Annotated in this window: 54 protein-coding genes (1 of these 54 cut by a window edge); 12 read left to right on the top strand and 42 right to left on the bottom strand. The window is 70.4% G+C overall.

Annotation, left to right across the window (positions count from 1 at the left end; all coding sequences use genetic code 11):
• Positions 1–1123: the 3' portion of an ROK family protein gene (locus Aph01nite_RS28280; RefSeq protein ID WP_239162039.1), read on the top strand. The gene continues 95 nt to the left of window position 1, outside the view; the window shows 1123 of its 1218 coding nt (coding positions 96–1218); its start codon lies off the left edge, out of view; the stop codon is at positions 1121–1123.
• Positions 1124–1259: 136 nt separating this feature from the next.
• On the opposite strand, the gene Aph01nite_RS28275 is transcribed toward Aph01nite_RS28280, so the two are convergent.
• Positions 1260–2483, bottom strand: a complete 1224-nt coding sequence (locus tag Aph01nite_RS28275) for an ABC transporter ATP-binding protein (RefSeq protein ID WP_204044051.1) — start codon at positions 2481–2483, stop codon at positions 1260–1262.
• Between the two features lie 203 nt (positions 2484–2686).
• Here Aph01nite_RS28275 and Aph01nite_RS28270 point away from each other — a divergent pair, with 203 nt between their 5' ends.
• On the top strand, positions 2687–3691 hold the full coding sequence (locus Aph01nite_RS28270) for a LacI family DNA-binding transcriptional regulator (protein WP_204044050.1): 1005 nt from the start codon (positions 2687–2689) through the stop codon (positions 3689–3691).
• On the opposite strand, the gene Aph01nite_RS28265 is transcribed toward Aph01nite_RS28270, so the two are convergent.
• The 3 genes from Aph01nite_RS28265 to Aph01nite_RS28255 all read right to left on the bottom strand — a co-directional run bounded on the left by Aph01nite_RS28265 (position 3663) and on the right by Aph01nite_RS28255 (position 7179).
• Positions 3663–5477 (bottom strand): DUF4012 domain-containing protein, encoded by a 1815-nt coding sequence (locus tag Aph01nite_RS28265; protein WP_204044049.1) that lies wholly within the window; start codon positions 5475–5477, stop codon positions 3663–3665. The two genes, Aph01nite_RS28270 and Aph01nite_RS28265, sit on opposite strands and share 29 nt — an antisense overlap.
• A 16-nt stretch (positions 5478–5493) precedes the next feature.
• Positions 5494–6516 carry a hypothetical protein gene (locus Aph01nite_RS28260; RefSeq protein WP_204044048.1) on the bottom strand — a complete coding sequence of 341 codons (1023 nt, stop codon included), beginning with the start codon at positions 6514–6516 and terminating at the stop codon, positions 5494–5496.
• Positions 6517–6711: 195 nt separating this feature from the next.
• Positions 6712–7179, bottom strand: coding sequence for a glutathione peroxidase (locus Aph01nite_RS28255; protein WP_204044047.1), 468 nt, complete (start codon positions 7177–7179; stop codon positions 6712–6714).
• Between the two features lie 392 nt (positions 7180–7571).
• On the opposite strand from Aph01nite_RS28255, the gene Aph01nite_RS41710 reads away from it, so the two are divergent.
• Positions 7572–8075: an aggregation-promoting factor C-terminal-like domain-containing protein gene (locus tag Aph01nite_RS41710; protein ID WP_239162038.1), complete on the top strand. Its 504-nt coding sequence runs from the start codon at positions 7572–7574 to the stop codon at positions 8073–8075.
• 49 nt (positions 8076–8124) lie between these two features.
• Here Aph01nite_RS41710 and Aph01nite_RS28245 read toward each other — a convergent pair whose 3' ends face one another.
• Positions 8125–8760 (bottom strand): TetR/AcrR family transcriptional regulator, encoded by a 636-nt coding sequence (locus Aph01nite_RS28245; RefSeq protein ID WP_204044046.1) that lies wholly within the window; start codon positions 8758–8760, stop codon positions 8125–8127.
• 72 nt (positions 8761–8832) lie between these two features.
• Here Aph01nite_RS28245 and Aph01nite_RS28240 point away from each other — a divergent pair, with 72 nt between their 5' ends.
• The gene (locus Aph01nite_RS28240; RefSeq protein WP_204044045.1) at positions 8833–9948 is read left to right on the top strand and encodes a ferritin-like domain-containing protein; all 1116 of its coding nucleotides are present in this window, start codon (positions 8833–8835) and stop codon (positions 9946–9948) included.
• 31 nt (positions 9949–9979) lie between these two features.
• Here the strand turns inward: Aph01nite_RS28240 and Aph01nite_RS28235 are convergent, their stop codons facing one another.
• The 10 genes from Aph01nite_RS28235 to Aph01nite_RS28190 form a co-directional block, all read right to left on the bottom strand.
• The gene (locus tag Aph01nite_RS28235) at positions 9980–10384 is read right to left on the bottom strand and encodes a DUF8711 family protein (RefSeq protein ID WP_204044044.1); all 405 of its coding nucleotides are present in this window, start codon (positions 10382–10384) and stop codon (positions 9980–9982) included.
• Positions 10385–10459: 75 nt separating this feature from the next.
• The gene (locus Aph01nite_RS28230) at positions 10460–10786 is read right to left on the bottom strand and encodes a DUF202 domain-containing protein (RefSeq protein ID WP_204044043.1); all 327 of its coding nucleotides are present in this window, start codon (positions 10784–10786) and stop codon (positions 10460–10462) included.
• Positions 10787–10796: 10 nt separating this feature from the next.
• Positions 10797–11132 carry a YidH family protein gene (locus Aph01nite_RS28225; protein ID WP_204044042.1) on the bottom strand — a complete coding sequence of 112 codons (336 nt, stop codon included), beginning with the start codon at positions 11130–11132 and terminating at the stop codon, positions 10797–10799.
• A gap of 37 nt (positions 11133–11169) precedes the next feature.
• Positions 11170–11523 carry a DUF8711 family protein gene (locus Aph01nite_RS28220; protein ID WP_239162037.1) on the bottom strand — a complete coding sequence of 118 codons (354 nt, stop codon included), beginning with the start codon at positions 11521–11523 and terminating at the stop codon, positions 11170–11172.
• Between the two features lie 95 nt (positions 11524–11618).
• Positions 11619–12908, bottom strand: a complete 1290-nt coding sequence (locus tag Aph01nite_RS28215) for an ABC transporter substrate-binding protein (protein ID WP_204044040.1) — start codon at positions 12906–12908, stop codon at positions 11619–11621.
• A 10-nt stretch (positions 12909–12918) separates the two neighbouring features.
• On the bottom strand, positions 12919–14049 hold the full coding sequence (locus tag Aph01nite_RS28210; RefSeq protein WP_204044039.1) for a branched-chain amino acid ABC transporter permease: 1131 nt from the start codon (positions 14047–14049) through the stop codon (positions 12919–12921).
• The gene (locus Aph01nite_RS28205; RefSeq protein ID WP_204044038.1) at positions 14046–14924 is read right to left on the bottom strand and encodes a branched-chain amino acid ABC transporter permease; all 879 of its coding nucleotides are present in this window, start codon (positions 14922–14924) and stop codon (positions 14046–14048) included. Before Aph01nite_RS28205 ends, Aph01nite_RS28210 begins: the two co-directional genes overlap by 4 nt.
• Positions 14921–16753 (bottom strand): AMP-dependent synthetase/ligase, encoded by a 1833-nt coding sequence (locus Aph01nite_RS28200; protein ID WP_204044037.1) that lies wholly within the window; start codon positions 16751–16753, stop codon positions 14921–14923. The genes Aph01nite_RS28205 and Aph01nite_RS28200 overlap by 4 nt, the downstream gene beginning before the upstream one ends.
• Positions 16750–17523 (bottom strand): ABC transporter ATP-binding protein, encoded by a 774-nt coding sequence (locus Aph01nite_RS28195; protein WP_204044036.1) that lies wholly within the window; start codon positions 17521–17523, stop codon positions 16750–16752. The genes Aph01nite_RS28200 and Aph01nite_RS28195 overlap by 4 nt, the downstream gene beginning before the upstream one ends.
• The gene (locus Aph01nite_RS28190) at positions 17520–18305 is read right to left on the bottom strand and encodes an ABC transporter ATP-binding protein (RefSeq protein ID WP_204044035.1); all 786 of its coding nucleotides are present in this window, start codon (positions 18303–18305) and stop codon (positions 17520–17522) included. The genes Aph01nite_RS28195 and Aph01nite_RS28190 overlap by 4 nt, the downstream gene beginning before the upstream one ends.
• Before the next feature lie 101 nt (positions 18306–18406).
• Between Aph01nite_RS28190 and Aph01nite_RS28185 the strand changes: the two genes are divergently transcribed.
• Positions 18407–18664 (top strand): ubiquitin carboxyl-terminal hydrolase 14, encoded by a 258-nt coding sequence (locus tag Aph01nite_RS28185; protein ID WP_204044034.1) that lies wholly within the window; start codon positions 18407–18409, stop codon positions 18662–18664.
• A 9-nt stretch (positions 18665–18673) separates the two neighbouring features.
• Here Aph01nite_RS28185 and Aph01nite_RS28180 read toward each other — a convergent pair whose 3' ends face one another.
• Together Aph01nite_RS28180 and Aph01nite_RS28175 are read right to left on the bottom strand one after the other, a co-directional pair.
• Positions 18674–20266, bottom strand: a complete 1593-nt coding sequence (locus tag Aph01nite_RS28180; protein WP_204044033.1) for a Na+/H+ antiporter — start codon at positions 20264–20266, stop codon at positions 18674–18676.
• A gap of 63 nt (positions 20267–20329) precedes the next feature.
• Positions 20330–21232 carry a hypothetical protein gene (locus tag Aph01nite_RS28175; RefSeq protein ID WP_204044032.1) on the bottom strand — a complete coding sequence of 301 codons (903 nt, stop codon included), beginning with the start codon at positions 21230–21232 and terminating at the stop codon, positions 20330–20332.
• Positions 21233–21460: 228 nt separating this feature from the next.
• Between Aph01nite_RS28175 and Aph01nite_RS28170 the strand changes: the two genes are divergently transcribed.
• Complete coding sequence (locus tag Aph01nite_RS28170; RefSeq protein ID WP_204044031.1) at positions 21461–23467, top strand: ATP-dependent DNA helicase; 2007 nt, start codon at positions 21461–21463, stop codon at positions 23465–23467.
• A gap of 137 nt (positions 23468–23604) precedes the next feature.
• Here Aph01nite_RS28170 and Aph01nite_RS28165 read toward each other — a convergent pair whose 3' ends face one another.
• The 12 genes from Aph01nite_RS28165 to Aph01nite_RS28110 all read right to left on the bottom strand — a co-directional run bounded on the left by Aph01nite_RS28165 (position 23605) and on the right by Aph01nite_RS28110 (position 34546).
• Positions 23605–24429 (bottom strand): MOSC domain-containing protein, encoded by an 825-nt coding sequence (locus Aph01nite_RS28165; RefSeq protein ID WP_204044030.1) that lies wholly within the window; start codon positions 24427–24429, stop codon positions 23605–23607.
• 157 nt (positions 24430–24586) lie between these two features.
• Positions 24587–25360 carry an SGNH/GDSL hydrolase family protein gene (locus Aph01nite_RS28160; protein ID WP_204044029.1) on the bottom strand — a complete coding sequence of 258 codons (774 nt, stop codon included), beginning with the start codon at positions 25358–25360 and terminating at the stop codon, positions 24587–24589.
• A gap of 48 nt (positions 25361–25408) precedes the next feature.
• Positions 25409–25843, bottom strand: coding sequence for a type II 3-dehydroquinate dehydratase (aroQ, locus tag Aph01nite_RS28155; RefSeq protein ID WP_204044028.1), 435 nt, complete (start codon positions 25841–25843; stop codon positions 25409–25411).
• 21 nt (positions 25844–25864) lie between these two features.
• Positions 25865–26941, bottom strand: a complete 1077-nt coding sequence (aroB, locus tag Aph01nite_RS28150) for a 3-dehydroquinate synthase (RefSeq protein WP_204044027.1) — start codon at positions 26939–26941, stop codon at positions 25865–25867.
• Positions 26938–27471 carry a shikimate kinase gene (locus Aph01nite_RS28145; protein WP_204044026.1) on the bottom strand — a complete coding sequence of 178 codons (534 nt, stop codon included), beginning with the start codon at positions 27469–27471 and terminating at the stop codon, positions 26938–26940. Before Aph01nite_RS28145 ends, aroB begins: the two co-directional genes overlap by 4 nt.
• An 11-nt stretch (positions 27472–27482) precedes the next feature.
• Positions 27483–28661 carry a chorismate synthase gene (gene aroC / locus Aph01nite_RS28140; RefSeq protein ID WP_204044025.1) on the bottom strand — a complete coding sequence of 393 codons (1179 nt, stop codon included), beginning with the start codon at positions 28659–28661 and terminating at the stop codon, positions 27483–27485.
• A 69-nt stretch (positions 28662–28730) separates the two neighbouring features.
• On the bottom strand, positions 28731–29486 hold the full coding sequence (locus tag Aph01nite_RS28135; RefSeq protein ID WP_204044024.1) for a prepilin peptidase: 756 nt from the start codon (positions 29484–29486) through the stop codon (positions 28731–28733).
• Positions 29487–29886: 400 nt separating this feature from the next.
• On the bottom strand, positions 29887–30444 hold the full coding sequence (locus Aph01nite_RS28130) for an SseB family protein (protein ID WP_204044023.1): 558 nt from the start codon (positions 30442–30444) through the stop codon (positions 29887–29889).
• A 182-nt stretch (positions 30445–30626) separates the two neighbouring features.
• Entirely contained in the window at positions 30627–31724 is a 1098-nt protein-coding gene (gene bar, locus Aph01nite_RS28125) for a barbiturase (RefSeq protein ID WP_204044022.1), read from the bottom strand.
• On the bottom strand, positions 31725–32639 hold the full coding sequence (locus tag Aph01nite_RS28120; RefSeq protein WP_239162034.1) for a carbamate kinase: 915 nt from the start codon (positions 32637–32639) through the stop codon (positions 31725–31727). It lies immediately after the preceding gene.
• Positions 32640–32715: 76 nt separating this feature from the next.
• Positions 32716–33774 (bottom strand): C45 family autoproteolytic acyltransferase/hydrolase, encoded by a 1059-nt coding sequence (locus Aph01nite_RS28115; RefSeq protein WP_204044021.1) that lies wholly within the window; start codon positions 33772–33774, stop codon positions 32716–32718.
• 82 nt (positions 33775–33856) lie between these two features.
• Positions 33857–34546 carry a hypothetical protein gene (locus tag Aph01nite_RS28110; protein ID WP_204044020.1) on the bottom strand — a complete coding sequence of 230 codons (690 nt, stop codon included), beginning with the start codon at positions 34544–34546 and terminating at the stop codon, positions 33857–33859.
• A 170-nt stretch (positions 34547–34716) separates the two neighbouring features.
• Between Aph01nite_RS28110 and Aph01nite_RS28105 the strand changes: the two genes are divergently transcribed.
• Complete coding sequence (locus Aph01nite_RS28105) at positions 34717–35505, top strand: SAM-dependent methyltransferase (protein ID WP_204044019.1); 789 nt, start codon at positions 34717–34719, stop codon at positions 35503–35505.
• A gap of 6 nt (positions 35506–35511) precedes the next feature.
• Here Aph01nite_RS28105 and Aph01nite_RS28100 read toward each other — a convergent pair whose 3' ends face one another.
• Both Aph01nite_RS28100 and Aph01nite_RS28095 read right to left on the bottom strand, forming a co-directional pair.
• Positions 35512–36069, bottom strand: a complete 558-nt coding sequence (locus Aph01nite_RS28100) for a peroxiredoxin (protein WP_204044018.1) — start codon at positions 36067–36069, stop codon at positions 35512–35514.
• Positions 36070–36129: 60 nt separating this feature from the next.
• Positions 36130–37269, bottom strand: coding sequence for a pyridoxal phosphate-dependent aminotransferase (locus Aph01nite_RS28095; RefSeq protein WP_204044017.1), 1140 nt, complete (start codon positions 37267–37269; stop codon positions 36130–36132).
• A gap of 37 nt (positions 37270–37306) precedes the next feature.
• Between Aph01nite_RS28095 and Aph01nite_RS28090 the strand changes: the two genes are divergently transcribed.
• From Aph01nite_RS28090 to Aph01nite_RS28075, 4 genes are read left to right on the top strand one after another with little or no spacing between them, the layout of a single operon-like run.
• Entirely contained in the window at positions 37307–38194 is an 888-nt protein-coding gene (locus tag Aph01nite_RS28090; protein WP_204044016.1) for a DUF418 domain-containing protein, read from the top strand.
• Positions 38136–38915: a carbon-nitrogen hydrolase family protein gene (locus Aph01nite_RS28085; RefSeq protein ID WP_204044015.1), complete on the top strand. Its 780-nt coding sequence runs from the start codon at positions 38136–38138 to the stop codon at positions 38913–38915. Before Aph01nite_RS28090 ends, Aph01nite_RS28085 begins: the two co-directional genes overlap by 59 nt.
• A gap of 10 nt (positions 38916–38925) precedes the next feature.
• Entirely contained in the window at positions 38926–39384 is a 459-nt protein-coding gene (locus tag Aph01nite_RS28080; RefSeq protein WP_239162033.1) for a hypothetical protein, read from the top strand.
• The gene (locus tag Aph01nite_RS28075) at positions 39381–39806 is read left to right on the top strand and encodes a hypothetical protein (RefSeq protein WP_204044014.1); all 426 of its coding nucleotides are present in this window, start codon (positions 39381–39383) and stop codon (positions 39804–39806) included. Before Aph01nite_RS28080 ends, Aph01nite_RS28075 begins: the two co-directional genes overlap by 4 nt.
• On the opposite strand, the gene Aph01nite_RS28070 is transcribed toward Aph01nite_RS28075, so the two are convergent.
• The 10 genes from Aph01nite_RS28070 to Aph01nite_RS28025 form a co-directional block, all read right to left on the bottom strand.
• Positions 39794–41302: a carboxyl transferase domain-containing protein gene (locus Aph01nite_RS28070; protein ID WP_204044013.1), complete on the bottom strand. Its 1509-nt coding sequence runs from the start codon at positions 41300–41302 to the stop codon at positions 39794–39796. The genes Aph01nite_RS28075 and Aph01nite_RS28070 overlap by 13 nt on opposite strands.
• Before the next feature lie 109 nt (positions 41303–41411).
• On the bottom strand, positions 41412–42587 hold the full coding sequence (locus tag Aph01nite_RS28065) for a CaiB/BaiF CoA transferase family protein (protein ID WP_204044012.1): 1176 nt from the start codon (positions 42585–42587) through the stop codon (positions 41412–41414).
• A gap of 79 nt (positions 42588–42666) precedes the next feature.
• The gene (locus Aph01nite_RS28060) at positions 42667–43104 is read right to left on the bottom strand and encodes an HAD family hydrolase (RefSeq protein WP_204044011.1); all 438 of its coding nucleotides are present in this window, start codon (positions 43102–43104) and stop codon (positions 42667–42669) included.
• Complete coding sequence (locus Aph01nite_RS28055; protein WP_204044010.1) at positions 43101–43286, bottom strand: DUF397 domain-containing protein; 186 nt, start codon at positions 43284–43286, stop codon at positions 43101–43103. Before Aph01nite_RS28055 ends, Aph01nite_RS28060 begins: the two co-directional genes overlap by 4 nt.
• Positions 43283–44125 (bottom strand): SAM-dependent methyltransferase, encoded by an 843-nt coding sequence (locus tag Aph01nite_RS28050; RefSeq protein WP_239162032.1) that lies wholly within the window; start codon positions 44123–44125, stop codon positions 43283–43285. Before Aph01nite_RS28050 ends, Aph01nite_RS28055 begins: the two co-directional genes overlap by 4 nt.
• Positions 44126–44157: 32 nt before the next feature.
• Positions 44158–45009, bottom strand: coding sequence for a helix-turn-helix domain-containing protein (locus Aph01nite_RS28045; protein ID WP_204044009.1), 852 nt, complete (start codon positions 45007–45009; stop codon positions 44158–44160).
• A 288-nt stretch (positions 45010–45297) separates the two neighbouring features.
• Entirely contained in the window at positions 45298–47115 is a 1818-nt protein-coding gene (locus Aph01nite_RS28040; RefSeq protein ID WP_204044008.1) for a hydantoinase B/oxoprolinase family protein, read from the bottom strand.
• Positions 47102–49147 carry a hydantoinase/oxoprolinase family protein gene (locus Aph01nite_RS28035; protein ID WP_204044007.1) on the bottom strand — a complete coding sequence of 682 codons (2046 nt, stop codon included), beginning with the start codon at positions 49145–49147 and terminating at the stop codon, positions 47102–47104. Before Aph01nite_RS28035 ends, Aph01nite_RS28040 begins: the two co-directional genes overlap by 14 nt.
• Positions 49148–49238: 91 nt before the next feature.
• Complete coding sequence (locus Aph01nite_RS28030; protein WP_239162031.1) at positions 49239–49616, bottom strand: hypothetical protein; 378 nt, start codon at positions 49614–49616, stop codon at positions 49239–49241.
• A gap of 527 nt (positions 49617–50143) precedes the next feature.
• A complete protein-coding gene (locus tag Aph01nite_RS28025) occupies positions 50144–51055 on the bottom strand; it encodes an RpnC/YadD family protein (protein ID WP_204044006.1) in 912 nt (303 codons plus the stop codon).
• 887 nt (positions 51056–51942) lie between these two features.
• On the opposite strand from Aph01nite_RS28025, the gene Aph01nite_RS28020 reads away from it, so the two are divergent.
• A complete protein-coding gene (locus tag Aph01nite_RS28020) occupies positions 51943–55083 on the top strand; it encodes an AfsR/SARP family transcriptional regulator (RefSeq protein WP_204044005.1) in 3141 nt (1046 codons plus the stop codon).
• Positions 55084–55215: 132 nt separating this feature from the next.
• Here the strand turns inward: Aph01nite_RS28020 and Aph01nite_RS28015 are convergent, their stop codons facing one another.
• Positions 55216–56112, bottom strand: coding sequence for a hypothetical protein (locus tag Aph01nite_RS28015; protein WP_204044004.1), 897 nt, complete (start codon positions 56110–56112; stop codon positions 55216–55218).
• Positions 56113–56284 lie beyond the last annotated feature (172 nt).

Below are 56284 nucleotides of genomic sequence, written 5' to 3'. Positions count from 1 at the left end.
GGCTGATCCGGGCGCCCCCGCGGGGTCGCCCAACCCGTGGCGCATGTCCCGCTCGAAGCTCAACGCCGAACTGGACCGGATCCTCGACCTGCGCCTGGCCGAGCTCGACGGCCTCGCCGCCTCCCGCGGCGGCCGCCGTTCCGATCTGGTACGGCTCTCGCGCGACACCCGCTTCGCGGGCATCCACATCGGCGCGACCTCGATCGACGTGGCCGTCACCGACGGCGAGCTGACCGTCCTCGGCCACGTCAACGAGCCCTGCGACATCAGGCTCGGCCCGGCCCACGTGTTCGAACGCGTGCTGGCCCTCACCGGGAAACTCCGCGAACCAGGGCTCTTCACCCATCTCCACGGCGCCGGCGTGGGCATCCCCGGCCCGGTCAGCTTCGCCGAAGGCATCCCGGTCCTCCCGCCGATCATGCCCGGCTGGGACCGGTACCCGATGCGCGACACCCTCAGCCAGGAGCTGGGCTGCCCGGCCGTGGTGGACAACGACGTGAACATCATGGCGCTCGGCGAACTGCACGCCGGGGTGGCGCGCCAGGTCGACGACTTCCTGCTCGTCAAGATCGGCACCGGGATCGGCTGCGGCATCGTCGTGGACGGCAAGATCTACCGGGGCGTCTCGGGCAGCGCCGGCGACATCGGCCACATCCGGGTGGACGAGCAGGGCCCGGTGTGCGCGTGCGGCAACACCGGCTGCCTGGAGGCGTACTTCGGCGGCGGCGCGCTGGCCCGGCAGGCGCGGGACGCGGCGCGGTCGGGGGCGTCGCCGTACCTGGGGGGACGGCTGGCCGCCGCGGGGACGCTGTCGGCCGAGGACGTCGCCGTCGCCGCCACCCAGGGCGACCCGGCGGCGATCCAGCTCATCCGGGACGGCGGGCGGCACGTGGGCCAGATCCTGGCGGGGCTGGTCAGCTTCTTCAACCCGGGACTCGTGATCATCACGGGCGGGGTGGCCCGGCTGGGCCACGTCCTGCTCGCCGAGATCAGGAGCGTCGTGTACCGCCGGTCGCTGCCGCTGGCGACCGGGAACCTGCCCATCGTGCTGTCGGAGCTGGGCGACACCGCGGGGGTCGTGGGGGCGGCCCGGCTCGTCAGCGACCACGTCTACTCGTCCTGAGGGCGCCCGGGAAGGAAAGCACAGAACCCTCGCCGTCGGAGGGGGGAGACGGCGAGGGTTCGTTCTGAGGTGGAGGCTGCCGGGGAGGCCGGTTGGTGGCCGCCCCCCGCCGTTGACCGACGGGGGGCGGACGTTCTCAGCGGCCGACGTTGGCTTCGTGGCCGATGGACAGGCCCGACTCGACGTCGAAGAAGTGGAGGTTGTGGGTGTCCACGACGAGCTCGATGTTCTGGCCGGGGCGGACGTGGCTGCGGGCGTTGACGCGGGCGGTCCAGAGGGACTTGTCGCCGGTCAGCGGCAGCGCGGCGGCCTCGTCCTCGTCACCGTCGTGGGCGGCGGCGACCGTGTCCTTGTGCTCGACCGGCGGCGCGTCGATGGTGAAGAGCACGTTGATCTCGGAGCCCAGCTCCTCGGTGACGTTGGCGCGGACCGGCAGGCGCACCCAGCCGGAGGCGCTGCCGTTGGCGGCGACCGAGTCCTCGAAGTCGGAGGGGCGGATGCCGAGGATGATGCGCTTGCCGATGTACCGGTCGAGGCCGGGCTTCTCGGCGAAGGTGGAGTCGGGGACCGGCAGCTTGTAGCCGGCGAAGGCCACGGCGGCGCCGTTCGCGTCGCGGACCATCTCGGCGGTGACGAAGTTCATGGACGGGGAGCCCATGAAGCCGGCGACGAACAGGTTGACCGGGTTGTCGAACAGGTTCTGCGGGGTGTCGACCTGCTGGAGCAGGCCGTCGCGCAGCACGCAGACGCGGTCGCCGAGGGTCATGGCCTCGACCTGGTCGTGGGTGACGTACACGGTGGTGACGCCGAGGCGCTCGTGCAGCTGGTTGAGGGAGGCGCGCATGGAGACGCGGAGCTTGGCGTCCAGGTTGGAGAGCGGCTCGTCCATGAGGAAGGCCTGCGGCTCGCGGACGATGGCGCGGCCCATGGCGACACGCTGGCGCTGACCGCCGGAGAGCGCGGCCGGCTTGCGCTTGAGGTACTGCTCCAGGCCGAGCATCTTGGCGGCCTCGTTGACGCGCTTGGCGATCTCGGCCTTGGGCATCTTGCGGAGCTTGAGACCGAAGGCGAGGTTCTCCTCGACCGTCATGTGCGGGTAGAGCGCGTAGTTCTGGAACACCATGGCGATGTCCCGGTCCTTCGGCGGCAGGTGGTTGACGACCCGGTCGCCGATGGCGATCTCGCCGCCGCTGATGTCCTCGAGGCCGGCGATCATCCGGAGGGCGGTGGACTTGCCACAGCCCGACGGGCCGACGAGAACCATGAACTCGCCGTCCTTGATCTCCAGGTTCAGGCCGTTCACGGCCTTGACCCCACCCGCGTAGATCTTGTCGACGTTGCTCAGAACGATGGATGCCATGCCAGTCCTTAAACGCTGCCCGAGGACCGGCACGGAATCCCCCGTCGCCGGTCTCCACTAGGGGAAAAGTGGATACGTTTTCATGCATCTCACCCGAACCGGACATGACTGTCAAGCGATTCCCTTAGTTTGCGCCTGTCATGACATTCCCGTTATCGGATCGAGACTGGCGGTGACGATGGAACTTTGATGGAATCGTTTCCATGAGCAGTCCGCAGCGCCGTACCACGATCAAGGATGTGGCCGAGCTGGCCGGGGTGGGCGTCGCGACCGTGTCGCGGGTGCTGTCCGGCGGCTCGGCGAGCGCGGAGACGCGGGAGCGGGTGCTGGACGCGGCGACCAAGCTGGACTACCGGCCGAGCGCGCTGGGCCGGAACCTGCGGCAGCAGCGCAGCGGCGGGATCGCGCTGCTGGTGCCGGACATCACGGACAACTTCTACGCACGCCTGGCCGACGGGGTGCTCTCCTGCGCCCGCTCGTACGGCGAGCCGGTCACCATCGGCGTCACCGGCGACGACCCCGAGCAGGAGGCCGACCTGGTCGGCTCGCTGCTGGAGCAGAGCATGGACCGGGTGGTCGCGGTGCCCTCCGGGGACGGCGAGATGTGGGCGCCCGCGCTCCGGGCCGGGCTGAGCGTGGTCTTCGCCGACCGGCGGGTGTGGCGCGCCCCCGGCCAGCAGCGGGTGCTGGCCGAGGTGCCCGCCGTGCTCGCCGACGACCGCGCCGGGGTCCGTACGGCCGTGGAGTACCTGACCGGCCTCGGCCACCGCAAGATCGGCTTCCTGGCCCGGCACGGCCAGTCGCACCGTATGCAGGCCTTCCGCGACGCCGTCGGGGACGCGCTGGACGAGGAACTGGTGGTGCCCGCGCGGGCCAGCCGGGACTCCGCGTACGCGGCGGCGGCCGGGCTGCTCCAGCGGCGGCCCGACGTCACGGCCGTGCTGACCGGCGACAACATGCTGGGCGAGGCGGCGGTGCTGGCCGCCAGGGAACTGGACGTGCGCATCCCGCGCGATCTTTCCCTGGTCATGTTCGACGACGTGCCGTGGGCCGAGCTCTGCGCTCCCCCGCTCACGGTGGTCGCCCAGCCGGCGCAGGACATCGGCTACCGCGCGGCCGAGCTGGTGATGCGCCAGGGCCGCCGCCCGCGCACGGTGACCCTGCCCACCCAGCTGATCGTCAGGGGCAGCTGCGGCCCGCGCAGGTGACGGTGGTGCGCTGCGGCCGCACCAGCGGCTGAACCGGAACGTACGGCTTCGCCGCGCTGTACGGCTCGCGCAGGTCCAGCTCAATGGACACGCTCCGCCGCGGCCCGAGTTCCACCAGCTTGGAGTAGACGGGGTGGAGCCGTTCCGTCTCAAGGATCATGCTGGTGGGCTTGCCGTCGATCCTGGCCGCCTGGAGGCTGGCGCCGACGGGGGCGTACAGGGAGATCCAGAGCCGGTTCGTGCCGATGGCGGGCTGGTCGTGCGGCCGGTCCATCCGGTAGGTCACGTACTTGGGGAGGTCGCCCTCGGGCACGCCGTTGGTCAGGCGGAGCCGGATCCGGCTGCGCCGCCAGTCGCCCTCGCGGACGCCGAGGTCGTAGTGGAGCTCCCGGTCCAGGTAGTAGTCGAGCTTGGTGCCGCCCGAGTTGTTGACCACCAGGCCCGCGTACGGCCCCCGCCCGGTGGGCAGCGCCCCGCCCAGCGCGGTCACGGCGAGTCTGGCCTGGTCGCGTTCGTGCCGGCTCCAGACGCGCAGCCTGCCCTCCTCGACCAGCTGGAAGAAGACCGGCAGGGCCGCGGGGCCGGGCAGGCGTTCGGTCAGCGCCGCGCCGACCGAGCGGGCGATGGTGACGAGGAAACGTTTGCGTTCGACCGGGTCCTGGTAGCGGGCGTAGGCCGCGCGCTCGGTCAGGTCGACGACGTTGGCGGCCGTGACCTGCTCGCCGCCGGGCAGCGTGACCGCCCCGACGAGGGCGAGCAGCCGGGCCAGGCCGACCGGGTCGGTCGCGATGGCGCCGTCCAGGCGGCTGCCGGTCTGCCGTTCCCAGAGCCGGGTCCACGTCCGCGCCGCGTACGGGAAGTGCGGCGAGAGGTTGGAGTTGGAGAGCAGCTGGGTCGCGCTCGGCCCGTAGCGGGACAGGAACGCGGGTCCGTGGTCGACCACGGACGTGGTGGCGTTCTCCAGGCCGGTGTTCGCGGCCAGGTGCCTGATCCGGAACTTCCCGCCGCCGGCGGACAGGATGCCGAACGCCCCCACCAGCCCGCCCGTGCCGCGGGCCTCGGCGTTGGTCTGGAAGGCCAGGAAGTAGCGGGTGGGCTCCTCCCGGCCGAACAACGAGGGCAACACGACGATCTGGGCTAGTTTGTCCACCCAGCCGCGCAGCCGGTCGATCTCCTTGAGCGCGGTCGCCCGCGCGACGTCGATGGTGCCGGTCCCGGTGTCCCCCGGCACGACGATCAGCTCGGCGCGCGCCCGGGCGAGCCGGAGCCGCGCCCGCTGCACCGAGTCGGCCAGACCGGCGTCGGCGAGCTTGGCCAGCAGCCCGGTCAGGCCGGGCATCCCGCCGGCGACCGGCGTGCGCAGCACCGCGACGACGGACCTGAGTTCGTCGAGCGCGGCGGTGAGCTCGTCGGCCGCCCGCGCGATGCCGCGGACAGCCACCGCCTCCTCCCCCAGCAGCGGGAGCCGGGACAGCAGGTCCCAGTCCGCGCCGCCGGTGAACCGCCGGGCCGCCGCCGCGTGCTCCCGTGCCTGCGTCAACGCGATGACGAAGTCGGGCAGGGAGTTCAGCAGCGGCTTCCCGGTTTCCGGCGGGCCCGCGCGCCCGGTGCTGGACCGGGCGGCGGACAACGCCGACGACAGATCGCCCTGTGCCTCGGCCAGGGCCGATCGGGTCGCGGAGAGGTGGTGCCAGGTGGTCAGGACCAGGTAGGCCGACCACCCGACGGCCATGGCGGGCAGCACGCCGATGAGCGCGAGACCCGCCAGGAGGCGGCGCTTGTCCACTGTTACTCGGCTCTGGCTACTCGGCCGCGCCCGCGCGACGACGGCGGACCGCGATCAGGGTGCCGGTGAGGCCGATGGCGAGCAGGCCACCGCCGACCGCGGCCACGGCGCCGACCGGCGCGCCGGTCCACGGCAGGGTGGCAGCCCCGCCGCCGCCCGCGCCGACGGCGTGGCCACGACGGCCGAACATGCCGCCGAGGTCACCCGGGTCGGCGAAGTCGCCGGCGTCGAGCAGGTTGCCGAACTCCCTCATGTCCTGGTGCGACCAGCGGTGACCGTGGTCGCTGTCGTCGTGGTGACCGTGGTGCCCGTGGTCGCGGTGGTCGCCGAACTCGAAGTGACCGAAGTCCCCACGGTCGGCGTGGTCACGGTGGCCGCCGCGGTCGCCGCGGTCCCCGATCTGACCGCGGTCCCCGAGCTGGCCACGGTCACCGGACTGGCCACGGTCACCGATCTCGCCGCTGTCGCCCTGGTCCTGGTGGAACACCGTGCTCCCGCGAACCACGTTGCCACGGAAACGATCGTTGAAGCGCTGGTCGTTGAACTGGCGCTGATCGTTGTCCTGACGCTGGTCGTTGTTCACGCGGATGTCCACGTCGTTGCTGGTCTCGTGGTTGCCCCCGTGGTTGTTGCCCCCGTAGTTGCCGTGCACCTTCTTCTTGCACTTCCACTGGTGGTTACAGGGCGCCGTGGTGGTGACGACCGGGTACGGCAGGTGCATCCGCGACCCGTCCAGGTAACCCTTCCGGTAGCCTGCCGCCCAGCCGAGAACCCAGCCGTCCCGGTAGGCGGTGGCCCAGCCCACCGGAGCGGCGGGCGGGTTGGGCGCGGCGTCGCCGGTCGTCTGCCCGATGGCGTCGCCGATCGCGAAGCCCGCGGCGTACCCGGCGGCGAAGCCGTCCGAGTACCCCTCGCCGAAGTTGTTCACGTCGCCAGGCGGCGGCGTGGGCGGGTACGGCGCGGCGATCGCCGCCGCGAGGTACCCGGTGCTAGTAGGAACCGCCGACGCGCTGTTCGCGTGTGCGACGTTAATGGTCATTCCGCTCAGGGCAAGGCCAAAGGCTGCCCCGAGCAGAAGGGTGATCTTATTTTGTGCGGCCATGTCCGACTCCCCGGCGCCAGATGTGCTGAGCCCCGCATTCGGGTCACATGGCCCTATTCCACGGTGACATCACGGCGCGAATCCGTGCGGACGCGCCCACTTCAGAGAAAGATCACCTTTTGTTGACCGGGATCAGATGGTCTTCTCCAGGGCCGAGACCAGCTCCGGGTCGTCCGGCTGGACCTTGGGCGCGAACCGCGCGACGACCTCGCCGGAGCCGTTCACCAGGAACTTCTCGAAGTTCCACTGGATGTCGGCGCCCTCGCCGATCAGCTCGCGGTAGAGCGGGTGGCGCTCCTCGCCGTTGACGTCGGTCTTGGCCAGCAGCGGGAAGTCCACGCCGTAGGTGGTGGAGCAGAACTCCTGGATCTCCTCCGCCGAGCCGGGCTCCTGGCCGAAGAACTGGTTGCACGGCACGCCGACGACGGTGAAGCCGCGCTCGCCGTAGTTGCTCTGGAGCTGGACCAGGCCGGCGTACTGCGGGGTGAGGCCGCAGCGCGAGGCGACGTTGACGACCAGGGCGGCCTTGCCGCCGAGCAGCTCGCCGAGCGTGGTGGGCGCACCGGCGAGCGTGGTCACAGGAATGTCAAGGATGCTCATAAGGCGACTCTACCCAGAACATGATTCGGTCTCCGATTCCGGAGGCGTGTCCCGTGCTCATCCCCGGGCCCGGATCTCAAACCCCACGGGCGCGCCATCTCCGGGGCAGCCGCAGGCATGATCGTCTTCGGGCCGGGTCAGCTCCGCCCCGCGAGACGTGCGGTGTTCGGCGGGTGATCGGCAAACATCTCTCCGTAGCGTGTCGATGTCAGCGCGGCAGGCCGGGTCGGCGTACTTCAATCCGCGCTATGGACACGTCGCGGAGCCGCCGGGAAGCCAGGGAGCCCGGCACACGGCCGAGCGGACGGACCCCGCCCACGCCATGGGCGCGGACCGCGTCCGGGCGCATCCACGCGCCCGGCTCCGCACGCGACCCGGAGACAAGGAGCGTCTTGGACAGACAGCGCGCCATGCGCACCACCACAGCCGCGGCCGTGCTCGCCGTGGCGGCTCTCGGTTCGGCTCCGGCCTTGGCGGAGAGCAAGGCCGGAAGAGCCGGGGACCTGCACCTCGGCAAGTGGCAGATCCACCAGGGCACCTGGCGGACCACCGCCCGGATGGCCGCCAAGCGGCTCGCCAACCCGGCCTCGACGAAGGTCCGCAGCAAGGCCTTCGCCTCGCGGCTGGTCAGCAGGAAGTTCTGGTCGGGCGAGCAGTTCCAATGCCTGGACAGCCTGTGGACCAGGGAGAGCAACTGGAATCACCGGGCGTACAACCGCTGGTCGGGCGCGTACGGCATTCCGCAGGCGCTGCCCGGGGACAAGATGGCCCGGATGGGCGGGGACTGGCGGATCAACCCGCAGACCCAGATCCGCTGGGGCCTGAAATACATCAAGGGTCGATATGGGTCACCATGTGGTGCGTGGGGACACTTTAGGTCGCACAATTGGTATTAGAAGAGAACCCAGGGGAAGGGGTGCCTCTTCGGTGGAACGCCCGGGGTGATCAGCCCCGGGCGTTCTGCTTGCGTACGGCGATCGCCTCGATCAGCAGGTCCAGGCCGAAGTCGAACTCGGCGTCGTGATCGCAGGACAGCAGGTGCGGGGAGAGCGCCCCGATCTCGGGGAAGAGCTGGACGTCCACGTCCGCGACCCGGATGTCGCCGCGGTGGACCGGCGCGAAGCCGGGCGTCACGCCGACCTCCCGGAGCAGCGAGCCCACCACGTACGCGATGAAGACCCGGAAGATCTGCACCGCCTCCCGGCCGTCGAAGCCCGCGCCGCGCAGCGTCGCCAGCGCCCGCTCCACCGGGAGCATGCCGGCCGTGGAGGCGAGCTGGCGGCTGACCACCACCATGGTGGAGCGCGGGTAGTGGTGGGCGATCTGCCGGAACGTGCGCGCCTGCACGCGGACCCGCTCGGTCCAGTGCGCGGCCGGGTCGTCGGTGAACTCGATCTCCGAGAGCACCGCCTCGGCCACGCCGTCCAGCAGGGCGGACTTGTTCGGCACGTGGTTGTAGAGGGACATCACGCCCACGCCGAGCTCGGCCGCGATCCGGCGCATGGACACCGCGTCCGCGCCCTCCCGCTCGATCAACTCGATGGCGGCGGCGACGATCCTGGCGCGGGTGAGCGGTGGCACGGTTCCTAGTATTGACCGACGTACACCGTACGTGCCACTGTCGTACGTACGCCGTACGTGTAGGAGGTCGCCGTGTCGACTCACGAGCTCTACACCATCCCCGCCGAACTCTCCACGTGGAACGTGGGCATGGCCGGGCACGCCCGCTTCACCTGGGAGTACGACGACGGGCGGGACCGCATGCTGGCCCTCTACCAGAAGGGCAAGGACAAGCAGTGGGACTCGGCGAAGCGGATCGACTGGGGGCTCGAGGTCGACCCGTACGACGTGCTCGGCATCCCCGACGAGACGATCGCCATCTACGACTCGCCGCTCTGGCACAGGATGGACGAGAAGGCCAGGAAGGACGTCAGGCTGCACGGCGCGGCCTGGCAGTTCTCCCAGTTCCTCCACGGTGAGCAGGGCGCGATGATCTGCTCGGCCCGGATCGTGGAGTCGGTCCCGGACCTGGACTCCAAGTTCTACGCGGCCACCCAGACCATGGACGAGGCCCGGCACGCCGAGACCTACGCCCGGTTCCTCCAGGAGAAGGTGGGCATGGCCTACCCGATCAACGAGCACCTGAAGTCGCTGCTGGACGCCACGCTCACCGACTCGCGGTGGGACATGCCGTACCTGGGCATGCAGGTGCTGATCGAAGGGCTCGCGCTGGCCGCGTTCGGGGTGATGCGCGACATCACCACCAAGCCGCTGCCCAAGCAGATCCTCGCGTACGTGATGCAGGACGAGGCCAGGCACGTCGCCTTCGGCCGGATGGCGCTGCGGGACTACTACCGCGGCCTGACCGACGCCGAGCGGCGGGAGCGGGAGGACTTCGTCATCGAGGGCTGCTGGCTGATGCGGGACCGGCTGCGCGGCCGGGAGCAGTGGGAGGCGCAGGGCCTGTCCAGGGCGGAGACCGACGAGGCGATGCGGTGCGTGGACGAGTCCCGCTACCTGCAGATGTTCCGGTCGCTGCTGTTCAGCCGGATCGTGCCGTGCGTGAAGGACATCGGGCTGTGGAGCCCGCGGCTCCAGCAGGCGTACCTGGACATGGGCGTGCTGGACATGGCCGGGCAGAACCTGGACACGCTGATGCGGCAGGACGAGGAGATCGCCGAGAAGCTGGACGCCCTCCGGTTCGCCGAGGAGGAGGCCGAACGCCACCGGGAGGTCGCCGAGACCATCGAGATGGCCTCAGCCGATTGACGCGACACCCCGGTGGCGTCCCCCGCGCACGTCAGGCGCAGGCGTCGGCGACCTTCTGCATGGTGTCGGTGCCGCCCTTGATCGCGATCTGGGCGGCGTCCACGGCAGTCGAGCCGGTCACCTCGATCTTCTTCAGCTCTCCGGCGTAGTCCTGCACGGCCTGCTTGACGGTGGCGTCGCCGATGGTCGCGGCCTTCGCCTCGACGTCGGTGGCCGCCGCGCCGATGCTGGTCTTCAGCTCCTTGGCCTTGCCGGCCAGCGAACTGAACTCCGTCAGCTTCGCGCCGATGAGCATCGGCACCTCCGAGCACTCCGCGGGCAGGTCGGTGCGGGGCGCCGAGGGAGCGGCGGCCGGCGGCCCGGTGACCGGCGTGCTGCAGCCCGCGAGCAGCAGGGCCAGCAGGAGCGCCGGAAGGGCCGGCGGGAGGGTACGCATGACGGGAAACCCTAGCGACGCCCGCCGGAACCGACACGTCCGCGGCGCATCCGCCCAGGACAGGGCCTGAAATATTCAGAAGAGCGCCCTGCCGAGCACGAAGGAGAGCGAACCGGCGATCACCGCGAGGGTGCCCGCCCAGGCGAGTACGGCGTCGAAGCTGTCGCGCAGCGGCAGCCCGTCCCTGAGCGCCCGCTGCACCCGCTGGTACCGGAGGCCGGTCCTGGCCAGCAGCACCGCGCCGGCCAGCGCGGCCGCCAGGAAGAAGGCCCCGGTGACCGGCCCCCCGCCGTGCCGGAGGGCGGCGCCGCCCGCGCCCAGGCCGATGGTGGCCAGCGCGGCGGCGGTGCGGACCCAGGCCAGGCGGGTGCGCTCGCTCTGCAGCCCGGCGCCCGGAATCATGCGCTGACGATCATGCGCTGACGACGATCAGCACCAGGGCGAGGAGGGCGACCAGAGCGACGCCGTACCCGAAGATCGGGGCGAGGCGGGGCGGCGGCAGGGGCTCCGCGCGGCGCAGGGCGCGCTGCACCTGGCGCCAGCGGGGATAGGCGAGCAGGGCCGCGAACGCGGCGAGCGCGACCAGGACCACCGCCAGGAGCGTGCGCACCCAGGGCACGAAGAGGTTCTCCGGCAGGGCGGCCATGGCGACCCCGCCCGCGCACAGCGCGAGCGAGGTGCTCAGCCACGTCAGAAACGTGCGTTCATTGGCGAGCGTGAAGCGGGGATCGGGCTCGTTCCCTTCCATGAAAAATAGGATATTTCACCGCATTTCCCCTAGGGATTCAGGCGCACGCCTTCGTGAGCGTCTCCACCCACGCGACCGAGTCGGTGGCGATCTTCTGCAGCGCGTCCACCGCGTCGTTGGCGTCCTGCACGTTGTATCCGTCGAGCTTGGCGGCCACGCCGTCGGCGGCCTCCTTGAGGGAGGTGTTGGCCGCGTCGTCGGCCAGCGTGGTCAGCTTGTTCGCGCCCTCGTTGAGGGCCTTCTCCACCGCGGCGGGATCGCTCGCCAGGCTGGTGATCTTGGACACTGTCTCGGTGACGATGCCGGCGGCCTCGATGCACTGCTGGGTCTTCTGGGCGGCTCCGGACACCTCTTCGATCGCGCCACATCCCGTGACCAGAACCGCTGCCATCGAAAGAGTAATTACGGGGAGAAGTCGCATGCCCGCGACTCTAATGCACGGATCCCGGCGGCGGCGGGCCCTGCGAAAGGACCCGCCGCACGTGTTCACAGCTTGGTGAAGCAGGGTCCGTCCAGCGTGTACGCCTGGGCGGTGGGTCCGGTGTAGAAACCCTTGGTGGTGGTGACGCCGGTCGGGGCGGCCTCGTCCACCTTGTTGATCAGGGTCTGCCGGAACACCGCCGAGTTGGGGTCGCCGGAGTAGTTCCCGGCCTCCGGCGGCAGCATGCCCTCGTAGTCCACCGTGGTCAGCGACTTGACGGCGGCCAGCAGCCCGGCCCGGCTGATGTCCCCGCCCGCCACCATCTTCTCCAGCGCGGCCTTCATCGGGTACGCCCATGCCCAGCCCGAGGTGTACCCGTCGTTGGGCGTCACGCTGCCCAGCGCCTCCCGCATCGCCTGGTGTCCCGGGGTGTCGGCGGCCCAGGGCATGCCGGGGGCGGACTGCTCGTAGAGCGCCTTGAGCGCCGGCCCGGCCGGGCTCTGCACCAGCGCCACGTTCCAGGTCGGCCCGGTGCCGATGAACCGGCCCTCGAACCCGGCGGCGGCGCTCTGCCCGACGATCGCGGCCAGGTCGGCCGGACCGGTGGTGACGATCACCACGTCCGGCTTCTCCTTGGTGATCGCGGTGATCGCGCCGCCCTGCGCGGTGGCCCCGGACGGCGTCTCGACCGCGGTGAACTTCACGCCGTTCTTCTCGGCCGCGATCTTCGCGCCCGCGGCGGCGTCGGCGCCGTAGTCGCCCGGGTAGTACACGGCCATGACCGAGTCCGGCTGGTACGTCTCCACCGCGTAGTCCACCGCGTTCATGGCCTCGATGCAGTACGGCGCGCCGCTCTCCAGGATCACGTCCTCGAACTCCCAGGCCGAGGTCCACGAGGCGGGGGCGGCCACGATGCTGTTGGCCTTGAGGTCGTCCAGGATCGCGGCCGTGGTCGGCGAGCCGAGCGTCTGCACGATGCCCAGCACCTTGTCCTTGATCTCGTTGTAGACCTGCCGGTGCGTCTCCGGGTTGTACTTGTTGTCGCGGACGTAGGTGTCCACGTCCACCTCGTACTTGCCGCCGACGCCGCCGGCCTTGTTGACGCGCGCCCAGAAGACCGACTGCGCCTTGGTGATCGGTACGGCCTGGGCCGCGAAGGGACCGGCCGTCAGGTCGGAGATCGTGCCCAGGTAGATGCAGCCCTTGGCCTGGTCGACGGCCTTCGGGCAGGGCTCGCGGGTGACGCCCGCCGCGAGCGGGCCGCCGGTGGCCTGCTCCTCCTCGTTCCCCCGGACGACCCCACACGAGGACAGCAGCAGCACCGCCGCCACCACGATGACGATATTCCTATTCATGTCGCCCCTTTCAGTAGGAGAACGGCCACGATTTCCAGTAGGTGCGGACCCGGAGCCAGAGGCCGTACAGGCCGCGCGGCTCGAAGACCAGGAAGACGATGATCAGCAGGCCGTAGAGCACGGTCTCGACCTGGAAGACGTTGGGGGTCTGGGTGGTGTCGGCGCTGATGAACGGCAGCAGCGCGGGCAGTTCCCGGGTGACCGGCGACAGCAGCGTGATGAACAGCGCGCCGGCGATGGACCCGGAGACGGTGGCCACGCCGCCGATCAGCACCATGGCGATGTACTGCACCGACAGCAGCAGGCTGAAGGAGCCGGCCTCGAAGTAGCCGCCGCTGACGGAGTAGAGCAGGGCTCCGGCGCAGCCGGCGTAGAACGAGGAGACGCCGAACGCGAGGACCTTGTACCTGGTCAGCGGCACGCCCATGACCTCGGCGGCGATGTCCCTGTCGCGGATGGCGGCGAACCCGCGGCCGATCCTGGACCTGGCCAGGTTCCTGGCGCCGATGGCGAAGAGCACCAGGAGGACCAGGACGAGCAGGTAGAGCTGCTGCTCCGGGGAGCCGAGCGGTCCCGGCTGGTCCAGCCGCCAGCCGAACAGGTCGGGCACCGCCGCCGGGCGGCCGACGCCGGGCCCGCCGGTCAGGTCGTCCCACTCCTTGAAGATGTGCTCGCCCAGGAAGACCAGCCCGAGCGTGACGATCGCCAGGTAGAGCCCGCGCAGCCGGGTGGCCAGCGGCGCGACCAGCACCCCGGCCAGCGCGGCCACCAGACCGGCGGCCGGCAGCCAGACCAGCAGGTTCGTCACGCCGAAGCCCAGCGTGCGGCCGGCCGGGTCGCCGGACAGGGCCGCCGCCGTGTACGCGCCGATGGCCAGGAAGAACGCGTGCCCGAGCGAGACCTGCCCCGCGTAGCCGGTGACGATGTTGAGGCCGATCGCCCCGATCGCGGCCACGAAGGCGGTGGCCAGCAGCTCCAGCGTGTGGTCCACCAGGACCTGGGAGAGCGCCAGCCCGAACAGGATCAGGCCGCCGCACCACAGCTTCTTGGCCCAGGTGTCGAGCAGGGCCATGTCCTGCGTGTAGGAGGTGTAGAGCAGCGGCCTTCCCCAGGTCCGTACCTTCCGGTCGGTATGTGTCATACCCGCTCAACCTCCGGGGTGCCGAACAGTCCGTACGGCCGGACGAGCAGAACCACCAGCATCACCACGTACGGCGTGACGACCGCGAAGTTCTGCCCCAGCCAGGGCGCCACGTCACCCTGGTAGGACTGGGCCAGCGACTCCACCACCCCGATGGCCAGGCCGCCGATCACGGCCCCGCCGAGCGAGTCGAGCCCGCCCACGATGATCGCGGGCAGCGCCTTCAGCGCGATGATCCAGGTCAGCTGGTCGACGCCCTGGCCGGTGCCGACGAAGGTGCCGGCGATGGCGGCCAGCCCGCCGGCCAGCCCCCAGGAGAGCGCGAACACCATGCCGACCGAGACGCCCTGGGCGAGCGCGGTCTCCTGGTCGAAGGCGGCGGCGCGCATGGCCAGGCCGTACCGGGTGTGGCGGAAGAACAGGAAGAGCAGGCCGACCAGGACGGCGGCGGCCACGAACATGGCGATCCAGCGCTGCTGGATGGTGACGCCGCCGAGGGTGACCAGCGAGAAGCCCCAGGGGTCGCCGACCTGGCGCACGTCGGTGCCGATGAAGCCGTTGGCGACGACGCGGACCACCACGTCCACGCCCAGGCTGATGATCGCGATCACGAACACCGGGCGGCCGATCATCGGGCGGATCGCGATGCGCTCGATGACCAGGGCGACGCCGGCCACCAGCAGCGCGGCCAGGACCACCGCGAGGTAGAAGCCGGTGATCTCGGCCAGGTAGCTGACCGCCACCGCACCGGCGATCATGAAGGACGGCTGGGCGAAGCTGATCACGCGGGTGGCCTTGTAGATGATCACGAATCCGAGCGCCAGCAGCGCGTAGACGGAACCGTTGCCCAGCCCGCGGATCAGCGTCTCGATCATCGGTACAGCCCTTCGACGAGGTCCTCGAAGAGCCGGGCCACCGCGCCGCGCTTGACCTTCTGGGTGGCGGTCAGCTCGCCGTCCTCGTGGTCCAGTTCCTTGGGCAGGAAGGCGAACCGCCGGACCTGCTCGACCCGCGCGAACCGCTCGTTGACGCCGTCCACGATGCCCTGCACCAGCTCCCGCACCTCCGCCTTCTCCGACAGATCCCGATAGGTCGTGTACGGCAGGCCGCGCCGCCGCGCCCACTCCCCCACCGTCTCCAGCTCGATCCCGATCAGCGCCGCCAGGTACGGCCGCCGATCCCCGACGACCACCGCCTCCTTGACGTACGGCGACGCCTTCAGCGCGTTCTCCAGCTCCGACGGCGCGACGTTCTTGCCTCCGGCCGTGATCAGGATGTCCTTCATCCGATCGGTGATCTTGATGTGGGTGCCGTCCACCCAGGCCCCGACGTCGCCGGTGTGCAGCCAGCCGTCCTCGTCCAGCACGGCGGCCGTGGCCCGCGGGTCGCGCCAGTAGCCCGCGAAGTTGCCGGGATGCCGGGTCAGGATCTCGCCGGTGGCCTCGTCCAGGCGCAGCTCCACCCCGTCGTGCGGCTCGCCGACCGTGCCCAGGCGGACCCGGCCGGGGCGGTTGCCGGTGGCCACGGCGGAGTTCTCGGTCATGCCGTACACCTCGTGCATGGGCAGGCCGATGCCCATGAAGAACTTGAGCACGTCGGCGGCGATGGGCGCGGCGCCGGAGGCGGCGTAGCGGACCCGGCGCAGGCCGAGCCGCTCGCGCAGCGCCCGGTAGCAGAACAGCCAGCCGACCGCGTACGCCGCGCGGGTGCCGACGGTGTGCCGGCCGCCGGCGCGGACCAGGGCGTCCCCGATGCGGTCGGCGACCCGCAGCCAGAAGCGCAGGGTGAGGCGTTTCAGCGGCGAGGCCGAGTCCAGCCGGGTGTTCACCCCGGCCAGGACCTTCTCCCAGATCCTGGGCACGCCGAACAGGATCGTGGGCTGGACCTCGCGCAGGTTGGCCGGCACGGTCTCGATCGACTCGGCGAAGTTGACCTGCACTCCGGCGGCGGCGTTGAACCAGACGGTGAACGCGCGTTCGGCCACGTGGCAGAGCGGCAGGTAGGACAGGACCAGGTCGCGCGGGGCAGGCGGCGGCACGGCCACGGTGGTCAGCGTGTTCACGGCGAACTCGACGTTGGCGATGGTGAGCATCGCGCCCTTGGGCGGCCCGGTGGTGCCGGAGGTGTAGATCAGGGTCATCAGGTCGCCGGGCTCCGATCCGGCCATCCGGCGGGCCACCGCGCCGGGATTCTCGTCGCGGTGGGTCCGCCCGAGTTCGAGGAAGTCCCGCCAGAAGATCAGCCGGGGGTCGGCGTAGCCGGTGATGCCCCTCGGCTCGATGTACACGATGTGTTCGAGCTCCGGGCACTCGTCGAGGACGGCGAGGGCCTTGTCCACCTGCTCCTGGTCCTCGGCGATCAGGATGCGCGCCCCCGAGTGCGCGAGCAGGTAGGACACCTCCGCGGCGGGGTTGGTCGGGTACAGGCCGACGGTCACGCCACGCACGGCGACGATGCCGAGGTCGGAGTAGAGCCATTCGCGCCGGTTCTCCGCATGCACCGCGACCCGGTCGCCCGGCTCCACGCCCAGCGCCAGCAGCGCGTGGCCGACCAGCTCCACCTGCTCCCAGTACTGCCCCCAGCCGACCTCCTGCCAGATGCCGAACGCCTTCTCCCGCAGCGCCACCCGGCCGGGCGTGGCCAGCGCGCGGTCCCGGACCCTGGTCACCACCGAGGTGGTGACGGACTGCGTGACGACGGTCATGACTCCCCCAGATACGCCTCGATGACCTTGGGATCGCGCTGCACCTCGGCCGGCGTGCCCAGCGCCACCTGCCGGCCGAAGTCCAGCACCAGCACCCGGTCGGCCAGGTCCATGACCAGGCCCATGTCGTGGTCCACCAGCACCAGCGGGATGCCCAGGTCGTCCCGGATGTCCAGGACGAACCTGGCCATGTCCTCGGTCTCCTCCAGGTTCATGCCGGCCACCGGCTCGTCCAGCAGGAGCAGCTTCGGCTCCATCGCCAGCGCCCGCCCCAGCTCCACCCGCTTCTGGATCCCGTACGGCAGGAGCCGGACCGGGTGGCGGCGCCAGGCGGCCAGGTCCAGGAAGTCGATGATCTCCTCCACCTGGGCGCGGGCGGCCAGCTCCTCCCGGCGGGCCCGGCCCAGCCAGGCCGCGGCGGCGAGCGTGCCGTACCGGAAGTGGTGGTGGCGGCCGAGCATGAGGTTGTCCAGGACGGTCAGGTTGTGGAACAGCTCGACGTTCTGGAAGGTCCTGGCCAGGCCCATGGCGGCGATGCGGTGCGGGCGCAGGCCCAGGATCGGCTCGCCGAGGAAGCGCACCGCGCCCCGCTGCGGCCGGTAGACGCCGGACAGCACGTTGAAGACGGAGGTCTTGCCCGCCCCGTTCGGACCGATCACGGCCAGCAGCTCGGCCGGGCCGACGTCGAAGGAGACGCCGTCGATGGCGGTCACCCCGGCGAAGGAGAGCCCGACGTCGCGTACCGAGAGCACGTTCGTGAGAGCCGTCATGAGAGCCATCGCTTCCGCCGCTTGTAGTGCTTGACCTCGCGGAACGACTTGGCCGCGCCCTCCGCGCCCAGGCCCAGGTAGAACTCCCTGATGTCCTCGTCGGAGAGCAGTTCGGCGGCCGGGCGGTCCATGACCACCTTGCCGGTCTCCAGCACGTAGCCGTGGGCCGCGATGGACAGCGCCATCCGGGCGTTCTGCTCCACCAGCAGCACCGTGACGCCCTGCTTGTTGATCTCGACGACGAGGTCCTTGATCTGCCGTACCAGCGCGGGGGCCAGACCCAGGCTGGGCTCGTCCAGCAGCAGGTAGCGGGGGCCCGCCATCAGCGCCCTGCCCAGCGCCAGCATCTGCTGCTCGCCCCCGGACAGGTAGCCGGAGACGCTCCTGCGGCGGCTCCTGAGCACCGGGAACAGCCCGTAGACCCGGTCCAGGTTGGCGGCCAGGGCGCGCGGCGCGGTGTGCGCGCCGACCCGCAGGTTCTCCTCGACGGTCAGCTCGGCCAGGATGCGCCGGCCCTCCATCACCTGGCTGATCCCGCGCCGGACCACCTGCGCCGGGCGCAGCCCGTGGATGGGCTCGCCGTCCAGCGTCACCGAGCCCTTCGTGACGACGCCGTCGTGCACGTCCAGCAGCCCCGACAGCGCCCGCAGCAGCGTGGTCTTCCCGGCGCCGTTCGCGCCCAGCAGCGCCACCACGGAGCCCTCCGGCACGCGCAGGCTCACCCCGCGCAGCACCAGCATCACGTCGTCGTACACCACTTCGAGGTTGCGGACTTCCAACATGGAGGCTCCTCACCCTGTGAAGTGAGAGTCCCCCGGGGATCACGCCTGATCAAGGGGTGGTTGCCAAATCGGAATAATGCTCTGGACATAAGATTGGGGCCATGGGGACCTGTGAGCATCTGATCAAGGCCGGAGACACCCCGGCCAACACACCCGAAGGCTGCGAGGAGTGTCTCAAGGAGGGCCGTCGCTGGGTTCATCTGCGCCGATGCCTGAGCTGCGGGCACATCGGCTGCTGCGACTCCTCGCCGGGCCGGCACGCCACGGCGCACTACAAGGAGACCGAGCACCCGGTGATCGCCTCGTTCGAGCCGGGCGAGACCTGGCGCTGGTGCTACCTCGACAACGTGATGGGCTGACGGCCGCCGCTAGTCCCGCTCCAGGGTGGCCTCTTCGAAGTCCATGTCGGCCATGACCCGGCGCAGCACCTCGTCGTCGATGCGGCGCTGGTCGCGCAGCCGGATGAAGACCTGCCGCTCGGCGGCGAGCATCTCCCGGCGCAGCCGCCGGTAGACGGTGGCGGGGGTCTCCTCGCCCTCCGGCCCGGTGCCGCCGCCGAGCCTTTCCCATGCCTGCAGCGCGGCGCGCTCCGACCGGGTCCTGAGCTGGTCGACCACCTGCTGGTGCACCTCCAGCACGCCCTCCTCGGCCACCAGCTCCTCCAGCCTGGCCAGGCCCGCCGCCGCGGCGGCCTGCTGGGCGGCGGCCTCGGTGAGGTCGTCCTGGAACCGCTCCTGCTCGTTGCTGACGCCCAGCTTCCTGATCAGCCACGGGAACGACAGGCCCTGCACGACCAGGGTGCCGATGACCACCGCGAAGGTGAGGAAGAGCAGCAGGTCGCGCTGGGGCAGATTCTCCTTGGGCAGCGCGAACGCCGCCGCCAGCGAGACCACGCCGCGCATCCCGGCCCAGCCCACCACCGCGACGTGCTGCCACGGCACCTGCGTCTCGCTCGACCGGATCTTCTTGGACACCACCCGGGGCAGGTACGTCCCCGGGACCAGCCAGGCCAGCCGCGAAAGCACGGTCACCGCGAACAGGGCGATCGCGTATCCGGCCACCTGCCAGGGGTTCTGGCCGTGCAGCCCCCGCACGACCACCAGCAACTGCAGGCCGATCAGCGCGAACACGATCGACTCCAGCAGGAAGTCGACCACCTGCCAGACGGCCCGGGAGAGCAGGCGGGTGCCGTAGGAGGTGTTGCTCATCTGGTGGCCGAGGTAGATCCCGACGACCACCACGGAGATCACGCCGGAGGCGTGCACCACCTCGGCGGCCAGATACGCCGCGTACGGAATCATCAGCGAGAACGCGTTGGCCACCAGCGCGTCGCCGATCCTGGTGAGCAGGCGGCTGGCCAGGTAGGCGAGGACCATGCCGATCAGCAGGCCGACCCCCGCCGCGTACGCGAACTGGCCGGCCGCGCTGAGAAAGCCGGCGCTCACGCCCGCGAGGGCGCCCACGGCGACCCGGTAGGCGGTCAGCGCGGTCGCGTCGTTGAACAGGCTCTCCCCGATGAGCACGGTCATCGGGCGCCGGGGCAGTCCCAGCTTGCGGCCGATGGCCGCCGCCGCCACCGCGTCCGGCGGGGCCACGATCGCGCCCAGCGCCAGCGCCGCGGCCAGCGCCAGGCCGGGGATCAGCGCGTACGCGGTGAGGCCGATGGCCAGCATGCTGAACAGCACCAGGCCCACCGACAGCAGCATGACCGGGCGCTTCACGTCGCGCAGCCGCAGGTAGGAACTGTCCAGCGCGGCCGAGTAGAGCAGCGGCGGCAGGAAGACGAACAGCACGATTTCCGGGCTGAGACTGTACTCGGGGACGCCCGGGATGACCGAGACGACCAGACCGGCGAGCACCAGGAGCAGGGGGGCGCTCAGGTTCAGCCGGCGGGCCAGCCCGGCGACCGCGAGCGCACCGGCGGGAAGCAGGAGGAGCTGCACTGCCGAGATCGCGTCCATCAGACGCAGAGCCTAGCCGCCATTCCCGGTGTTTCGGACAGGCGGGAGGGGGTCAGGCGGAGCTCACCAGTCCCGCTGGTCGTCGCGGTCCGGCGGGCGCAGGCGCTCCCCGGTCGCGTACATCTGCTCCTGCGGCACGTACGGCCTGGCCACCGGGCCGAGGCCGAGCGGGTCCGCGGGGTCGACCTGCGGCTGCTGCGGTTGCTGCTGCTGGTAGCGGGGGTCCCTCGGGTCCGGGTACTGCTGCGGTTCCGGCTGGTAGTGGTAGTCCTGCTGGTACTGCGGCTGGGGCTGGGCGTACCGGGGGTCGGGCTGGTGGCCCTGGTAGTGCGGCTCGGCGTACTGGGGTTCCGGCTGGGGTTCGGGGTCGAAGCGGTAGGCCGGCCGGCCGGGGATCGGCGAGGGGAACTGGTACACCGGCTCGGCGGGGCCCGCCGGCTCGTACGGCGGCTGCTCCCGGGGGGCCTCGCGCTCACGCGGCACGGGCACCCGCTGGGGCCCGGAGTCGACGGCCACCAGGCGGTCCCGGTTCGGGGTGCCGCGGGCGACCAGGACGTCGTTGGGCCCGAGCGCCGCCGCGGCGGGCGCGGGGGCGGGCTGCGGGGGCGGGGCGTAGGCGGGGGTGTCGGGGTAACCCTGCTCGTAGCCCACCGGCGCCGGGGGCCGCGTGTACTGCCCGGTCCCCGGGTAGTCCTCGAACTCGGGCTGCGGGAAGGGGCCGGTCCCGTCCACGACGGCCTGCGGCGCCTCCAGGGTGCCGCCGGCCTCCGCGAAACCCACGTCGAGGGTCTCCAGGAGACGGCCGACATCGTCCATGGGCATGCGGAAACTGGCCGTGCACATCTCGCCGCGCCAGAGGCTCAGCACGAGCGTTCCCTCGTGCCAGGTGACGCGCAGAACACGGTCCTGACCTCTAGCGTCAAAGAAAACTTCGCCGAACGACGGCAGCGGGACGACTTCCGACATGACAGACATAGTGCCTTTACCTGCCCTTATCCGTCCACTCGACCTCTAGAAACACTACCGAAACGCCTATTCCGGCCTTGCCGGACCACCGCCAGATCACCCAAGGTAGATCGTCTTTGATCGTCTTTGACCTAGGGCTCGTGGGGCCAGTGTGCCATGCGATCTCCCGCCCGGACCCCCGAACTCCGGGATGTGGTCCAACGGTCACAGACCGATAACACACCCGGGATGTCAGTGCCAGCCGGTACGGTTCTCCCCGTGCCGACACCCGACCTGCCACCTGTGGAAGACCTGCTCACGACCGCCGTCAAGGAGCTCGGCGGCGCCGAAAGGCCAGGTCAGGTGAGGATGGCCAGGGCCGTGCAGGACGCTCTGGAGAAAGAGGAGCACCTGGCCGTGCAGGCCGGGACCGGCACCGGGAAGTCGCTGGCCTACCTGGTGCCCGCGATCCGGCACGCCGCCGCCTCCCAGCACGCCGTGGTGGTGTCCACGGCCACGATCGCGCTCCAGCGGCAGCTGGTGGACCGGGACCTGCCCCGGCTGGCCGAGGCGCTGGCGTCCGAACTGCCGAAGCGGCCGGAGTTCGCCATCCTGAAGGGCCGGCGCAACTACCTGTGCCGCTACAAGGCCACCGTGGGCATGCCCGACGACGAGGGCGACCAGCTCTTCGACCCGCGCGAGGTGAGCGCGACCGGGCGCATGGTCCAGCGCATCCAGGAGTGGGCGGACGAGACCGAGACCGGCGACCGGGACGAACTGGTGCCCGGGGTAAACGAGCAGGCCTGGCGGCAGTTCTCGGTGACCGCCCGGGAGTGCCTGGGCGCGCAGCGCTGCCCGAGCGGCTCGGAGTGCTTCGCCGAACTGGCGCGGGAACGCGCGGGCCTGGTGGACGTGGTGGTGACCAACCACGCGCTGCTGGCCATCGACGCGATGGAGGACTTCGCCGTCCTGCCGGAGCACGACGTGGTCGTGGTGGACGAGGCGCACGAGCTGGTGGACCGGGTGACCTCGGTCGTGACCGGCGAGCTCTCCGACGCGGGCGTGTCCATCGCCGCCCGGCGGGCCGGCCGGCTGATCGAGCAGGGCGTCGCCGACCGGCTCCAGGCGGCCGGCGAGGATCTGCAGGCGCTGCTGGCCGCCGCCCCCGCCGGGCGGGTGGACGAACTGCCGCAGTCGCTCGGCATGTCGCTGGCGCTGGTCAGGGACTCGGCGTTCGGCTGCCTGACCGCGCTCGGGCCGCGCGGGGGCGACCGGTCCGGCGACAAGGACAACCCGGAGAACGTGAGCCTGCGCAAGGCCGCGTTCACCATGCTGGACGAGGTGCACGACACCGCGCAGCGCATGCTGGACGCGTTCGGCGGCGACTCGGAGGTGGACCGCGCCGAGGTGGTCTGGCTGGAGGCCGGGCACGGCCGGGTGCCGCCCACGCTGCGCGTCGCCCCGCTGTCGGTCGGCGGCATGCTCCGCGACAAGCTCTTCGGCGACCGTACGGTCATCCTCACCTCGGCCACGCTCGCGCTCGGCGGCACCTTCGACGGCATGGCCGCCCAGTGGGGGCTCGGCAAGGACGGCTGGACCGGCCTGGACGTCGGCTCGCCGTTCGACCATCCCCGCAGCGGCATCCTCTACGTGGCCAAGCACCTCCCCCAGCCGGGCCGCGACGGGCTTCCCGAGGCGTACGTGGATGAGATCGCCGAGCTGATCGAGGCCGCCGGGGGGCGCACGCTCGGCCTGTTCTCCTCCACCCGGGCCGCCAAGGCCGCCACCGAGGCGCTGCGCGACCGGCTGGAGGTGCCGCTGCTCTGCCAGGGCGACGACTCCACCTCGCAGCTGGTCAAGAAGTTCGCCGAGGACCCGGCCACCTGCCTGTTCGGCACCCTGTCGCTCTGGCAGGGCGTGGACGTGCCCGGCCCCTCCCTCACGCTGGTCATCATCGACCGCATCCCGTTCCCGCGCCCGGACGATCCCCTGTCGTCCTCCCGGCAGCGGCACATCGCCGCCAAGGGCGGCAACGGCTTCATGGCGGTGGCCGCCACGCATGCCGCCCTCCTGCTGGCCCAGGGCGCCGGGCGGCTGCTCCGCTCCACCACCGACCGGGGCGTCATCGCCGTGCTCGACCCCCGGCTGGCGACCGCGCGTTACAGCTCGTTCCTGCTGGACTCGCTGCCGCCGTACTGGCGGACCTCGGACCCGGAGAAGGTGCGGCAGGCCCTGCGGAGGCTGTCGGCAGGTTAGAAACGGGCGATGACGACGGGCGATCATTGCGGGCGATCATTGCGGGCGATCATTGCGGGCGGTGATTGCGGGCGGTGATTGCGGGCGGTGACGGCGGGCGGTGACGGCGGGGCCCGCTGGAACGCCGCCTCCTGCCGTCAGGCGAGGACGGTGACCGGGTCGCCGACCCTCAGTTCGCCCCGGCCTCGGGGGACCAGGCGGATGCCGAACCAGGTCAGGCCGTTCCAGCGGCGGTGGCGGGCGAGCGTGCGGAGGGGTTCCCTGCCCTTCTCGATGGTGACCGGGTCGTAGGTGGTGGTGGCGCAGCGGTCGCAGTGTTCCGTGAAGCGGAAGGCGAGCGAGCCGATGCGGATCTCACGCCAGTCGTCCTCCGCGTACGGCGGGGCGCCGTCGATCACGAGGTTGGGGCGGAAGCGGCTCATGTCCAGCGGGCCGGGCGGGTCCTCCTGGCGTTCCAGCGCGCCTTCGAGGATCCAGTCGTCCAGCCGCCGCAGCGAGGAGCGGGAGGTGAGCAGGATGGGGGCGGTCCCGGCGAAGCTGACGACGTCACCGGGCAGGCCGCCGTTGGCGGCCGGGACGGCGCAGCGGCCGGGGTCGTCGAGCCAGACCAGGCGGGCCGGTTTGCCGAGCAGCCGGGAGAACCAGGCGTGCGCGTCGGAGTCGGCGAGCACGGCGGTGTCCAGTTCGACGAACCCACCCACGGGAACGCTCTCTCCGGTGGCCGGGGGGATCTTCAGCTGAGGTAGTCCCGGCGCGTCGAGCAGCAGCCCGTCCTCGGCCGTGGCGCTCGCGACGACGGACAGCAGCCGGGGGTGCTCCCCGACCCAGTGCAGGTCCCCGATCTCGTCCACCACGGCCCAGCGGCGGTCCCCCGCCAGCCCCCACGGCTCGACGACGGCCGAATCCACCGCCCGCCCTGAAACCGACTTAACCGGATATTTCCGGATTTCAGCTAGCTCCATCCCGACACCGTACGACGGAGAGAGCGCTTTCACGAGGGGCTGCCGCCCGTCCCGGCGTGATCCGTCCCGAGGCCGTCCGCCTCGTACGGCCGCTTCGCGGGTGACGGCGAATCGCAGCAGGTCCCCCAGGGCCGTCATCCGGCCAGATGTCGCCTGTTCAGAGGTCTTCCGCCTCGAACGGGATGAGGTCCGGGCGTTTGGCGGTGACGTTGTCGCCGGAGGAGGTCCCCCGCAGCCGCCGCCCGAGCCACGGAGTGAAATGTTCACGCAGCCACTGCGCGTCCTCCCGGCGTTTCGCCGAGGGGTCCACGCGCTCCCGGGGCGGCCACACCTTGCGCCAGTCGTCCTCGGGCGGGACCCCCAGCACGTCCAGCACCTTGGCCGCGACCATCCGGTGGCCGTGCTCGTTCATGTGGAGGCGGTCGTCGCTCCAGGCCCGCCAGTCCCGCAGCCCCTGCATCGACCACTGGTCCACCAGCAGGGACCCGCTCAGATCCGCGATCGACCGCAGATGCAGGTAGAAGGTCGCGAACTTGCCCCGGGCCCGCCGCATGATGGGCGTGTCCCGCGGATCGACACCGGTGAACATCAGCACGTCCGCCCCGGCCCCCCGCAGCTCCCGTACGGCCGCCGCCACCTTCTTGGCCATCCGGTCGGGATCGCTGCCCGGCCGGAGCAGGTCGTTGCCCCCCGCGCAGAAGCTGACCAGGTCCGGCCGCATCGCCATCGCCACCGGCACCTGGTCGGCGACGATCTGGTCGATGACCTTCCCCCGTACGGCCAGGTTCGCGTACCGGAACTCCGGCTCCAGCGTGGCGAGGCGTTCGGCCACCCGGTCGGCCCAGCCCCGGAAGTGCCCGTCCGTCCCGGGATCGTTGAGCCCTTCGGTGAAGCTGTCCCCCACCGCAACGAACGACCGATATCGCGTCATGTCACCATCCCCAGTTCGCCTGACAACTTAGCGGGGGACGGCGAGGCGTCAGCTGTCGGCCTCCGCGATGGCCCGCAGGGCCAGCACGTACGACTGGAAGCCGAAGCCGGCGATGGTGCCGGTGGCGACGGCCGCCACCACCGAGGTGTGGCGGAACTCCTCGCGGGCGCTCGGGTTGGAGATGTGCACCTCCACCAGGGGCGCCGTGCGCTGCGAGATGGCGTCCCTGAGGGCGTAGGAGTAGTGCGTGAAGGCGGCGGGGTTGAGCACCACGGGGACGCGCCCGTCGGCCGCCTCGTGGATCCACTTCACCAGTTCGGCCTCGTCGTCGGTCTGCCGGACCTCGACCGCCAGGCCGAGCCCGCGCCCGGTCTCCTCGCAGAGCGCCACCAGGTCCTTGAAGCTGAGCGCGCCGTAGACGTCGGGCTCCCGGCTGCCGAGCCGGCCCAGGTTCGGCCCGTTGAGCACGAGTACCGATCTCATGTGTTCACTCCTGTGCGGGGATCATCTGGAGATTTCGTAGAAGGCCGACTCCAGCAGCTCCTCGGACGGGTCCTCCAGGCGTGACACCCGGGCGATGTCGTCCAGGACGACCAGGCGCAGCTTGGCGCCGCGGCTCTTCTTGTCGACGCGCATGTGCTCGCGCAGCCGGGGCCACGCGTCCTTGCGGTAGGAGGTGGGCAGGCCGACCGAGGTCAGGATCGACCGGGTGCGGTCCACCACGGCGTCGGCGAGCCTGCCGTCCAGGCGGGCCACCTCGGCGGCGTAGACCAGGCCGATCGCGACGGCCTCGCCGTGCCGGATGCGGTAGTCCTCGACCCGCTCGATGGCGTGCGCCAGCGTGTGCCCGTAGTTGAGGATCTCCCGCAGGCCGCTCTCCTTGAGGTCGGCGCCCACGACGTCGGCCTTGACCTGGATCTTCCGCTCGATCAGCGCCCGGGTGTGGTCGCCCTCGGGCACCCGGGCCCCGGCGGGGTCGTCCTCGACCAGCATGAGGATCGTCGGGTCCGCGATGAAGCCGCCCTTGATGATCTCGGCGAGGCCGGCCACGTAGTCCTCGCGCGGCACGCTCACCAGCGTGGCCAGGTCGCAGAGCACGCCCTTGGGCGGGTAGAACGCCCCGACCAGGTTCTTGCCCTCGGGCGTGTTGATGCCCGTCTTGCCGCCCACGGCCGCGTCCACCATGGCCAGCAGCGTGGTCGGGACCTGGATGACCTTGACGCCGCGCAGCCAGGTGGCCGCCACGAACCCGGCCAGGTCGGTCGTGGCGCCGCCGCCGACGCCGACCACCGCGTCGGTCCGGGTGATCCCGTACCTCCCGAAGGCGGACCAGAGTTCGGCGGCGACCCCGACGGTCTTGGCCTGCTCACCGTCGGGCACCGGCAGGGACACGACCTCGTAGCCGGCCGCGCGCAGCGACTCGCAGACCGGCCGGGAGATCTCGGGCAGGCTGGCGGGCGAGACCACCGCGACGGTCCTGACCCCCTCGCCGACCAGGGCGGGCAGCTCGGCCAGCACCCCGGTCCCCACGACCACGTCGTACGGCGCGTCGCCGTGGACCCGGATGCGGGTGACCGTCATGGCCGCCACTCCGCCGTGCCGGGCAGCGCGGCGGCGATCTCCCCGGCGAGCTCCTCGGGGTCGCGGTCGTCGGTGCTGAAGGTGTGGGTGGCCAGCCGCTCGTAGAGGGGGCGGCGCTCCTCCATGAGCTTGCGCAGCTGGCTGCGCGGGTTGAGGACCAGGAGAGGCCGGGCGGAGGCGAGGCCGACGCGCTTGACCGCCTGGTCCAGGGCCACCTGAAGGTAGACGACGGTGTGCGCGGCCAGGAGCTCCTGGGTGGCGGGGTTGAGCACGGCCCCGCCGCCGACCGAGACGACGCCCTCGTGCTCCTCCAGGGCGGCCCGCACGGCGGCGGCCTCCAGCTTGCGGAAGCGGGTCTCGCCGTCGTCCTCGATGAAGATGTCGCCGATGGGCTTGGCCGCGGTGGCCTCCACGTCGGCGTCGGTGTCGCGGAAGGGCACGCCGAGCCGTTCGGCGAGGAAGGCGCCGACGGTGGTCTTGCCGGAGCCGGGCGGGCCGATGAGCACGGCCACGGGCCGAACCGAATTCATGATCATTTACCTTACTTGATGACCATCGAGGAGAGGTAGCCGGACAGGTTGCGGGCGACCTCCTCGACGGAGTCGGCGCCGAACTTCTCCACGGCCGCGTCGGCGAGGACCAGGGCGACCATGGCCTCGGCCACGATGGCCGCGGCCGGGACGGCGCACACGTCGGAACGTTCGTGGTGGGCCTTGGCGGCCTCGCCGGTCAGCACGTCGATGGTGGCCAGCGCCCGGGGCACGGTGGAGATGGGCTTCATCGCGGCGCTGACCCGGAGCGGCTCGCCGTTGGTCATGCCGCCCTCGACGCCGCCGGCCCGGTTGGTGACGCGCCGCACGCCGGCGGCGGTGTTCTCGATCTCGTCGTGGGCGCGCGAGCCGGGACGCCGGGCGGTCTCGAAGCCGTCGCCGAGCGCCACGCCCTTGATCGCCTGGATGCCCATGAGCGCGCCGGCCAGCCGCGAGTCGAGGCGGCGGTCCCAGTGCGTGTAGCTCCCCAGGCCCGGCGGCAGCCCGTACGCCACGACCTCGACGACGCCGCCGAGGGTGTCGCCGTCCTTGTGGGCCTTGTCGATCTCGGCGATCATGGCGGCGCTGCCGTCCGGGTCGAAGCAGCGGACCGGGTCCTCGTCGATGGCGAGCAGGTCGGCGGGGCCGGGCAGGTCGGCGGACGGGCTGACGGCCGCGCCGATGGACAGCACGTGGCTGACGATGTCCACGCCGAGGGCCTGCTTGAGGAAGTTCTTGGCGACCTGGCCGAGCGCGACCCTGGCGGCCGTCTCGCGGGCGCTGGCCCGGTCCAGGACCGGCCGGGCGTCGTCGAAGCCGTATTTCTGCATGCCGGCCAGGTCGGCGTGGCCGGGGCGGGGGCGGGACCGGGGCGCGTTACGGGCGACGCCCTCCAGCAGGGCCGGGTCCACCGGGTCGGCCGACATCACGGCCTCCCACTTCGGCCATTCGGTGTTGCCGATCCGCACGGCGACGGGCGAGCCGAGGGTGCGGCCGTGCCGGAGCCCGCCGACGACGGACACCTCGTCCTGCTCGAACTTCATCCGGGCTCCGCGCCCGTATCCGAGCCGGCGGCGGCGGAGCGCCTCGGCGAGTTCGGCGGTGGTCACCTCGACTCCGGCGGGCAGCCCTTCGAGGATCGCGACGAGTTCGGGGCCATGGGACTCCCCGGCGGTCAACCAGCGCAGCATGACACCAAGTCTTCCATGCGTCTCAGAGTGCGACCGCCATACCTCTCATCAGTCAGGACAGTCGAATTCTTACTGCGCCTCCGCGACGACGGCCGCGAACGCCGCCAGGAGCATGAAAGGACCGAACGGGAACTCGCTCGTGCGGTCGCCCTTCCCGGTCACGAGCAGGCCGACGGCGTACAGGGCGCCGAGCAGGTGTGCCCCGATGCCCGCGATGATCGCCGCGTTGACGCTCGCCGCGCCCGTCACCATCCCCAGCAGCCCCGCGAGCTTCACGTCCCCCAGCCCGATCCCGGCGGGCCGTACCAGCCAGAGGAGCAGGTAGATCCCGCCCAGGGCCAGCCCGCACACCACCCCCACGCCCAGCCGTCCGGTCGGGGCGAGCAACCCGATCACGATCAGGTACGACGGCAGGGTCACCACATCCGGCAGCCGCCAGGTCCACCAGTCCACCAGGGCGAGCACGACCCCTGTGAACACCGCGTAGAGCATCGCGGCGAGCAGCGGGCTTCCCTCGAACCGCCAGGCCAGGACCGCGAAGGCCAGTCCCGTCGCCGCCTCGGCCAGAAAGGGCGGCCTGGGCAGTGGCCACCGCCGGACCGCGCCGAGAACCGCCGCCTTGGCCTCGCCCCGGACGTCCCCGGTCCGAGCGTCCTCGCCCCGGGCGTCCTCGCCCCGGGCGTCCTCGCCCCGGGCGTCCTCGCCCCGGGCGTCCTCGGTCCGGACGTCCTCGGCCGCAGGGCCGAAGCCCTCGGCCAGCGCCCGCGCGTACGCCCCCGCGACGACCCCGGCCGCCGCCAGCCCGCCCACCAAAGCCACCGACACCCGGCGACCCTAACCCGCTCCGCCGTCCGGCACACCGCGAAGTGAGGGACACGTCCGACATGCCGCGAACGCGCGAATGCGGAGGCCACACCCAGCACGCCCCACCGCGCGGGCGCCTCGGGCCGAACCGGCCGTGAGAGCGCATCCCGCACTTCCCGGCTCAGCCGAACCACCCCTGCGGGGGCCTCCGGCCGAACCGGCCGGGCGAGTCGCGTCGCGGGCGTCCCCGGCTCAGCCGAACCACCCCTCAGGCACCTCCGGCCGAACCGGCCGAAAGAGCGCATCCCGCACTTCCCGGCTCAGCCGAACCACCCCTGCGGGGGCCTCCGGCCGAACCGGCCGGGCGAGTCGCGTCGCGGGCGTCTCCCGGCTCAGCCGAACAGTCCGGGCGTCTACCGGCTCAGCCGAACAACCCGCGCAGCCATCCGCGCCGACGTTTCGGGGCGGGATGGGACACCGTCGCGACCGTGACGTCCGGGACGTCGGAAGACAGGTGGGCGAGCGAGGCGGGGTCCTCCACGGCTGTGAGGGCGTGCAGGAGGGGGCCTTCGATGGGGAAGGGGACCGGGCCGGCGACGTCGATCATCACGGCGGCGGCCTCCTCGTGCAGGGCCGCCTTGCAGACCTGGGGGGTGGTGGCCTGGATGGGGCGGGCGTCGGGCCGCCAGAGCTGGAGCGCCGACACGCTGGTGAAGGCGAGGACGGCCGCCCGCCCGTCCTTGCCGATCAGCTTGGGCAGGGCCATCTCGCTCTGCTTCTCCTGGCGCAGGCCGTGCGCGCCGATCTCCGACTCGGTCAGCAGGGCGACGACGGGGACCAGCAGCCTGGCCGTGCTCAGCGCCGTGAGGACGTCGGCGGCGGTGGCCGTACCGGACTCGAAGCCGGACAGGGCCGCCGCGACGGCCGGATCGGCGCTGCCGTCGTCGTTCGGGGCGAGTGGATTCGGAATGCTGGGCACGACTGCGGAGCCTACCCGCCTGGTCCGCTCGTCCGGCCGGGCCACCACCCAACGGGCGAAGACCGCCCACCCGCGAATCGCAGGCCGTCGAACCCGGCCCTCTGCGGAACCTGGCCACCCGGGTCGGGCGGCCAGGCGGTGGTCGTCACGGGCCGGGCGGAGACGGACAGGATCCGACGGGGTCAGCCGAGGTCGGCGATGGCGATGACCGGTCCGCCGCCGCTGGGGCCCTGGTGGACGGCGGCGACGCTGACGAAGACGGCCGGGTCGCCGCTGACGCTGGCGGCGACGCCGCCGACGGTGGCCTTGATCTGGCGGTGCCAGTGCACGTCGGAGTCGTCCAGCATGATGTTGCGCCGGCCGCGCACGCTGCCGCTGGGGTCGGCCTCGCACTTCATGAACAGATTGACCAGCCTGCCCCCCAGGTCGCTGGGGTGCGGCCGGTCGGGCAGTTCGATGCCGCTGTCCCGGATGGCCTCCCAGATGCCGTCGGCGTCGAGGGCGTCCTTCATCACCGAGTGCCCCGCGCGGTAGCGCCCGCCGATGCCGCGCACGTTGCCCACCACCACGATCTGCGCCCGGTCCAGTTCGACGCCGCTGGAGCAGGAGGCGACCGAGGAGTACAGCGAGAGGTCCTTGTGGATCTGCTCGGCGGTGGGCATCTCGATCTCGCCGAGGGCCACGGCGATGCCGAGTGCGGTGGTCGAGTTGGAGATGTCCATGGACAGGCCGGTCTCCTCGGTGACGACCTCATGCCCGCGGGACTTCGCGTCGTTGATCGTGGAGAGGGTGAGCAGCGGCGTCTTGGTCTGCACGTAGTGCACGTCCGCCGGGTCGTCGATGCCCGCGATCTTCATGGCCTCGCGCACCCCGGCCGCGACCTTCTCCACCATCGCCGGCCTGCCGATGTCCTCGGGCAGGATGACGTCGCTCATCGCGATGCCCACACTCACCCGCGGCTCGTCCGTCTGTACGGCCTTCGCCGGATCGAGGGTCGCGAAGATCGTGGCATGCGGGCTCAGCACCCCGTCGGTCCCCCCGGACCACACCAGCGGCACGCTCTCCGGCGACGGGTGCCCCTTGGCCGCGAGCACCTCGCGGAACGCCCGGTCCGCGATGATCCGCGTGTAGTCGTTCACCCCGCCGTTGCCCTCGGTCTTGCCGATCACCGCGAGCACGCGGCCCGCCTCGATCACGCCGTCGTCGATCAGCTTCGCGAGCCCCGACGCGTCGGTGACACTCTCGATGGCGACCTTGCGTACCTCAATAGGATCCGGCATCTAACTCTCCGTTACCGTTGTCCCAATATTTCCTGACAAAGCGTCACTGATGTGGTCCAGCGAGGTGATGACCGCACGCTGCCCGCCGTCCTCGACGAAACGCAGCGCCGCTTCCACTTTGGGGCCCATGCTGCCGCTGGCGAAGTGCCCGGCCGCCTGGTACTCCCGGAGTTTCGCCGGCGTGACGGCCCCGATCGGGCGGGCGTCGGGCGTGCCGTACCCCAGGATGGCGTTGGGCACGTCGGTGGCGATCACCAGCACGCCCGCCCCCACGGCTCCCGCCAGCACCGCCGCCGCGTGGTCCTTGTCGATGACCGCCTCGACCCCGCCCAGCCGCCCGTCGGCCCCCCGGGCCACCGGCACGCCCCCGCCCCCGGCGGCGACGATGGTGTAGCCCGCCTCCATGAGCGTGATCGCGGTGCCCGCGTCCAGGATCTCGATCGGCCGGGGCGAGGCGACCACCCGCCGCCAGCCGCGGTCGAACTTCCGCCAGGACTGGCCGAGCTGCTCGAACCGCCGGGCCTCCTCCTCGGAGAAGTACTGCCCGATCGGCTTGACCGGGTCCGCGAACGCGGGGTCCGCGGGGTCGACGAGGGTACGGGTGACCACGACCGCGGTCCTGATCGGATCGAGCGAGTTCATGATCATCGTGCCGATGGTGGCCTGCGTCTGCGCGCCACACCAGTCCAGCGGCACCGGCGGCACGACGTGCGCGGTCAGCTGGTTCTTGAGCAGGATGTTGCCCACCTGGGGACCGTTCCCGTGGGTGAGCACCACCTCGTGGCCGGCCTGGATGAGCGCGGCCACATGTCCCATGGCGAGTTCGACCGCCCGCAGCTGGTCGGCCGGGGCGGCGCTGCCGTCGGGCGCCGTCATCGCGTTCCCGCCGAGCGCGATCAGTACGCGTTCACCCACATGGCGAAACTAGCCGCGCCCCCACCACCCCGCATGGGCGACTCTCGCCCACCACCGGCATTTCCCTCGGCAAGATTCACCAAGTACGGCTGCCGCAGGGCCCGCCCTCCTCGGCGATCAGCGCGCCGTTGGGCAGGTCCAGCTCCACGGTGGCCAGCGTGATGTGGTCGTCGTCGGCCCCCGGCGCCCGGTGGTGGCAGACGCCGCCGGCGTGCCGGGACATGACCTCGCGGACCACGTCCGCGTGCGGCTTGGCGGCCTGCCGGCGCAGCCCCCGCCGGAGCAGGTCGCGCCGGATCAGCGTGCCGGGATGCTGACGCGGAAAAGGGTCGTAGGGGGCCACTCTCGGGTCTAGGAAGTGGTTGGTGTGCACGAGCATGCCGTTGTCCTCCGGCGTGCTCCAGCCGGGCCCGCCCGGGTGCAGTTCGGCGGTGATCGCGGCCTTGCCCTCCTCCTCGCCGTACGAGACGAGGTTGAGCGAGGACGAGGCCGACACCTCGGCGCCGGCCAGCAGGTAGGCGGCGGAGGTGACGCTCTCGCACTCGTCGAGCACCCGCCGGGCGGCCACGTGCACGGGCAGGCCGATGCCGTCCTGGCCGTCGTCCTCGTGGTGGAGCCGGGTGAACAGCAGGCCGAGCCCGCCCGAGTTGACGCCGATCTTGCCGACCACGCCGTACTCGGTGAGCGTGTGCACGGTACGGCCGTTCGGGTGCTCGATCGTCCAGACCAGCCAGCCCTCGGCCATCTCCCGGGTCCAGTCCCAGGTCTGCAGGGCCACCGGCGGACTGTCGGGGTCGTCGCCGAGCAGCACGACGGCCGAGCACTCGCTGCGCGGGCGCCCGTCCAGCATGGCCAGGATCTCGGTCCGCGCGTTGATGGCCGCGATGTCGGTGACCGGGAGGCGCGCCCCCTCCGCGATACCGGTGATCTCCTCGGCGAGTTCGGGCGCCCACGCCTCGATCGCCTTCAACGCCTGGGTGCCGAGGTCCACGAGGTCGATGTTGGTCCCGCCGTGCTGCTGGAACATGTCCTGGTAGACGGCCACGGTGTGGGCTACCTGGGTGGCGTGGACCCGACCGAACTCGTGGCCACGTTCGAGAGGGTCGCTGTCAGTGGAGGTATAGGCGCGGATCACATTTCTCAGCATCCCATCCCGCCACATCTCGGCTCGCTAGACCCCACCGGCAGCCAATTGTGATCCTCATCACGTATCAGGATCAGCCGGCCTCTCGGTCCAAATCGATCCAGGTCGCCCGGCTGGCCGCGAGGAGCCGGCCGGAGAGCTCGTAGATCCCGGCGGAGGCGTACAGCTTGCGGCGTTCCCTGCCCTCGGTCCTGGCCACGATCACGTACGTGGCGTCGGGGAAGATCGATCCGTACACCCGGCCGGTGAGGCGGCCGAGCAGGGCGGCGCCGCCGGAGGTGAGGTGGGCCCAGCCGGTCGGGCAGTCCAGGGCGCCCCAGACGTGGCTCAGCGGCAGGGTGGCGGACCAGTCGGCCAGGGCGGGGTGCACGTGCCAGAGCATCGCCACCTCGCCGGGGCGGCCGGTGGGGGCCGGATGCACGCGCAGACCGTCACCGGGCTCGCGGTGGCCGCAGACGAAACACCCCGGGAACGGGTGGGCGGTCTCCCCCACGAAGACGCCGCCGATGCGCTCCGGTTCGAGGAACGGCGGCGGGACCGGGGCGTCCGGCACCGGGCGGGCCTCCACCAGCAGGGCGTCACCGTCGAACAGGCGCACCAGGGACGGGGTCTTCTCGATGCGGACGTCGGCGTCCAAGGGGGTCGGCGCGCGCAGCGTCACTTCCACCGTGCGGCCGGGCGGCAGGTAGCTCGCCGCGAGCCCGGACACCCAGCCGCCGTTCGCCATGCCGTCGGGTCCGCGAAAACGTTCAGAGATCTTCATGTCACTCACCCTGCCCCTTCCACCTTTCAGCCCGCTTACACCACGACTTCATCGCGGAATCACGTCAACTCGGCGAATCCCCCGTGTTTTTCGGAGTGGGCGCGCTCCCACCAGTCGTCATATTGGCTAGGATCTCCGCAAATATCGCCGCTTATTCGGGGGCTCCGAGCATGACCACTCCGAAGATCGACACCTCGGTTCCCCATCCGGCCCGGGTGTACGACTACTGGCTCGGCGGCAAGGACAACTACGCCGCGGACCGCGCGGTCGCCGAGGCCGTCATCGCCTCCACGCCGGGCGTGGTGCAGGGGGCCAGGGAGAACCGGGCCTTCCTCGGCCGGGCCGTCCGGTACCTGGCGGAGCAGGGCGTCACCCAGTTCCTGGACATCGGCACCGGCATCCCCACGACCGGGAACACGCACGAGGTGGCCCAGTCGGTCAATCCCGCCGCCCGCGTGGCGTACGTGGACAACGACACCATCGTGATGGTGCACGCGCGGGCGCTGCTGACCAGCACGCCGGAGGGCCGGACCACCTACATCGAGGCGGACCTGCGCGAACCGCACACGATCATCGACCACCCCGACGTGAACAAGGTCCTCGACTTCTCCAAGCCGGTGGCGGTCATCATCGTCGGCACGCTGATGCACATCAGGGACGAGGAAGACCCGTGGGGCGCGGTCAAGGCCTTCACCGACGCCACCTGCCCGGGCAGCTACCTCGCGATCACCCACCTGACGGCCGACTTCGAGCCCGAGCTGATGGGCACGCTGGCCAAGAACTACAACACCGGGCCGCTGCTGATGACCAACCGCACCGCCGAGGAGATCGGCCGCTTCTTCGACGGCTTCGAACTCGTGGAGCCCGGCCTGGTGTGGGCCACCGCGTGGCGCCCGGACAAGCCGATCCCCGCCGAGGCCGTGCGCGGCGCGTACGGCGCGGTCGGCAGGAAGCTCTGACCGGCGCTAGTTCTGACCGGCGAGCAGCTTCCTGGCGTCCAGCCCGGCGTCACCCTTGTTCCAGTTGCACGGGCAGAGCTGCTCGGACTGGAGCGCGTCCAGCACGCGCAGCACCTCCCGCACGTTCCGGCCGACCGAGCCGGAGGTGACCATGGTGAAGCGGATCTCGTGGTTCGGGTCCACGATGAACGTGGCGCGCTGCGCGACGCCGTCGGGGCCGAGCACGCCCAGGTCCTGCGACAGCTCCCTGGTGATGTCGGAGAGCATCGGGAACGGCAAATCCCGCAGGTCGGGGTGGTCCCTGCGCCAGGCGTGGTGCACGAACTCGGAGTCCACGGAGACACCGAGCACCTGCGCCTCCCGGTCGGCGAACTCGCGGTGCAGGCGGCCGAACTCGGCGATCTCGGTGGGGCAGACGAAGGTGAAGTCCTTCGGCCAGAAGAACACGACCCGCCACATGCCCTCGTAGGTCTTGTGGTCGATGGTGGCGAACGCCTCGTCCGCGTCCAGCGCCACGCAGGCGGTCAGTTCATACTCCGGGAAACGGTCACCGACGGTAAGCAAGCCGCTCTCCTTAGTGAGGAAACGCAGCGAGCATAGACCGCTCCCCGCCGAACCGGGTAATCAGCCGAGCCGGGCGAGCCTGCTGATGGCCTCGTCGATGACCGAATCCTTCTTGCAGAAGGCGAATCGCACGTAGTGGCGGCCGGTCTCCGGTTCGTCGTAGAAGACCTGGGTCGGGATGGCGACCACGCCCGCCAGCTCGGGCAGGCGGCGGGCCAGGTCGAGGCCGTCGGCGAAGCCCAGCGGCCGGATGTCGGTCTGCACGAAGTACGTCCCCGCCGGCCGCAGCACCTCGAACCCGGCTGCGGCGAGCCCGGCCATCAACCGGTCCCTCTTGCCCTGGAGGGTCTCGCGGAGCGCGCCCACCCACTCCAACTCGTGCCGGAGCGCGTACGCCACGGCGAGCTGGAACGGCGCGGCCGAGGTGAAGGTGAGGAACTGCTTGACCGTCTGGACGGCGGAGATCAGCTCGGCCGGCGCGCAGATCCAGCCGGTCTTCCAGCCGGTGACGGAGAAGGTCTTCCCGGCCGAGGAGACCGCCACGGTCCGCTCCCGCATGCCGGGCAGCGTGGCCAGCGGCACGTGCGGCACGCCGTCGAAGGTCAGGTGCTCGTAGACCTCGTCGGTGATCGCGATCAGGTCGTGCTCGCGGCAGAGCGCGGCGATGGCCGCCATCTCGGCGGGCGTGAACACGGTCCCGGTCGGGTTGTGCGGCGAGTTGACCAGGATCGCCCGGGTCCTGGGCGTCACCGCGGCGGCCAGTTCGGCGGGGTCGAACGCGAACCGCCCGCCGTCCACTCGCAGCGGCACCGCCCGCCGGACCGCCCCGGCCATCGCGATCGCCGCCGGGTAGGAGTCGTAGTACGGCTCGAAGACGATCACTTCGCTGCCGGGCTCGCAGAGCGCCAGCACGGCGGCCGTGATCGCCTCGGTGGCGCCCACGGTCACCAGGATCTCGCCGTCCGGGTCGTAGGCCAGGCCGTACCGGAGTTTCTGGTGGTCGGCGACGGCCTGGCGGAGTTCCGACACGCCCGGGCCCGGGGGGTACTGGTTGAAGCCGCCGTGGATCGCCTCGACCGCGCGGGCGAGCATCGCGGCAGGGCCGTCCTCGTCCGGGAATCCCTGGCCCAGGTTGATCGAGCCGGTGCGCACCGCCATGGCGGTCATCTCGGCGAAAACCGTGGTTCCGAATTCCCGCATCCGTCCTACAAGCACGATCACAACCTACTCTGGTCTGGTGGCCACCCGAATTCGTGAGCTCGACGCGCTCCGCGGTTTCGCGATCTGCGGGATCATGCTGGTCAACACGTGGCAGCACTCGCCGAAACCGCCCGAGATCGACTGGGCGATGTCCACGTTCGTGCAGGGCCGCTTCTACCCGATCTTCTCCTTCCTGTTCGGGATGAGCTTCGCCCTGTTCATGGGGGCGCATCCGGACCGGCTGGTCATGCTGCGGCGGCTGGCCGTGCTGGCGCTGTTCGGGGCGGCGCACTGGGCCGTCAACCCGGGCGAGGTGCTGGTGCCGTACGCGGTGTTCGGGGCCGTGGTGCTGGTCCCGGCGAGCTACCTGCCGAAGTGGGTCCAGCTGGGACTCGGGACGGCGGTCACGCTGGCGGCGATGTACGGGGAGAACCCGTGGACGCTCATCGCCGGGCTGTTCCTGCTGGGCATGGCGGCCGTGGCGTTCGACGCGGTCCGGCCCAGCCCGCTCCTCTTCGTCCTCAGCGTGGCCGTGGCCGCGCTGCTGACCTGGCGGGACCTGGGCTACCTGGCCGCCTGCGTGGCCGGCGCGGCGGTGTACGCGAGCGGGTTCCTGCTGCTCAGCCCCCGGGTGTTCGAGCCGCTCGGCAAGGTGGCGCTGTCGGCGTACCTGTCCAGCACGGTGATCATCCTGGCGGTGCGCCCGCAGACCACGGCCGAGATCATCGGGGTGACCGTGATCACGCTGATCGGGCAGTGGCTGTTCGCCCGATGGTGGCTGGCCCGGTATAGATATGGCCCGCTTGAGTGGATCTGGCGGTGTCTGACGTGGTGGGAACTGGTTCCGAACGGGCAGACTCAAGCACGTGACACGCGTATCCCTCTGCCAGATCTCGATCGACCACAGCCCCAAGACCAATCTTGAGTCGGTCCGCGAGGCCCTCGCGGCCGCGCCGGACGCCGACCTCGCGGTCTTCCCCGAGTCCACGCTGACCCGCTTCGGCAAGGGCATCCTGGACCGCGCCGAGCCGCTGGACGGCCCGTTCGTGACCGGGCTCAGGGAGGCCGCCAGGGAGGCCGGGACCGCGATCATCGCGGGCACCTTCGTCCCGGCCGGGGAGCGGGTGAGCAACACGGCGGTGGCCATCGACACCGACGGCGAACTGGTGGCCGCCTACCGGAAGATCCACCTGTTCGACTCCTTCGGCGCCCGCGAGTCCGACCTGGTCGAGCCCGGCGACGCGCCGGTCGTGGCGGAGCTGGCCGGGCTGCGGGTGGGGCTCATCACCTGCTACGACATCCGCTTCCCCGAGCTGGCCAGGGCCCTGGTGGACCAGGGCGCGGAGGCGTTCGCGGTGATCGCCGCCTGGGCGGGGGGCCCGTTCAAGGAGGAGCACTGGGTGACGCTCAACCGGGCCCGCGCGATCGAGAACACCATGTGGACCGTCGCCGTCGGCCAGCCCCCGCACGAGGACGGCTACGGCGTCGGCCGCAGCCTGCTCATCGACCCGCTCGGCGTGACCGTGCACGACCTCGGGCCCGGCCCGGCCGTACGCACCGGGGAGATCGACGGGCGGCGGACGGAAAGTGTGCGCAGGACCCTTCCGTCCCTCGAACATCGCAGACTTGGGGTCACCGGATCGTAAACTTGTCGTCATGAGCGAGCCAGGCAACAGCACGTGGATGCAGAAGGTGATTCCGCCGCGTCTGCTCGTGCCGTACCTGGCGGGCAAGCGGACGATCATCTCGGGGTATGTCTACCGCGTCCAGGACTGCGACCGGCTGACCTCCCCGCGCGCCCTCGTGGACGCCCTCGACCTGTCCTTCGAGGGATCCGAGCTGACGCCCGCGGTGCCGGAGCTCTACCTCATGCGCTGGGTGGCCCGCGACATCGACACCTACGTCGTTCCCTACGGTCCGCACATGGGCGGTGACTGGAACGATTCACCCCCATTCGCCGGGAACGGCTTCACCGCCTCACGGGAGCATGTCGTGCCGCAGTTCCACACCATGCCGATGCCGATCCCGGCGGGCGCCGAGATCGTGCACATCACCAGAGCCGGAGAGCGGCCGTTCGCCGCCTTCGACGGCCTGTCCTGGCGGCCGGCGGCATGAGCGAAACCGGCGACGTCGAACCCGTGGGCCTCGGTTTCGTGGCCACGTACCGCACGCAGACCTACCCCGCCGCCATCGGGCCGGGCGGGGACGACGTGGTCCTGTTCAGCGAGACGCCCGCCGAGGGCTTCGAGCGGGGGCGCGGCTACTGGCGGCTGGCCGTCAACATCAAGGACCTGGAACAGCTGACGCTGCTGCGCACGGTGGGCGCGTTCGGCGGCGAGCCCTGCCTGATCCTGGACGAGGACGAGAACGGGGAGAGCGGCGGCCTGCACATCGCCTACACCGGTCACAACGGGATGAAGGCGGAGGCGCTCGGCTACTGGCTGGTCGACCACGGCGCGTACGAGGTGGTCGTGCCCCGGGAGGAAGTGCAGGCCATCCGGGTGGAGCGCATCACGATCCCCTGTCAGCCGGGCTGAACGGACCCCAGGTTCCGGTAGCGGGCCAGGCGGGTGGCCAGCCGGGCGGCAGGATCCTGCGCGAGCAGGCCGGTGATCTCGTACTCCAGCGCCCTGGCCACCCGCTCGCAGAACGCCTCCTGCTCGTACGCGGCGTCCGGCGACTCCGGGATGACCCGGTCCACGATGCCGTCCCGTTTCAGGTCGGCCGCGCGCACGCCCTGGGCCGCGGCGATCTCCGGCGCGAAGTCGACCGTACGGTAGAGGATCGCCGAGGCGCCCTCGGGCGGCAGCGGGGAGAGCCAGGCGTGCTGGGCGCAGAGCACGCGGTCGGCCGGGAGCAGCGCCAGCGCGGCCCCGCCCGCGCCCTCCCCCAGCAGCAGGCAGACCGTGGGCGCGTCCAGCATGACCAGGTCGGCGAGGGACCGGGCGATCTCCCCGGCCAGGCCGCCCTCCTCGGCCGCCTTGGACAGCGCGGCCCCGGCGGTGTCGATCACGGTGACCAATGGCAGGCCGAGTTCTGCGGCCAGGTGCATGCCCCGGCGCGCCACCCGCAGCCCGGCCGGCCCGAGCGGCATGCCCGCGCGCTGGCTGCGCCGGTCCTGGCCGAGCACCACGGCGGGCGCGCCGCCGAACCTGGCCAGCGCGAGCAGCAGCCCGGGGTCGTTCTCCCCCGCCCCGGTGCCGTGCAGCGGCGTGACATCCGAGGCCGCGCACCTGAGCAGCGTGCGCACGCCGGGCCGGTCGTCCCGCCGGGAACTCATGATCGCCTGCCAGGCCCCGACGTCGGCGCGTGACTCCTCCGGTTCCGCCGGGAGGGCCGCGGGTTCGGCCGGGCAGAGCACCGACAGCGCCCGGATCGCGATCTCCCTGGCGTCCTCCGCCGAGACCACGGCGTCGACCAGGCCGTGCGCGAAAAGGTTCTCCGCGACCTGTACGCCCTCCGGGAACGCGTACCCGTACAGCGACTCGAAGACGCGCGGCCCCAGGAAGCCGATCATCGCGCCCGGCTCGGCGGCGGTGACGTGCCCGAGCGACCCCCAGGACGCGAACACCCCGCCGGTCGTCGGATGCCGGAGATAGACGACATACGGCAGCCGCGCCGCACGATGCGCCGACACCGCGGCGGTGATCTTGACCATCTGGATGAACGCGAGCGCGCCCTCCTGCATCCGGGTGCCCCCGCTGGCGGGCGCGGCCAGCAGCGGCAGGCCCTCCGCCGTGGCCCGCTCGATCGCGCGCACCAGCCGGTCCGCCGCCGCGACCCCGATGGACCCCGCCAGGAAGGAGAACTCGCACGCCACCACGGCGACCCTGCGCCCGCCCAGCAGCCCCGAGCCGGTGATCACCGCCTCGTCGTAGCCGGTCTTGGCCCTGGCCGCGGCCAGCTCCTCGGCGTACTCCGATCCCGGCGGCGCGGTGTCGACGGGCGGCTCGTCCCAGGACGTCCAGGTCCCGGGGTCGAGCACGGTCCCGATCAGCGCCCGCGCGTCCGGCCGCGCCCGCGGCTCGTTCACCACCCGGCCTCGCTCCCGTGACTGATTCCGATCCCTCCGGAATCTTGCCCGAGATTCACTGATCCGGCGGGCACCAGGCCCCGTGTCGCCGCGTCCGCGTGCCGGTGGGTCACGTAGGCGTACCTCCCGAGGCTTCTCGTTCCGCCAGCCAGGCGAGGACGGCGTCGTTGTCCTGACCGAGCGCCGGGGGCGGGGTGTGGGCGGCGGCGGGGTGGTCGTCGAAGCGGAGCGGCGGTCCCGGGAGGGTGATGCGGCCGAGCACGGGGTGCTCGACCTCCACCAGGAGTCCCTGGGAGCGCACCTGGTCCCAGCTGTAGACCTCGTCGAGGGAGCGGATGGCTCCGGCGGGAACGCCGAGGGAGTCGAGCGCGGACAGCCAGTGTGCGCGATCGTGTGCGGCCAGGGCCTTCTCCATCTCGGAGATCAACTCATCCCGATGCGCAAATCTTTCCCTGTTCGTCGCATATTTCGGGATCTCGGGGTCGATGTCTAGTAGCTGGGCGACCTTGCGCCACTGTCCTTCGTTGCCGGCCGCGATCTGGATCATGCCGTCGGCGCAGTGGAAGGCCCCGTACGGCGCGATCGAGCTGTGGTGGTTGCCGTTGGCGACGGGCAGCCTGCCGCCGACCGTCCACGAGGTGCCGTGGTAGGAGTGCACGCCGACGACGGAGGCCAGCAGCGAGGTCCGCACCACGGTGCCCTGGCCGGTACGCTCCCGCTCGTAGAGTGCGGCCACCACGCCGTACGCGCCGTGGATGCCGGCCAGCAGGTCCGCGATGGACGCGCCCACCCGGTACGGCTCGCCTGGCGGCCCCGTGAGCGACATCAGCCCGGCCTCGCCCTGGGCGATCTGGTCGTAACCGGGCCGCCCGCCCTCGGGCCCGTCGTGGCCGAACCCGGTGATGGACAGCACGACCAGGCGCGGGTTGAGCTCGTGCAACCGGTCCACGCCGAACCCGAGCCGGTCCAGCACACCGGTACGGAAGTTCTCGATCAACACGTCGCTGCGGCGGACCAGCCGTTCGACCAGCTCCCGGCCCTCGTCGGTCTTCAGGTCCACGGTGATCGACTGCTTGTTGCGGTTGGCCGCCAGGAAATAGGTGGAGATGTCGGCGTCCGGGCCGGCGAACGGCGGGCCCCAGCCACGGGACTCGTCACCGGCCGGGTGCTCCACCTTGATCACGTGGGCGCCGAGGTCGCCGAGCATCTGGGCCGCGTGCGGCCCGGCCAGCGCCCGGGACAGGTCGAGCACGACGACGTCGCCGAGAGGTCCCTGCACGGTCATCACTCCTGGTGCGTGTTCCGGTCCTGTCCGGTCAGCCTGCCAGGCCGACGCGGCGGATCCACCGTCAGGTCCTGCCATATCACCCCAGGAATGCCGGAAGTTCGCCGACACACCGGATCAACCCCGTCCCGTACGGCAGAAGCTCCCCCGGCCCGAGCCCGTCCGGCCGCAGCAGGACCGGCCGCATGCCGTGGACGAGCGGGCCGACCACGTCCCGCGCCATGTCCCGACCCACGCAGAGCACGCGGTCCGGCGGGCATCCGGCCGCGGCCACGACCAGCCGGTAGAAGATCAGCCCCGGTTTGGCCACGCCCAACTGCCCCGACTGCAGGACGACGGCGAACAGGTCCGCCAGGCCCGCCGTCCGCAGCCGGGCCCGCCGGTCGTCCCCCGGTTCGGTGTTGCCGGCGAACACCAGCCGCACACCCGCGGCGGCGATCGCCCGCAACACCTCCCCGGACTCGGCGACCCCGTGGTCGATCACCCCGTCATCGACCACGAGGCACGAGACGCTCATTCCGGCGGAGCCACCAGGTCGTCGAACTCGCCGTCCTTCACGCCCAGCAGGAAGGCGTTGATCTCGGCGGCCGTGAAGCACAGCACCGCGCCGTCCGGCTCCCCTGCGTTGCGCATGGCGAAGCCGTCGCCGAGGGCGGCCAGTTCGACCGCGGAGCCGCCGCTTGCACTGATCCAGGTCACGGCTTCACCCCGATCGCGCCGAAGATGGGGACATCCGGGTCGAAGCGGAACACCAGGTCGTCGGGGCGCCAGTGCTTGAGCCGTACCAGGCCGGGCTCGATCAGGGTGAGGCCCTCGAAGAACGCCGCCACCTCGGCGGCCGACCGCAGGACCGCCGGGGAACTCGCCCGCGCGTACTCCTTCGCGGCCGCCTCCAGGCTGCGGACGCGCTCCACGTGGGAGACGACCAGGCAGGAGCCGGAGGGCAGGGCGGCCATGAGTGACCTGACCGCGCCGTACGGGTCCTCCTCGTCGGTCACGAAGTGCAGGACGGCGACCAGCAGCACGGCGACCGGCCGGGTCAGGTCGAGCAGGGCCCGCAGTTCGGCGTCGGCCAGGATGTCCAGCGGGCGGCGGGCGTCACCGGGGATTGCCAGGGTCTGCGCGTCACGTGCGAGCAACGCGCGGGCGTGCACGAGGACCACGGGGTCGTTGTCCACGTAGACCACGCGGGCGTCGGCGTTGGCGCGCTGCGCCACCTGGTGCACGTTCTCGCGGGTCGGCAGCCCGGCGCCGATGTCGATGAACTGGTCGACGCCCCGCTCGCCGGCGAGGTGGCGGACCGCCCGGCCGAGGAAGCGCCGGTTCGCCCACGCGATGTCCCTGGTCTGCGGGACCTTCCTGATCACTTCTTCCGCGCACTCCCGGTCCGCGAGGGTGTTGTCCTTACCGCCCAGGTAGTAGTCGTACATGCGAGCCACGTTCGGGACCTTCACGTCGATCGTGACGTGCGGCTCGGGGCGTCGATGCCGGCGGAGGTCCGCGTCGGGCGGCTCCATCGGCAGTCCGTGAGGGGTCATGGCTTCACGCTAGGAAGCCCGATCACCTGCGTCTATGTTGTTGCACAATGTTGCACGAGCGCTGCCGCGTGACGCTCGACGATCTCCACGGCCTGCTCCCCGTGTACGGCCGAGCGGGCCAGGCTGTCGAAGACCCGGGCGTAGACGGCGACCTCGCCCGGCTGCGTGACCCGCAGGAACGCGGTGTACGTCTCGGTCTCGGCGGCGGTGTCGTCCAGCAGCCAGAAGTCGCAGAGCGGCGGATAGTGCGGCGCGCCCAGGGGGATCACCCCGAACTCGACGGTGCGCAGGCGGGCGAGGCCGGCCAGGTGCAGGAGCTGCTCCCGCATCACCTCCGGGGGCGCCATCGCGGCGGTGAGGGCGGTCTCGCAGAGCACGAGGTGGAACAGGGACCGGCCGCTGAGCAGGAGCTCCGCGCGTTCCATGCGGGCGTCCACGGCCGACGCCACGTCCGGCTCGATGCCCGACATCTCCGCGAACTGGGCGAACCGGACGGTGGCGTACGCGCGGGTCTGGGCGACCGCGGGCACGAGGAAGGCCGAGAAGCTGCGGATCGAGCCCGCGCGCGCCTCCCGGTCCCGCAGCTCCCGCTGGTACGCGGCCGAGCCGGCCTTCTGCAGGCGGCGCAGCTCCACGTACATCTTCTCGGTGTTGTCCCGCATGGCCAGCAGGCCGGCCAGTTCGGCCAGGGCGTGGCAGTGGAAGCACCACAGGCGCAGGTCCTCCTCGCTGGGCATGATGCGGCCGTGCTCCAGCTTGGAGACCTTGGTGAAGTGCCAGCCGGCCCGCGCGGCGAGGTCCCTGCCGGTCACCCGAGCCGATGCCCTGATCTCCCGCAGCCGGCCGCCCAGCGACTCCCTGGCCTGCTGGACTCCGCTGCTCATCCGCGTCTCCAATATTGCTCTATCCGCTCCAGAGAGTCATGCTACTTCTCTAGGTTGCTAGAGTGGCCCTGAACTTCTGGGCTGGAACCCCTATCCATACGGCTGACAGCCCTCTACATTGAAAGAGGGCTCGCGAGGAGCCCTCTTCCCCGGTGTTGCACATGTTGCACGAAGATCGGGAAATATGAGTGAGGACCTAGGGGAGCACCGACCTCTTGGATGACGGAACCCCCACGGAAGAGGGTTCCGCTCCTATCCGGTGACGGAAATATCCCCCGACGCCCGCGATCAGCGGACATCCACCTCCGCGTACGGCTGCCCGCCCGACAGCTTCGGATACCCGGGCCCCCGGTCGAAGAACGCCTCCGACGGCGCCGCCAGACTCGCCCGCAGTTCCTCGGTGGCCGCCTCGTCGACCTCCAGATCGTCGGACAGCACCACGCCGTACTCGTGCCGCGCGCCCTCCAGCGACACCTTCCCGTCCCGTACGTCGTCCGCCACCCGCTGCGGCTCCCGCTCGAACGGCGAACCCCAGCCGCCGCCCCCGGTGGTGCGAACCCGGACGATCTCCCCTTCGCGCACCGGGAAGTCGTCGACCAGGCCCTCCATCTCGACCCCGTTCACGGTCACCACGAACGGCCGCCCGGCCCGGCCGCCGTTGACGCCCCAGCAGCTCAGGATCGACCGGTCCGCGATGGACATGAAGGACGCGTCGCGCAGCATCCGGATGTGCTTGTCGTAGCCGAGCCCGCCGCGGAACCTGCCGGGGCCGCCGCTGTCCACGGCCAGGCCCAGGCGTTCGACCCGGAACGGCCAGCGGGCCTCGGCGAACTCCACCGGGATGTTGCGGGAGTCGGGCACCACGTGGATGGTGTCCTCGCCGTCGGCGTACCAGCGTCCGCCGGAGCCGCCGCCGAGGACCTCGCGCATCAGGTAGTCGTTGCCGTTGTGGTCGTGGCCGTACACGCCGGTGTAGCGGATCGTCTCCTGGTCGGCGGGCATGCGCCCGCCGGTCGCCTTGGCCAGCACGCCCGCGAGCACGCCCAGCAGGCGCAGGATCACGAAGGTGCGCGCGTTGGTCGGGGCGGGGAAGATCGGCGTCAGCAGGGTGCCCTTCTCCGGGAACACCATCTTGATGAGCGGGACCACGCCCTCGTTGACGTCGAGTTCGGCCATGCGCTCCGGCGTCTCGGCCAGGTTGCGCAGGATCGGCGCCAGCCACTTCTTCAGGAACACGCCGTCGGCGTAGTCGCCCGCGTGGTTGATCGGGCCCTTGGCCTGCGGCGACGTGCCGGTGAAGTCGATGATCAGAGGTTCGGGGGCGGCGTGGTCGACGGTCAGCGTGATGCGCTGCGCGTGCAGCCGGGGCTCGTCCACGCCGTCGTGCTCGGCGTAGTCCTCCCACACGTGCACGCCCTCCGGGATCTTCGCCAGGAGTTCGCGGCGGAAGGTCTCGGTGGTCTTGGAGATGATCGCGTCGAAGCAGGCGTCGACGGCGTCCCGGCCGTACCGGTCGAAGAGTTCGCCGAGGCGGCGGGCGCCCATCAGGCAGGCCGAGCACTCCGCGTCCAGGTCGCCGGCGAGCGAGTCGGGCATGCGCGTGTTGCGGGTCATGATGCGCAGCGCGGCCTCGTTGGGCCTGCCCTCGTCCCAGAGCCGGATCGGCGGGACCATCAGCCCTTCCTCGAAGACGCTGCGCGCTCCCGACGGCATCGACCCCGGGCAGGCTCCGCCGATGTCGTCGTGATGCCCGAAAGCCTGCACGAACGCGACCACCTCACCGGCGTGGAAGACCGGGACGGTCACGCACAGGTCCGGCAGATGCCCGATGCCGCCCTCGGACAGGTACACGTCGTTGTGGAAGAAGACGTCCCCCGGCCGCATGGTCTCGATCGGGTAGTCCCGCACGATCGGCTGCACCAGCGCCGAGTACGACCTGCCGGTCAGCTTGCGCAGCTTCACGTCGTGGATGCCCGCGCGGAAGTCGTGCGCGTCCCGGATCATGGGCGAGCGGGCGGTCCTGGCGATGGCGGTCTCGACCTCCATCTCGACCGAGGCCAGCGTGCCCTCCACGATCTCGATCAGAATCGGGTCAGCCGAGCTCACGCCGGACCTCCAGGTTGCCGTAGTCGTCCATGGTCGCCGTGAAACCGGGATGGATCGGGAGCGTCGAGCCGTACTCCTCGATGACGGCCGGGCCGGTCACGACCGCGCCCGCGCCCAACTCGCGGCGGCGGTAGATCACCGTGCGGGCCCAGCTCTCGTAGAAGACGTCCCGCGTGCAGATCGGGCTCGGCTCCCCCGGCTGGTACGGCTTGCGCGCCACCGCCGGCCTGGTGATCGGGCCGATGCCGGAGACCCGGAGGTTGACCCATTCGACGGCGTGCTGGGGGTCGTCGCGGTAGCCGTACCCGTAGAGCTTCTGGTGGGCTTCGTGGAAGCGGGCCACGACGGCGTCCTGCCAGGCCGGGGTGAGCGGGCCGTCGGAGGCGGGCACCCGGACCTCGTAGGCCTGGCCGTAGTAGCGCAGGTCGGCGCTGCGCGCGTACACGTGCTCGGTGAAGCCCTCGCGGTCCAGGGCCTCGGCGGCCTGCGCCTCCAGCTCGGCGAAGATCCCCGCCATCGTCTCCAGGGAGGGCTCCCTGGTCACGTGCGTACGGACGTAGTCGTTCTTGACGTCCACCGTGAGCAGCCCGAACGCCGACACGTTGCCCGGCTCGGGCGGGATGATCGCGGCCTTCAGCCCGAGCACGTCGATCAGGCGGCAGGCCAGCAGCGGCCCCGACCCGCCGAACGCGACCATCGGGAAGTCGCGCACGTCCAGGCCGCGCTTGACGGTGATCTGCCTGATCGCGTTGGACTGGTTGAAGGCGCTGATCTCCAGGATGCCGGTGGCGCAGCGCTCCGGGGTGAGGCCCAGCTTGGCGGCCAGCGCCTCGATGCCGGCACGGGCCGCCGCCGCGTCCAGCGGGATCTCGCCGCCGAGCAGGTGGGGGGGCACCCGGCCGAGGAAGACGTGCGCGTCGGTGACGGTCACCTCGGTGCCGCCCTTGCCGTAACACATCGGCCCCGGATCGGCGCCCGCCGACTTGGGGCCGACCTTCAGGGTGCCCTCCGGGGAGATCCAGGCGATCGACCCGCCGCCCGCCCCCACGGTGACGATGTCGATCATGGGGATCTTGCACGGGTAGCGGCCGATGCTGCCCTCGGTGGTCTGGGAGGGCTCGCCGTCCACGACCACGGCCACGTCGGTGGAGGTGCCGCCGCCGTCCAGCGTGATCACGGAGGGGTGGCCGGCCGTACTCGCGATCAGGGCGGCGCCGAGCGCGCCCGCCGCCGGGCCGGACAGCACGGTGGTGATCGGCTGGTGCACCACCTCGGCGGCCGACAGCACTCCGCCGTTGCTCTTCATCACCGAGAAGCCGCGCCCGAGCCGGTCCGAGAGGTTGTCGATGTACCTCCGCATGACGGGCTTCACGGCGGCGTCCACCAGGGTGGTGATCGAGCGCTCGTACTCGCGGTATTCGCGCAGCACGTCGCTGGAGAGCGAGACGACCGCGTCCGGGTGCTCCCGGGCCAGCACGTCCCGCATGCGCCGCTCGTGCTCCGGGTTCGCGTACGAGTGCAGGAAGCACACGCCGATCGCGGTGACCCCCTGCTCCCGGAACCACCGTGCCGTCTCGGCCGCCGCGTCCTCGTCGAACGGCCGCACCTCCGCGCCGAGATGGTCCATCCGGCCGCCGACCGTCTTCACCCGGTGCACGGGCACGATCCTGGGCGGCTTCACCCAGAAGTAGGAGTTCCCGTAGCCGTCCGGCACGCTCTGGCGGGCGATCTCCAGGATGAACTCGAAGCCCTCCGTGGTGACGAACCCCAGGTGGGCGGTGCCGTCCGGCCGGTCCTCCAGGAGCTGGTTGGTGGCCACTGTGGTCCCGTGCACGAGCGCGGACACCGCCTCGAGGCCGACCAGGTTCCCGTGGAGTTCCAGCACCTTGTGCACGCCTGCCAGAAATCCATCGGCTGGGTTGGCAGGAGTAGAGGGAGTCTTGGTCGTGACGATCTGGCCGGAGGCCTCGTCCACCAGAACCACGTCGGTGAACGTGCCGCCGGTGTCGACCCCGATACGGACGCTGTGCATGCTCCAGTTTCTACCGACCGGCTGTGAGACGTGAAATCAGCGGAGTGTGCCGAAGAATCTGGAAATAGTCGTCATAGCCTGCCTGCCGAGGTCAGCCCCGGGTCGGCCTGCGCACCGGCCCCATGATCTGGTCGATGTTCTGCGGCCCCACGTACGCGGCCATCCGGGTCGCCCGGTCGTTGGCCCGGCGCAACTCCAGTTCGGCCTTGTCCTTCCCCGACTGACCCGCCTGCACCCCGAAGTACGCCCCGATGATCGTCCCCACGACCCCGGACAGCCCCGCGAACAACGTCCCGGCCTCCCCGGTCCGCAACACGGCCACCGCGAACCCGACCAAGATCACAACCAATCCGGTGAGCACGACATAGAACCCGTACCGCCACCGCGCGGCATCCACATCGGCCTCGGTCCTGTCATCGGCCACCATCATCGCGTCCAAGTCAAGGGGGGTCTCACCTGGTGTGGCCACTGTTCCTCCTGGGGCTCTCGAAACCTAGGGGAGAAATCTCCCACGAGCGCCGGATCCAGCCAATAGGCAGGGTGGATCATCCGAGCGGGGTGCGGGCTCCAGTTGATCGGCGCGGCCGGGGTTCCCCTGCTGGCCCGGCCCACCAGCGGGGAACCAAGGGCCGCCCCGGCGACCACCGGGCCATGACACCGAAATCCCCCACCACACAAGTCCAACTGGCCAGTGAGGAGCCGCGCTCAAGATCGCGAAAGATCTGGGTCAGTGAACATGTCCTCTGCCCTGTCCACGTACGGCGCCCGCTTCACCCAGATAGCCAGTTGTTCCTGATCTGTACAGCTGAGAACCCGCTCGCGATCAGCCTCAGACAATTCCAGGCCAGCCTTATACAGACACAGGAGAAGATAGTTGGCCGTACCTCGCGCCTTACCTCTCGCTATGGCTTCCAGCATGAGGTTCAGAGCGTGCTCTTTCCGGTAACCGGATGTTTTACGCCCAGAATCCCCTTCAGGGGCTGCGCCGGTCTCCCTTCAACCGAATACGTCCTCGACCGACCTCGCCGTGAGGGCCCGCTCCAGCCAGGCGGTCAGCAATTCCTGATCGGTGCAGCTCAGAACGTTCTTTCGATCGGTCTCGGACAGCTCCACACCCCGCTTCTCAAGAACGAAAAGCAGCGACTTCGCCTCGCCTTCAGCGATACCACTCGCCCTGCCTTCGGCGATACCGCTCGCCCTTCCTTCGGCGATACCGCTCGCCCTGCCCTCCTCGATGAGGCTCTGGGCGTACTTCCCCTGGTAGAGGTACGACTTGGTGGCCATGAGCTGCTCCATTTCGGTTTTGGCGGTGCCGGTCAGAGCCACGGTGACGTATTCAGCGTACCTTTGGGCGGCGGCCGGGTCGATGTGGTTCAGGGCTTCGGTGAGGGCGGCAAGAATGGCCCTGATCTGGGGATTCTCGCTGTGGGTGATGGCCGCGATGGCGGCTAGGCCGATGTTCCCGACCGCTTCGGCGACGTCGGTGATCACCGAGGTGTTGTCGGGGCCGATCACCAGGGGTACCAGAGTGAGCCCGGGATGGCCGGTTTCGATCGGAAGAGACGCCCACGTGGCGGTCTGACGGTTGGGGCAGATGACCACGAGACAGGTCGGCGTGTGGTCGCGAGCACGAAGATTCGCGATATAGGCCAGCCAGCTGTCGTGTTTGCGGTGGTCCGGTCGAAGCTGCACTTCGACGATGACACCGAGGCTGGTGTCCCTGGAGGCGTACAGGATGGCGGCGTCCGCGCGATACACGGCGGGGACGGCTTCGGACAGATCGCAGGACAGAACGCGCGCCTCACCGTTGGGGATCGACAGGTCGAAAAGCGCGCGCAGGGCCTCTGCGGTGATGCCGGCATCGAGGGTGGCTATTCCGGTTAGCCCCTCATGCCTGGGAGTGACCATGGCCGGAAGACTACTTTCGGAAAGGCCCCATTACGCCGAACAGCAAATTGTTCCTATTGCGCAAATGATACCCGAAACTCACCACGACAACGGCCCAATGTGACGATCATCCCTTTGTACAGCACGTGCGGTAGGCCGGATGGGGGATATAAATCTGCCGTCAGGTGGTCATATTTCTACGTGAGCGTACTTTCGACTTCCGCAGATCTTGTTGCGCGAGGTCGTCATGTACACCTCCCCTCCCCAAACGACCCCTCCTGTCTGGACGGGGGCGAGTCGCTTACACGAAGGGCCTCCGGGCGACACGGGCAGCGCCTGGAGCCGGACACGAACCCAGCAGACAGTGGAGAGCCGAACGGTTCCACCCCCTCAGCACGAAGGTCCCCCGACCCTACGGTGGGGGACCTTCTGTGCCTGAGCACGGAACCTAGCGGACAAGCAGCATCAAGATCACGTGGAACATGAACATGGGAGCTTCCTCCCCGTTCGGCAGCGGCGTCGCTTCGCCATCTTGCGGCGTCATATCACGCACCTTGATCTTCCTATGATGATTTAGGTCTGCCTATAACCAATTGTCCGATTTGCCGCAAATCTTATCGGCCAGGAAACAATACCCCATCACGCTGGTACAGAACCACATGTTACATATTCGGGTGCGCTATGTCGATCTAGGAGCAGAACATGAGGAGGACTCCGGTGAATACCATTCGGTGGCGGCAGGTAACTCGATCAGGAACAGCGATCAGTGGATCGTTCCCATCGCCGGCGTGACGCTCAGCGAAGACGGAAACCTTACAGTTCACCTTCAGGGAGGTTACTTCTAGATTTCCCTATCCAATGGTGAGAAGCTTTCGTTGGAAAGTCCTGTCCCCTACAAAGGGGCTCCAATGGAATTCCGGATACTTGGCCCGATCGAGCTCTGGGACAAACAGACACGCCATGCCGTCTGGTGGGCCGGAGAACGCCATGTACTGGCTGCACTCGCGCTCACTCCTGGTCAGCCGGTCCCAATCGAGACTCTCGTCGCCCGAGTATGGGACGGTGATCCACCAGATAACCCGCGTGGCACTCTGTACTCGAAAGTCACCCGGCTTAGGAATCGTCTCCATAATTTGGGGGCCGACGCCCAGATCAGCAATCGCGCCGGAGCGTACACGCTGGAGACCGATCCGGAGAACGTGGATTACATCCGCTTCAGGCAATTGCGCGCGCAAGCGCGGGCCATTGCCCGAAGTGGCGATGTGCGAGTAGCCGTACGGCTGCTGAACGAGGCGGGCGAGCTGTGGCGCGGAGAACCATTGGCAGGCCTGTCCGGATCGTGGGCCACCAGCACCAGAAAGAGCATCGAGGATGAGCTTCTCGGTGGGGCGATAGACCGGGTGCAGTTCGAACTCCAGCTGGGCCGGCACGCCGACATGGTCGTCAAGCTGTCCGAGCTGATCGACAGTTACCCGTACAACGACAAGCTGGTCGAACTACTGATGACCGCGCTCTATCGCAGTGGCCGCCAGGTAGACGCTTTGGACGCCTACCGACGGGCACGGGACAACGTGGTCTCCGAATACGCCACGGAGCCCGGTCCGCAGCTGCGGGAGCTCCACCAGCGCATTCTCAACAGCGACACGACGCTGCTGCTGGCGTCCGAGTCGACCATCGGCGACCGGGCGAAGAACAATCTGCCCCGCGACACGTCCGTCTTCACCGGGCGAACCGTCGAGCTCGCTCAACTGCTGGCCATGGCCACCCCTCATGAGACGGCGGTCACCGTGCTGGCCATAGACGGGATGCCCGGTGCCGGGAAGAGCACGCTCGCCCTGCACCTGGCGCATCAGCTCGGCGACCAGTACCCGGACGGAAAGTTCCATCTCGATCTGCATGGTCACGACGCCGAGCACGCTCCGCTGGATCCGCTTGTCGCGCTGGACCGGCTGTTGAGCGTGCTGGGCATCCCCGCCGCGCATATTCCGGGCGAATTGGACGAGCGTGCGACGTTGTGGCGGGCGGAGTTGGCTCACCGCAGAGCGCTGGTGGTCCTGGACGGCGCCACCGACCATGAGCAGATCCGCCACCTGCTCCCGGGCGCCCCCGGCTGCCTGGTCCTGATCACCAGCCGACGCCGCCTGGCCGGACTCGACGATGTACAGTCACTGCCACTCGACGCGATGCCTCCCGAGGACGCCGCCGCTCTGTTCGGCCGGATCGTCGGCCAACACCGCGCCAGAGAACCCGGCGAGGTCGCGGAGCTCATGCGGCTGTGCGGCTACCTTCCGATGGCGGTCCAGCTCGTCGGGAACCGATTCCGGCACCGGCCCTCCTGGCGGGTCGCCGACATGATCGCCATTCTCAGTGACGGTAATCGCAGGCTGGCGGAGATCCGGGCGGCCAATGTGGAGATCACCGCCGCCTTCGAACTGTCATATCAAGGGCTCGAACCTTCGCATCAAGAGGCGTTCCGGCTACTTGGGCTCCACACCGGCACCGAATTGGACGTCGACAGCTCAGCGGCCTTGCTCCAGGAGGACCGGCACACCACGGAACGCATCCTGGAGGACCTCCAGGACCATCACCTCATCGAGGAACCGCGTCGTGGCCGGTACCAGTTCCACGATCTCATCCGCGAATACGCCCGCCAGCTCTCCGCCCACCGGCCGGAGCATGAACGCCGAGCGGCGCGTGCCCGGTTGCTCGACTACTACCTACTCACCGCAGATCGTGCCGACCGGCTGCTTCATCCGCGGCACACCCGAGCAGCGGTCGAGATCGGCGATTCGCAGCCGGTTCTGCCGACGCTGGAGAACGCAGGGGACGCGCGGCAATGGTTCACCGCGGAATTGGACAATCTGCTCCATCTCGCCAAACACGCCTCCGATGATCGGTGGCCGCGCCACGCCGGGCTGATCTCCCGCAGTCTGGGCGAGTTTCTGGAGACGTCCGGACGTTGGAAGGAAGCCGTCATCCTCCACCAGCGCGCGATCGAGGCCTGGCAGGAACTCGGCGACCGGTCGGGCGAAGCCCGCGCGCGGGCGGATCTCGCCCGGATTCACTGGCGAGCCGGCAACCTGCGAGAAGCCAGCGATCAAGCCACCCAGGCACTGACCACTCAGCGTACGCTCAACGACCAGCACGCCATCGCCGACCTGCTCGACCTGCTCGGCGTTATCCACGTCCACAGCTCCGAATACGCTATCGGCCTGGAATACTGCCTGCTCGCGCTCCGGACCCGGCGCGACATCGGGGACCGTTCAGGCGAGGTGGAAAGCCTTACTCACGTGGGCATCGCCAGATGGTATCTAGGGGAGTACACGGAGGCCACGGACCTCTTTCGGCAGGCCGTCGAAGGCAATCGGGCCATCAACGACCCGCGCGGCCTCCAGATCAGCCTGAACAACATGGGAGACGTCGAATTTGGGCTCGGCCGGTTGGAATCCGCGCTGCAGTACTACGAGGAGGCGGCCGCCGCAGACCCTGATATGGGCCCGCAGCATCGGGCCATATGTTTCAACAATGTCGCCAGGGTGCGCCAGTCCATGGGCCACCTGGCAGAGGCCAATCAGTATTTCCGCAACGCGGTGAAGCTTTATCAGGAGATCGGCGACCGCCGGGGGGAAGCCGACGCGCTGGCGAACATCGGCAGCTGCTACGCACGCATGGGCCGCGACGGCGAGGCCACTATTCACTATCAGAAGGCTCGGAATATCGCGATCGCGATCTCGGAACGATCCATCGAGGCGCACGCTCTGTGCCATATCGGCGACGTCCATCGGCGGGCCGGACGCCACACCATCGCACTGGAGAACTACGGCCAGGCACTCGAACTCGCCCGGACCACCGGCGAGCTCTACCAGCAGGCCAGCATTCTGGAGCAGATGGGTTTCTCCCTGGTCAACACCGGCGAAGTCGCCAGGGCAGAAGAGTGCTGGCACCAGGCGCTCGCCTTGTACGACCAGTTGGGCGTGCCGAAGGCCGAAGACCTGCGCGCCAGCCTCGAAGGGATACGAACGCCCGGCCGGAACGACTCGACCGCCTGAAAGCGATACCCACCGCGCGACATGACGCGATCAGGATGATCTGAGGCGCATTCTGCCGTGTCGCGTTCAACTCCAAGAAGGACCCGGTCGACCGCAACCAAGTCTTCGATGTGATCCTCGGCCACCCTCAAGTTAGCCGGCGAGGTCCTCCAGGCGGCGGTCGAGTTGGGCGGGTTCGGCGTCGATGAGGGCGGCGGTGGCGCGCCACCAGGCGAACCATTCGGCGCTGCGCCACATCCAGTCGACCCGTTCGACGGCGGCGATCACGTCGCCCCGGTTGGCCCAGGGCGGCCCGGCGAGGCTGGGTGTCGCGCCGTGCTGGAGCGCCCACTCGCGGAGGACGGTCGCCGCGGGCTGGTCCACGGGGTCGGCGTACGGGTCGGGGAGTTCGTCGGGGAGCGGGTGGGGTCCGAGGCCGGCGGCGACGCCCCAGCTCCATTGGGCTTCGGCGGGGCGGGAGTAGCGCAGGGACGAGAAGTCCAGGTTGGAGCCGAGGTCGTCGTCCTTGCGGGTGACCACGACGGCGTCCAGGCGACCGCCGGCGTCGAACGAGACGACCAGCCGGGTCCCGGCCCGTACGCCTTCGGGCAGTTGGACGCGGTCCTCCGCCTGCCAGGAGTTGAGGTCGGCGGACCCGGCGGGCGGTCCCCAGATGGCGTCGGCGACGTCGTCGGAGATCCAGGCGGCCAGCATCTCCAGTACGGTCAGGTCGGCCCACGGGTCGAGGGGCTGGGCTTTGACCAGGACCTCCTCAGGCGGCGGGAGGGAGCCGCCGCGGCTGACCGTCCACCAGCCCGCGCCGAGTTCGCCGGTGCCGACGAAGAGGGCGGCGATGGCGGCCAGTTCGGCCGAGCGCCGGGTGAGCGGCGCGCCCCTGGCCAGGTCGGCGGCCCGCCGGGTGCGTTCCCTGCCGAGCACGGCCTGGGCCTCTTTGAGCAGGGTCCCGGCGGTGGGACGCTCCTCCCCCAGCAGGTCGAGAATCAGTCGCTTGGCCTCGGATCGTGCGTCCTCCGCGTGAGCCTCCCGCATAGGGCAAACCTACGCCCAAAGATCGCACGCGGCGATAGGGGCAGCCGAGAAGTGGCCCTATCGCTCAACGGGTCGGGACGGACGTCTAGTTCGGAGGCGGCTCGGAAACCGGCAAGGCCGGACGGCGGAGTCGAGCGACGAGCGCAGGCTCTATCTACTGCGGGAACGTCCC

It is taken from the genome of Acrocarpospora phusangensis, from assembly GCF_016862995.1.
Classification (GTDB): Bacteria; Actinomycetota; Actinomycetes; order Streptosporangiales; family Streptosporangiaceae; genus Acrocarpospora; species Acrocarpospora phusangensis.
Note: the sequence above shows the minus strand (reverse complement) of the source record. Positions and strands in the feature narration are given on the sequence as shown.

Excerpts from the sequence above, each read along its gene's own strand:
- Aph01nite_RS28170 (WP_204044031.1), top strand. The coding sequence starts at position 21,461 with ATGTCAGTGCCAGCCGGTACGGTTCTCCCCGTGCCGACACCCGACCTG.
- Aph01nite_RS28180 (WP_204044033.1), bottom strand. The coding sequence starts at position 20,266 with ATGGACGCGATCTCGGCAGTGCAGCTCCTCCTGCTTCCCGCCGGTGCG.
- Aph01nite_RS28190 (WP_204044035.1), bottom strand. The coding sequence starts at position 18,305 with ATGTTGGAAGTCCGCAACCTCGAAGTGGTGTACGACGACGTGATGCTG.
- Aph01nite_RS28020 (WP_204044005.1), top strand. The coding sequence starts at position 51,943 with ATGGAATTCCGGATACTTGGCCCGATCGAGCTCTGGGACAAACAGACA.
- Aph01nite_RS28060 (WP_204044011.1), bottom strand. The coding sequence starts at position 43,104 with ATGAGCGTCTCGTGCCTCGTGGTCGATGACGGGGTGATCGACCACGGG.
- Aph01nite_RS28075 (WP_204044014.1), top strand. The coding sequence starts at position 39,381 with ATGAGCGAAACCGGCGACGTCGAACCCGTGGGCCTCGGTTTCGTGGCC.
- Aph01nite_RS28105 (WP_204044019.1), top strand. The coding sequence starts at position 34,717 with ATGACCACTCCGAAGATCGACACCTCGGTTCCCCATCCGGCCCGGGTG.
- Aph01nite_RS28095 (WP_204044017.1), bottom strand. The coding sequence starts at position 37,269 with ATGCGGGAATTCGGAACCACGGTTTTCGCCGAGATGACCGCCATGGCG.
- Aph01nite_RS28255 (WP_204044047.1), bottom strand. The coding sequence starts at position 7,179 with ATGAGCATCCTTGACATTCCTGTGACCACGCTCGCCGGTGCGCCCACC.
- Aph01nite_RS28025 (WP_204044006.1), bottom strand. The coding sequence starts at position 51,055 with ATGGTCACTCCCAGGCATGAGGGGCTAACCGGAATAGCCACCCTCGAT.
- Aph01nite_RS28235 (WP_204044044.1), bottom strand. The coding sequence starts at position 10,384 with ATGCGTACCCTCCCGCCGGCCCTTCCGGCGCTCCTGCTGGCCCTGCTG.
- Aph01nite_RS28080 (WP_239162033.1), top strand. The coding sequence starts at position 38,926 with ATGAGCGAGCCAGGCAACAGCACGTGGATGCAGAAGGTGATTCCGCCG.
- Aph01nite_RS28210 (WP_204044039.1), bottom strand. The coding sequence starts at position 14,049 with ATGACACATACCGACCGGAAGGTACGGACCTGGGGAAGGCCGCTGCTC.
- Aph01nite_RS28110 (WP_204044020.1), bottom strand. The coding sequence starts at position 34,546 with ATGAAGATCTCTGAACGTTTTCGCGGACCCGACGGCATGGCGAACGGC.
- Aph01nite_RS28065 (WP_204044012.1), bottom strand. The coding sequence starts at position 42,587 with ATGACCGTGCAGGGACCTCTCGGCGACGTCGTCGTGCTCGACCTGTCC.
- Aph01nite_RS28185 (WP_204044034.1), top strand. The coding sequence starts at position 18,407 with ATGGGGACCTGTGAGCATCTGATCAAGGCCGGAGACACCCCGGCCAAC.
- aroC (WP_204044025.1), bottom strand. The coding sequence starts at position 28,661 with ATGCTGCGCTGGTTGACCGCCGGGGAGTCCCATGGCCCCGAACTCGTC.
- Aph01nite_RS28145 (WP_204044026.1), bottom strand. The coding sequence starts at position 27,471 with ATGAATTCGGTTCGGCCCGTGGCCGTGCTCATCGGCCCGCCCGGCTCC.
- Aph01nite_RS28230 (WP_204044043.1), bottom strand. The coding sequence starts at position 10,786 with ATGATTCCGGGCGCCGGGCTGCAGAGCGAGCGCACCCGCCTGGCCTGG.
- Aph01nite_RS28215 (WP_204044040.1), bottom strand. The coding sequence starts at position 12,908 with ATGAATAGGAATATCGTCATCGTGGTGGCGGCGGTGCTGCTGCTGTCC.
- Aph01nite_RS28045 (WP_204044009.1), bottom strand. The coding sequence starts at position 45,009 with ATGAGCAGCGGAGTCCAGCAGGCCAGGGAGTCGCTGGGCGGCCGGCTG.
- Aph01nite_RS28225 (WP_204044042.1), bottom strand. The coding sequence starts at position 11,132 with ATGGAAGGGAACGAGCCCGATCCCCGCTTCACGCTCGCCAATGAACGC.
- Aph01nite_RS28015 (WP_204044004.1), bottom strand. The coding sequence starts at position 56,112 with ATGCGGGAGGCTCACGCGGAGGACGCACGATCCGAGGCCAAGCGACTG.
- Aph01nite_RS28035 (WP_204044007.1), bottom strand. The coding sequence starts at position 49,147 with ATGCACAGCGTCCGTATCGGGGTCGACACCGGCGGCACGTTCACCGAC.
- aroB (WP_204044027.1), bottom strand. The coding sequence starts at position 26,941 with ATGACGGTCACCCGCATCCGGGTCCACGGCGACGCGCCGTACGACGTG.
- Aph01nite_RS28205 (WP_204044038.1), bottom strand. The coding sequence starts at position 14,924 with ATGATCGAGACGCTGATCCGCGGGCTGGGCAACGGTTCCGTCTACGCG.
- Aph01nite_RS28275 (WP_204044051.1), bottom strand. The coding sequence starts at position 2,483 with ATGGCATCCATCGTTCTGAGCAACGTCGACAAGATCTACGCGGGTGGG.
- Aph01nite_RS28165 (WP_204044030.1), bottom strand. The coding sequence starts at position 24,429 with ATGGAGCTAGCTGAAATCCGGAAATATCCGGTTAAGTCGGTTTCAGGG.
- Aph01nite_RS28160 (WP_204044029.1), bottom strand. The coding sequence starts at position 25,360 with ATGACGCGATATCGGTCGTTCGTTGCGGTGGGGGACAGCTTCACCGAA.
- Aph01nite_RS28220 (WP_239162037.1), bottom strand. The coding sequence starts at position 11,523 with ATGGCAGCGGTTCTGGTCACGGGATGTGGCGCGATCGAAGAGGTGTCC.
- bar (WP_204044022.1), bottom strand. The coding sequence starts at position 31,724 with ATGCCGGATCCTATTGAGGTACGCAAGGTCGCCATCGAGAGTGTCACC.
- aroQ (WP_204044028.1), bottom strand. The coding sequence starts at position 25,843 with ATGAGATCGGTACTCGTGCTCAACGGGCCGAACCTGGGCCGGCTCGGC.
- Aph01nite_RS28050 (WP_239162032.1), bottom strand. The coding sequence starts at position 44,125 with ATGACCCCTCACGGACTGCCGATGGAGCCGCCCGACGCGGACCTCCGC.
- Aph01nite_RS28200 (WP_204044037.1), bottom strand. The coding sequence starts at position 16,753 with ATGACCGTCGTCACGCAGTCCGTCACCACCTCGGTGGTGACCAGGGTC.
- Aph01nite_RS28260 (WP_204044048.1), bottom strand. The coding sequence starts at position 6,516 with ATGACCATTAACGTCGCACACGCGAACAGCGCGTCGGCGGTTCCTACT.
- Aph01nite_RS28270 (WP_204044050.1), top strand. The coding sequence starts at position 2,687 with ATGAGCAGTCCGCAGCGCCGTACCACGATCAAGGATGTGGCCGAGCTG.
- Aph01nite_RS28175 (WP_204044032.1), bottom strand. The coding sequence starts at position 21,232 with ATGTCGGAAGTCGTCCCGCTGCCGTCGTTCGGCGAAGTTTTCTTTGAC.
- Aph01nite_RS28195 (WP_204044036.1), bottom strand. The coding sequence starts at position 17,523 with ATGACGGCTCTCACGAACGTGCTCTCGGTACGCGACGTCGGGCTCTCC.